The organism is Helicobacter sp. 23-1046, from assembly GCF_053654635.1.
Window position 1 is genome coordinate 974,522 of record NZ_JBSIUS010000001.1, and the last position, 57,671, is coordinate 1,032,192.

Annotated in this window: 53 protein-coding genes, 2 tRNA genes and 3 pseudogenes; 37 read left to right on the forward strand and 21 right to left on the reverse strand. The window is 40.0% G+C overall.

Features of this window, described 5'->3' with window-relative positions; translation table 11 throughout:
• Positions 1-18 precede the first annotated feature (18 nt).
• The 3 genes from ACWIUJ_RS04725 to dapF are packed head-to-tail and all read left to right on the forward strand — an operon-like array spanning position 19 to position 2,612.
• Positions 19-1,191, forward strand: coding sequence for a glutathionylspermidine synthase family protein (locus ACWIUJ_RS04725; protein WP_454169296.1), 1,173 nt, complete (start codon positions 19-21; stop codon positions 1,189-1,191).
• A gap of 9 nt (positions 1,192-1,200) precedes the next feature.
• On the forward strand, positions 1,201-1,815 hold the full coding sequence (gene coaE, locus ACWIUJ_RS04730) for a dephospho-CoA kinase (RefSeq protein ID WP_454169298.1): 615 nt from the start codon (positions 1,201-1,203) through the stop codon (positions 1,813-1,815).
• On the forward strand, positions 1,812-2,612 hold the full coding sequence (dapF, locus tag ACWIUJ_RS04735; RefSeq protein WP_454169300.1) for a diaminopimelate epimerase: 801 nt from the start codon (positions 1,812-1,814) through the stop codon (positions 2,610-2,612). Before coaE ends, dapF begins: the two co-directional genes overlap by 4 nt.
• Before the next feature lie 165 nt (positions 2,613-2,777).
• Here the strand turns inward: dapF and ACWIUJ_RS04740 are convergent, their stop codons facing one another.
• A complete protein-coding gene (locus ACWIUJ_RS04740; protein ID WP_454169302.1) occupies positions 2,778-4,871 on the reverse strand; it encodes a methyl-accepting chemotaxis protein in 2,094 nt (697 codons plus the stop codon).
• A 208-nt stretch (positions 4,872-5,079) separates the two neighbouring features.
• Here ACWIUJ_RS04740 and ACWIUJ_RS04745 point away from each other — a divergent pair, with 208 nt between their 5' ends.
• Together ACWIUJ_RS04745 and ACWIUJ_RS04750 are read left to right on the forward strand one after the other, a co-directional pair.
• Positions 5,080-7,083, forward strand: coding sequence for a tetratricopeptide repeat protein (locus ACWIUJ_RS04745; protein WP_454169304.1), 2,004 nt, complete (start codon positions 5,080-5,082; stop codon positions 7,081-7,083).
• Between the two features lie 8 nt (positions 7,084-7,091).
• Complete coding sequence (locus tag ACWIUJ_RS04750) at positions 7,092-7,811, forward strand: 3-methyladenine DNA glycosylase (RefSeq protein ID WP_454169306.1); 720 nt, start codon at positions 7,092-7,094, stop codon at positions 7,809-7,811.
• Between the two features lie 41 nt (positions 7,812-7,852).
• Here ACWIUJ_RS04750 and ACWIUJ_RS04755 read toward each other — a convergent pair whose 3' ends face one another.
• Genes ACWIUJ_RS04755 through hisB form a run of 4 tightly spaced genes read right to left on the reverse strand, consistent with a single transcriptional unit; the run spans position 7,853 to position 10,411 of the window.
• A complete protein-coding gene (locus tag ACWIUJ_RS04755) occupies positions 7,853-8,794 on the reverse strand; it encodes a septal ring lytic transglycosylase RlpA family protein (protein WP_454169308.1) in 942 nt (313 codons plus the stop codon).
• A gap of 15 nt (positions 8,795-8,809) precedes the next feature.
• Complete coding sequence (locus tag ACWIUJ_RS04760) at positions 8,810-9,346, reverse strand: hypothetical protein (protein WP_454151271.1); 537 nt, start codon at positions 9,344-9,346, stop codon at positions 8,810-8,812.
• Entirely contained in the window at positions 9,321-9,821 is a 501-nt protein-coding gene (locus ACWIUJ_RS04765) for a KdsC family phosphatase (RefSeq protein ID WP_454151269.1), read from the reverse strand. Before ACWIUJ_RS04765 ends, ACWIUJ_RS04760 begins: the two co-directional genes overlap by 26 nt.
• Complete coding sequence (gene hisB, locus ACWIUJ_RS04770; protein WP_454151267.1) at positions 9,818-10,411, reverse strand: imidazoleglycerol-phosphate dehydratase HisB; 594 nt, start codon at positions 10,409-10,411, stop codon at positions 9,818-9,820. Before hisB ends, ACWIUJ_RS04765 begins: the two co-directional genes overlap by 4 nt.
• 189 nt (positions 10,412-10,600) lie before the next feature.
• Here hisB and ACWIUJ_RS04775 point away from each other — a divergent pair, with 189 nt between their 5' ends.
• From ACWIUJ_RS04775 to ACWIUJ_RS04790, 4 genes are all read left to right on the forward strand, one after another.
• Complete coding sequence (locus tag ACWIUJ_RS04775; protein WP_454169310.1) at positions 10,601-12,910, forward strand: heavy metal translocating P-type ATPase; 2,310 nt, start codon at positions 10,601-10,603, stop codon at positions 12,908-12,910.
• Between the two features lie 21 nt (positions 12,911-12,931).
• Positions 12,932-13,132 (forward strand): copper ion binding protein, encoded by a 201-nt coding sequence (locus ACWIUJ_RS04780; RefSeq protein ID WP_454151263.1) that lies wholly within the window; start codon positions 12,932-12,934, stop codon positions 13,130-13,132.
• 3 nt (positions 13,133-13,135) lie between these two features.
• Positions 13,136-14,851: an ABC transporter ATP-binding protein gene (locus ACWIUJ_RS04785; protein WP_454151261.1), complete on the forward strand. Its 1,716-nt coding sequence runs from the start codon at positions 13,136-13,138 to the stop codon at positions 14,849-14,851.
• Between the two features lie 352 nt (positions 14,852-15,203).
• Complete coding sequence (locus tag ACWIUJ_RS04790) at positions 15,204-16,040, forward strand: outer membrane beta-barrel protein (RefSeq protein WP_454169312.1); 837 nt, start codon at positions 15,204-15,206, stop codon at positions 16,038-16,040.
• Between the two features lie 81 nt (positions 16,041-16,121).
• Here ACWIUJ_RS04790 and gpmI read toward each other — a convergent pair whose 3' ends face one another.
• Entirely contained in the window at positions 16,122-17,609 is a 1,488-nt protein-coding gene (gene gpmI / locus ACWIUJ_RS04795; protein ID WP_454169314.1) for a 2,3-bisphosphoglycerate-independent phosphoglycerate mutase, read from the reverse strand.
• A 169-nt stretch (positions 17,610-17,778) separates the two neighbouring features.
• On the opposite strand from gpmI, the gene mraY reads away from it, so the two are divergent.
• The 3 genes from mraY to ACWIUJ_RS04810 all read left to right on the forward strand — a co-directional run bounded on the left by mraY (position 17,779) and on the right by ACWIUJ_RS04810 (position 20,386).
• Positions 17,779-18,870: a phospho-N-acetylmuramoyl-pentapeptide-transferase gene (mraY, locus tag ACWIUJ_RS04800; RefSeq protein ID WP_454151256.1), complete on the forward strand. Its 1,092-nt coding sequence runs from the start codon at positions 17,779-17,781 to the stop codon at positions 18,868-18,870.
• Positions 18,871-18,879: 9 nt separating this feature from the next.
• Entirely contained in the window at positions 18,880-20,190 is a 1,311-nt protein-coding gene (gene murD, locus ACWIUJ_RS04805; RefSeq protein WP_454169316.1) for a UDP-N-acetylmuramoyl-L-alanine--D-glutamate ligase, read from the forward strand.
• A gap of 121 nt (positions 20,191-20,311) precedes the next feature.
• Positions 20,312-20,386, forward strand: a tRNA-Val gene (locus ACWIUJ_RS04810).
• Here the strand turns inward: ACWIUJ_RS04810 and ACWIUJ_RS04815 are convergent.
• Positions 20,381-21,682: a CCA tRNA nucleotidyltransferase gene (locus ACWIUJ_RS04815; RefSeq protein WP_454169318.1), complete on the reverse strand. Its 1,302-nt coding sequence runs from the start codon at positions 21,680-21,682 to the stop codon at positions 20,381-20,383. The genes ACWIUJ_RS04810 and ACWIUJ_RS04815 overlap by 6 nt on opposite strands.
• Positions 21,675-22,841 (reverse strand): CapA family protein, encoded by a 1,167-nt coding sequence (locus ACWIUJ_RS04820; protein ID WP_454169320.1) that lies wholly within the window; start codon positions 22,839-22,841, stop codon positions 21,675-21,677. Before ACWIUJ_RS04820 ends, ACWIUJ_RS04815 begins: the two co-directional genes overlap by 8 nt.
• A 152-nt stretch (positions 22,842-22,993) precedes the next feature.
• Here ACWIUJ_RS04820 and ACWIUJ_RS04825 point away from each other — a divergent pair, with 152 nt between their 5' ends.
• From ACWIUJ_RS04825 to ACWIUJ_RS04840, 4 genes are all read left to right on the forward strand, one after another.
• Positions 22,994-24,274, forward strand: coding sequence for a citrate synthase (locus ACWIUJ_RS04825; protein ID WP_454151249.1), 1,281 nt, complete (start codon positions 22,994-22,996; stop codon positions 24,272-24,274).
• A gap of 169 nt (positions 24,275-24,443) precedes the next feature.
• On the forward strand, positions 24,444-25,691 hold the full coding sequence (locus ACWIUJ_RS04830; protein WP_454169322.1) for a hypothetical protein: 1,248 nt from the start codon (positions 24,444-24,446) through the stop codon (positions 25,689-25,691).
• A gap of 24 nt (positions 25,692-25,715) precedes the next feature.
• Positions 25,716-26,180 carry a hypothetical protein gene (locus ACWIUJ_RS04835; RefSeq protein ID WP_454169324.1) on the forward strand — a complete coding sequence of 155 codons (465 nt, stop codon included), beginning with the start codon at positions 25,716-25,718 and terminating at the stop codon, positions 26,178-26,180.
• Positions 26,181-26,195: 15 nt separating this feature from the next.
• Positions 26,196-26,834 carry an ABC transporter ATP-binding protein gene (locus tag ACWIUJ_RS04840; RefSeq protein WP_454152028.1) on the forward strand — a complete coding sequence of 213 codons (639 nt, stop codon included), beginning with the start codon at positions 26,196-26,198 and terminating at the stop codon, positions 26,832-26,834.
• 2 nt (positions 26,835-26,836) lie between these two features.
• Here ACWIUJ_RS04840 and ACWIUJ_RS04845 read toward each other — a convergent pair whose 3' ends face one another.
• Both ACWIUJ_RS04845 and ACWIUJ_RS04850 read right to left on the reverse strand, forming a co-directional pair.
• A complete protein-coding gene (locus tag ACWIUJ_RS04845; protein ID WP_454169326.1) occupies positions 26,837-28,942 on the reverse strand; it encodes a hypothetical protein in 2,106 nt (701 codons plus the stop codon).
• Positions 28,943-28,972: 30 nt separating this feature from the next.
• Positions 28,973-30,406, reverse strand: coding sequence for a hypothetical protein (locus ACWIUJ_RS04850; RefSeq protein WP_454169328.1), 1,434 nt, complete (start codon positions 30,404-30,406; stop codon positions 28,973-28,975).
• Between the two features lie 174 nt (positions 30,407-30,580).
• On the opposite strand from ACWIUJ_RS04850, the gene ACWIUJ_RS04855 reads away from it, so the two are divergent.
• Positions 30,581-30,656, forward strand: a tRNA-Phe gene (locus ACWIUJ_RS04855).
• Between the two features lie 18 nt (positions 30,657-30,674).
• Here the strand turns inward: ACWIUJ_RS04855 and ACWIUJ_RS04860 are convergent.
• The 5 genes from ACWIUJ_RS04860 to ribE all read right to left on the reverse strand — a co-directional run bounded on the left by ACWIUJ_RS04860 (position 30,675) and on the right by ribE (position 34,603).
• The gene (locus tag ACWIUJ_RS04860) at positions 30,675-31,352 is read right to left on the reverse strand and encodes a hypothetical protein (protein WP_454169330.1); all 678 of its coding nucleotides are present in this window, start codon (positions 31,350-31,352) and stop codon (positions 30,675-30,677) included.
• A 178-nt stretch (positions 31,353-31,530) separates the two neighbouring features.
• Positions 31,531-33,234: a disulfide bond formation protein B gene (locus ACWIUJ_RS04865; protein ID WP_454151237.1), complete on the reverse strand. Its 1,704-nt coding sequence runs from the start codon at positions 33,232-33,234 to the stop codon at positions 31,531-31,533.
• 13 nt (positions 33,235-33,247) lie between these two features.
• Entirely contained in the window at positions 33,248-33,415 is a 168-nt protein-coding gene (locus tag ACWIUJ_RS04870; protein ID WP_454151236.1) for a dihydroneopterin aldolase, read from the reverse strand.
• Positions 33,416-33,661: 246 nt separating this feature from the next.
• Positions 33,662-33,931: a hypothetical protein gene (locus ACWIUJ_RS04875; protein WP_454169332.1), complete on the reverse strand. Its 270-nt coding sequence runs from the start codon at positions 33,929-33,931 to the stop codon at positions 33,662-33,664.
• A 33-nt stretch (positions 33,932-33,964) separates the two neighbouring features.
• Complete coding sequence (ribE, locus tag ACWIUJ_RS04880; protein WP_454169334.1) at positions 33,965-34,603, reverse strand: riboflavin synthase; 639 nt, start codon at positions 34,601-34,603, stop codon at positions 33,965-33,967.
• A 153-nt stretch (positions 34,604-34,756) separates the two neighbouring features.
• Here ribE and ACWIUJ_RS04885 point away from each other — a divergent pair.
• The 11 genes and pseudogenes from ACWIUJ_RS04885 to ACWIUJ_RS04935 form a co-directional block, all read left to right on the forward strand.
• Positions 34,757-35,521, forward strand: a pseudogene (locus tag ACWIUJ_RS04885) (TatD family hydrolase); the annotation flags it as partial.
• Positions 35,522-35,604: 83 nt separating this feature from the next.
• Positions 35,605-36,789, forward strand: a complete 1,185-nt coding sequence (locus tag ACWIUJ_RS04890) for a transglycosylase SLT domain-containing protein (RefSeq protein WP_454169336.1) — start codon at positions 35,605-35,607, stop codon at positions 36,787-36,789.
• Between the two features lie 3 nt (positions 36,790-36,792).
• Positions 36,793-37,272, forward strand: coding sequence for a lipopolysaccharide transport periplasmic protein LptA (gene lptA, locus ACWIUJ_RS04895; protein WP_454169338.1), 480 nt, complete (start codon positions 36,793-36,795; stop codon positions 37,270-37,272).
• A complete protein-coding gene (yihA, locus tag ACWIUJ_RS04900) occupies positions 37,269-38,459 on the forward strand; it encodes a ribosome biogenesis GTP-binding protein YihA/YsxC (RefSeq protein WP_454169340.1) in 1,191 nt (396 codons plus the stop codon). The genes lptA and yihA overlap by 4 nt, the downstream gene beginning before the upstream one ends.
• Positions 38,426-38,887, forward strand: coding sequence for a hypothetical protein (locus ACWIUJ_RS04905; RefSeq protein ID WP_454169342.1), 462 nt, complete (start codon positions 38,426-38,428; stop codon positions 38,885-38,887). Before yihA ends, ACWIUJ_RS04905 begins: the two co-directional genes overlap by 34 nt.
• On the forward strand, positions 38,871-40,718 hold the full coding sequence (gene mrdA / locus ACWIUJ_RS04910) for a penicillin-binding protein 2 (protein WP_454151226.1): 1,848 nt from the start codon (positions 38,871-38,873) through the stop codon (positions 40,716-40,718). Before ACWIUJ_RS04905 ends, mrdA begins: the two co-directional genes overlap by 17 nt.
• The gene (gene pseB / locus ACWIUJ_RS04915; RefSeq protein WP_454152027.1) at positions 40,711-41,706 is read left to right on the forward strand and encodes a UDP-N-acetylglucosamine 4,6-dehydratase (inverting); all 996 of its coding nucleotides are present in this window, start codon (positions 40,711-40,713) and stop codon (positions 41,704-41,706) included. Before mrdA ends, pseB begins: the two co-directional genes overlap by 8 nt.
• 118 nt (positions 41,707-41,824) lie before the next feature.
• A pseudogene (locus tag ACWIUJ_RS04920) lies at positions 41,825-42,196 on the forward strand (DMT family transporter); the annotation flags it as partial.
• 122 nt (positions 42,197-42,318) lie between these two features.
• A complete protein-coding gene (locus ACWIUJ_RS04925; RefSeq protein WP_454151224.1) occupies positions 42,319-42,642 on the forward strand; it encodes a DMT family transporter in 324 nt (107 codons plus the stop codon).
• Positions 42,643-42,747: 105 nt separating this feature from the next.
• The gene (locus ACWIUJ_RS04930) at positions 42,748-43,524 is read left to right on the forward strand and encodes a HugZ family heme oxygenase (RefSeq protein ID WP_454169344.1); all 777 of its coding nucleotides are present in this window, start codon (positions 42,748-42,750) and stop codon (positions 43,522-43,524) included.
• 10 nt (positions 43,525-43,534) lie between these two features.
• Positions 43,535-44,125, forward strand: a complete 591-nt coding sequence (locus ACWIUJ_RS04935) for an RBBP9/YdeN family alpha/beta hydrolase (RefSeq protein WP_454169346.1) — start codon at positions 43,535-43,537, stop codon at positions 44,123-44,125.
• Positions 44,126-44,182: 57 nt separating this feature from the next.
• Here the strand turns inward: ACWIUJ_RS04935 and fur are convergent, their stop codons facing one another.
• Positions 44,183-44,650, reverse strand: a complete 468-nt coding sequence (gene fur, locus ACWIUJ_RS04940) for a ferric iron uptake transcriptional regulator (RefSeq protein ID WP_454151218.1) — start codon at positions 44,648-44,650, stop codon at positions 44,183-44,185.
• Between the two features lie 748 nt (positions 44,651-45,398).
• Here fur and ACWIUJ_RS04945 point away from each other — a divergent pair.
• The 6 genes and pseudogenes from ACWIUJ_RS04945 to ACWIUJ_RS04970 all read left to right on the forward strand — a co-directional run.
• A pseudogene (locus ACWIUJ_RS04945) lies at positions 45,399-45,725 on the forward strand (methyl-accepting chemotaxis protein); the annotation flags it as partial.
• Between the two features lie 105 nt (positions 45,726-45,830).
• Entirely contained in the window at positions 45,831-46,424 is a 594-nt protein-coding gene (locus ACWIUJ_RS04950; protein ID WP_454169727.1) for a CZB domain-containing protein, read from the forward strand.
• A gap of 15 nt (positions 46,425-46,439) precedes the next feature.
• Complete coding sequence (locus ACWIUJ_RS04955) at positions 46,440-48,563, forward strand: penicillin-binding protein 1A (RefSeq protein WP_454151216.1); 2,124 nt, start codon at positions 46,440-46,442, stop codon at positions 48,561-48,563.
• A 56-nt stretch (positions 48,564-48,619) separates the two neighbouring features.
• Positions 48,620-48,868 (forward strand): cbb3-type cytochrome oxidase assembly protein CcoS, encoded by a 249-nt coding sequence (gene ccoS / locus ACWIUJ_RS04960; RefSeq protein ID WP_454169348.1) that lies wholly within the window; start codon positions 48,620-48,622, stop codon positions 48,866-48,868.
• Positions 48,865-49,830, forward strand: a complete 966-nt coding sequence (locus tag ACWIUJ_RS04965) for an NAD(P)-binding domain-containing protein (RefSeq protein ID WP_454169350.1) — start codon at positions 48,865-48,867, stop codon at positions 49,828-49,830. The genes ccoS and ACWIUJ_RS04965 overlap by 4 nt, the downstream gene beginning before the upstream one ends.
• A gap of 2 nt (positions 49,831-49,832) precedes the next feature.
• Positions 49,833-50,681 (forward strand): exodeoxyribonuclease III, encoded by an 849-nt coding sequence (locus ACWIUJ_RS04970; RefSeq protein ID WP_454169352.1) that lies wholly within the window; start codon positions 49,833-49,835, stop codon positions 50,679-50,681.
• 79 nt (positions 50,682-50,760) lie between these two features.
• Here the strand turns inward: ACWIUJ_RS04970 and ACWIUJ_RS04975 are convergent, their stop codons facing one another.
• Positions 50,761-51,456 (reverse strand): outer membrane beta-barrel protein, encoded by a 696-nt coding sequence (locus tag ACWIUJ_RS04975; RefSeq protein ID WP_454169354.1) that lies wholly within the window; start codon positions 51,454-51,456, stop codon positions 50,761-50,763.
• Between the two features lie 264 nt (positions 51,457-51,720).
• Between ACWIUJ_RS04975 and ACWIUJ_RS04980 the strand changes: the two genes are divergently transcribed.
• The 3 genes from ACWIUJ_RS04980 (at position 51,721) to ACWIUJ_RS04990 (ending at position 54,399) form a co-directional block, all read left to right on the forward strand.
• The gene (locus ACWIUJ_RS04980) at positions 51,721-52,524 is read left to right on the forward strand and encodes a metallophosphoesterase family protein (protein WP_454169356.1); all 804 of its coding nucleotides are present in this window, start codon (positions 51,721-51,723) and stop codon (positions 52,522-52,524) included.
• 303 nt (positions 52,525-52,827) lie between these two features.
• Complete coding sequence (locus ACWIUJ_RS04985) at positions 52,828-53,664, forward strand: hypothetical protein (RefSeq protein WP_454169358.1); 837 nt, start codon at positions 52,828-52,830, stop codon at positions 53,662-53,664.
• A gap of 141 nt (positions 53,665-53,805) precedes the next feature.
• Positions 53,806-54,399 (forward strand): BspA family leucine-rich repeat surface protein, encoded by a 594-nt coding sequence (locus tag ACWIUJ_RS04990; RefSeq protein WP_454169360.1) that lies wholly within the window; start codon positions 53,806-53,808, stop codon positions 54,397-54,399.
• 12 nt (positions 54,400-54,411) lie between these two features.
• Here the strand turns inward: ACWIUJ_RS04990 and ACWIUJ_RS04995 are convergent, their stop codons facing one another.
• The 4 genes from ACWIUJ_RS04995 to flgB all read right to left on the reverse strand — a co-directional run bounded on the left by ACWIUJ_RS04995 (position 54,412) and on the right by flgB (position 57,641).
• On the reverse strand, positions 54,412-56,190 hold the full coding sequence (locus ACWIUJ_RS04995) for a peptidoglycan D,D-transpeptidase FtsI family protein (RefSeq protein WP_454169362.1): 1,779 nt from the start codon (positions 56,188-56,190) through the stop codon (positions 54,412-54,414).
• 58 nt (positions 56,191-56,248) lie between these two features.
• Positions 56,249-56,572: a flagellar hook-basal body complex protein FliE gene (fliE, locus tag ACWIUJ_RS05000; RefSeq protein WP_454169364.1), complete on the reverse strand. Its 324-nt coding sequence runs from the start codon at positions 56,570-56,572 to the stop codon at positions 56,249-56,251.
• A 93-nt stretch (positions 56,573-56,665) separates the two neighbouring features.
• Complete coding sequence (gene flgC / locus ACWIUJ_RS05005) at positions 56,666-57,160, reverse strand: flagellar basal body rod protein FlgC (protein ID WP_454151202.1); 495 nt, start codon at positions 57,158-57,160, stop codon at positions 56,666-56,668.
• Positions 57,161-57,206: 46 nt separating this feature from the next.
• On the reverse strand, positions 57,207-57,641 hold the full coding sequence (gene flgB / locus ACWIUJ_RS05010) for a flagellar basal body rod protein FlgB (protein ID WP_454152025.1): 435 nt from the start codon (positions 57,639-57,641) through the stop codon (positions 57,207-57,209).
• Positions 57,642-57,671 lie beyond the last annotated feature (30 nt).

The following is a 57,671-nucleotide window of genomic DNA, read 5'->3' on the forward strand; positions in this document are numbered from 1 at the left end:
ACAAACGAAAGGAAAATAATGCAAATACAAACACTAAACCCCATAGACAACAAAGTGCTAGAGGATATTGGACTTAGCTGGCATACAGATTTAGACAGCACACCCTACATTGATAATGAGCTTATCACCATAAGTGAGCAAGAAGCAAACGCCTTTTATGAAGCAGGAAATGAACTTTTTGAAATGTATTCACAAGCAGGAGAATTCGTCTTGCAAAATGATTTGCTTTTTGAGCTTGACATTCCGCCTGTGCTACACGAGATGATTAGACAAAGCTGGGAGGAGGATATTCATTGGTTTTTATATGGACGATTTGATTTAGCTGGGGGACTTGATGGCAAACCCATTAAACTTTTAGAATTTAATGCTGATACTCCCACAATGCTCTATGAAAGTGCGCTAATCCAATGGGCAATGCTCAAAGCAAATGGCAAAGATGAGAATCTGCAATTTAATGACATTTCTCAAGCCCTGCGTGATAACTTCAAGCGACTCATCACGCTCGATTCTAATTTAGAGGATTTTGAGCATTTATATGAGGGGTGGAAAATCCTCTTTAGCAGTGTCAAGGGCAATGTGGAGGAGGAAATCACCACGCGTTTTTTACTCCAGCTTGCCAAAGAATCGGGCTTTGAGGGAGAGTTTGCTTACATTGATGAAGTGGAGTTTTCAGAATCTGATGGTGTGTCGTTTGGCGGGCAAAATTACGAATTTTTATTCAAACTTATCCCGTGGGAAAATATCGCTATTGATGAGCCAGAACTTGCGCAAATTATGCGCGAAATGATGAGAAATAAAAACACTATTTTCCTTAATCCCGCTTATTCTTTAATGTTTCAAAGCAAACGAATGCTAAAAATCTTATGGGATTTATTCCCTAATCACCCATTGCTTTTGCCAGCGAGCTTTAGCCCACTTACAAGCAAACAAGTGTGTAAGCATTCCTTTGGGCGCGAGGGGGCAAATATCAAAATCTTAGATTCTAATGGAGCAATCATAGAATCTAAAGAGGGAGAATATGGCTCACACAAAGAAGTGTATCAAGCATTTGTCGAGCAAAACACCCATAATGGCAACTTTTACCAACCAAATGTGTTTTTTGCTTATGAGAGTTGTGGATTAGGATTTCGCAAGGGCGGAGTGATTTTGGATAATTACTCTAAATTTGTGAGCCATTGCATTAAGGGATAATCAAAGCAAATGAATGGTTTGCATTATGGAGTAGTGCTCACAGGTTGCATTGGCTCTGGCAAAAGCACTGTGAGCAAAATTTTACAAGATTTAGGACATAGCGTGATTTGTGCAGATTCTATCGCGCATAGTATTTTGCAATCCTGCGCACAAGAAGTAACACAACTCTTTGGAAATGAAGTATGTGAAAATGGCGTTGTCAATAGAAAGGCGTTAGGCGCGATAATCTTTCACAACAAGCAAGCCAAAAAACAATTAGAATCTCTCCTGCACCCTAAAATCACTGATGAGATTCTCACTCAAGCGCGTGAGCTAGAGGCACAAAGAAATCTCTATTTTTTAGATATTCCGCTGTTTTTTGAATCTGGTGGGAAGCAAAAATACCCTGCGCGATTTTGCCTCGTGGTGTATGCGCCAAAGGAAGTATGCTTAGAGCGCATTTTGGCGCGAGATGCACTTGATATGGCAAATGCTAAAGCCCGCATAGATTCTCAAATTGACATTGAAGTCAAAAAGGCGCAGGCAGATTTTGTAATCACCAACACGCAAAGTTTGGCACAACTCCAAAGCCAAACACACAAAATCTTAGAAATGATTACAGAACAATACAAGGAGAGTGTATGAAACTTACTAAATATTGTGCCAATGGCAACGACTTCTTAATTTACAACGCGATTACATCGGGGGATTTAGAGTATTATGACAAGCTCGCTGTAAAACTTTGCGCGCGTCATAGCGGGATTGGAGCTGATGGCTTAGTAATCGTGCAAACGACAAAAGGACAAGAGAGCACAACACCAAAGCCCGCATATCAATGGCTTTTTTTCAATCAAGATGGCTCAAGAGCAAGTATGTGTGGCAATGCGAGTCGGTGTGTAGGACATTTTGCTTACACACAAGGCATTGCCCCGTTACATCACACATTTTTAAGCGATAAGGGCATTATTGAAATTACCATTGATACGCAAAATAATGACATTGTAGAATCTTCTCTTGGTAAATGTGAATTTCTTAACGAAGTCAAAGAGGAGAGCATTTGGGGGAATGATTGGTATTTGCTTGATAGCGGTGTGCCGCATTTGATTTGCTTTAGCAACGATAACGCGCTACCCACAAGTAAAGATAACGCATTTTTGGCACACTTGCGCCAAAAGTATAATGCCAATGTCAATGTCGCCTTTGCTAATGATAAAGAAAATGTTTCATATATCACTTTTGAACGCGGTGTAGAGGACATTACGGGAGCGTGTGGGACAGGAGCGTGTGCGGTTGGAGCACTCGGGGTGAAATTAGGAATCCTAAATCCTCATATCAAAGCCACTCCGCCAAGTAAAGAAATGCTACAAGTGCGCATAGATTCCAAATATCATACATTTTTGCAAGGCAGAGTTAGTGTGATTGCATTATGTGAGGCGTTATAAGCGTGTCATAGTGAGGCTTTACAAAAGCCAAAACACCCTCTTGTCTTTATTGTCATATTGAGCGAAGCGAAATATCTCTATTTTAGTTAAGATACTTCGGGCTTCGCCCTCAGTATGACAAGCAAAAAGTGGGGCTTTTACCCCACATCAATTTGAAATGTCGCCTTAAAATTTCTTTTTATTGACATCTTCTAAGATTTCATCAGCGATACCATTTACTCTCTTAGTGATTTCATTTGTCGCATTTGCCACTTCGACATTTTCTTGCGTTACGCTTTCTAGTTGAGCGATTGCTTCGTTAATCTGTCCTAATCCTTCGGTTTGCTCTTTGATAGATTCACTCATTTCATTGACAGATTGCACTAATATATTGACATTTGCTTCGATTTCGCCCAGTGATTTAGAAGTTCGCTCTGCGAGTTTTCGCACTTCATCAGCCACCACAGCAAATCCTCGCCCGTGCTCACCCGCGCGTGCAGCTTCAATGGCAGCATTAAGCGCGAGGAGGTTTGTCTGGTCTGCGATGTCTTTAATCATTCCTACGATATTTTTAATATCTTCAGCTTGATGTGTGCATTCTGTGGTTTTATCACTGACATTTTGCATTGAGCTACTAATCTCCTCTACTGCAGCAGCACTTTGCTCTAGTGAGCTTGCTTGCTTTTGAGAGCCTTCGGTAAGTTTTTGCATTGATTCTTTTAAGACGATTGATTGCTCATCAAGCTCTTTGGCGAATCCCGCGCTTGATTCTAATATTACTTTAATCTCTTTACCCAAAGTGTTTGTTACCAATTCCACGCTTCCTTTTGCGTCTTTTACTTCAGTGGTGAAGTCAAGTTTCGTATAAGAATCAAACACGCGCGAAATCTCTACAATGTTGCTCCCAATTTTTTCTTGAAGTGTATCAAGCATTTTATTGAGCACATTTTTAAGCTCCACTAACTGCGGGTTAGCTGGGTTTTTGATAATTCTTGCGGTGAGATTGCCTGATTCTATCTCTTTAGCAGTTTCAGCAGATTGTAAAATCGCCTCTTCATCTTGCTTCAAATTATCTTGGGATTTTTGGATATTTTCATTGATTGCTGCGCCCATTAGACCAAACTCATCGTTTGCACGGATTCTAATAGGTTTTAACTCCACTTTTTCGTGATTTAAATAACGGAAAAAGTTTAGCAGTGTAGCTGAGATAATGGCGATTCTATTGCTCACTTGAGAGCGCACGAAATACACCATTACAAGTATCACCACAACCACCATAATTGCACTTAAACCAATGATAGTAAGGCTTAACTTATAAAGTGGTGCATACACTTCACTATTAGGAGCAGTAGTGATGATAGTCCAATGCTCATTTAAGCTCTCATCGCCCACTTGGAAACTCGAGGCATACGCCACACCCTCTAAATTAGTGCCATAAGTGGTATAAGGATAAAATCCATCTTTGCCAGCTACAACACCCTCGTTAAACAATTTTAACGCAGTTTCGTGCTTGTTTAACTCTGTCATTTTGCCACCCTTTATGCTGTCATTAGCACTGTGCATAGCTACTGTGCCGTTTTTATCTACGATAAAGCGGACATTGCCCTCATAAATATCGAGCTTTTTATCAGCAAGGCGATTTGAGAGTGTTGCTAAGTCAATAACCACCCCTAAGATTGCGGTTACTTCACCTGATTTGTTCATAACAGGACCACACATTATCACGCCAAAGAACTCATCATTGCCTATTTTTAGCATTTCAGGAGAACCAAAGGCTGAGCCACCACTTTTGACAGCCTCTTGGATAGCTGGTAGCTCGACAAGTGAATCAGCTGCCTTAAGAACCTCTATCTTCCCACCTGTATCTTTTAATGTCAGCACCAAGCGACCCTTATCAGTCAAAATAAGATTATTACTCACATCAGAATCTCTAGGATTTAACATATACAAAAAAGCATAGTTACTCCAACGCGAATTTAACAACATATTTGAGAGTTCATCATAGGCTTCTTTGACAAAGCCACCTCGATTTTCTACATACTCAGTGCTGAGTTTCTTTACAGCAGAGACACCAAGTGTAGCTACCTCATCAAAACTCCCAGTCATAAAGTTCTTATACCGCAAGGTATTCGCCTCTAGGATTTTACGCACATCTTGGCGTATCTCCTCCTTAACCTCCCCGTTAATCACCAAAGCCAAACACGCTATGCCTAACACAAGGACTAATGACACCACTGATATGATTTTTGTGCCAATTTTAAGATTGCTGTAAAACTTCATTGCAAATCTCCTTAGAAGTAGTTTCCTGTAAAATTAAGGGCGGATTATACAAATCCTTTGCTTAAAATAACTTTAGCAAATCGCCATTTTGTTAAGAATCTAAAGACAAATTTAAAATGTCAATTTTTTTTGAAACTTTTGTGGTTGCACCTTGTAGGGATTAAAATTTGCTTTTACATTAAGACGAACATAATCTTTAAGGCGGATAATGCAAGACTTTCATAACGGACAATCCCAAAGCGTAGAGCTTAAAGAAATAACACTAAAAAAGCAACTCTGCTTGCAGGCTTTTACAAATAAACGCTACAACGAATGCGTGGCACTCTGTATAGAGATTTTAAGCATTAACCACTTCGATGTGGAAATATGGAATCTCGCAGGGCTCGTAATGCTCGAACTCAAAGACCACACACACGCGATTGAATACTTAAGCAAGGGGCTTAGTCTAGCGCGTGGCAACCTCGCCCAACTCCAGCAAAACACCCCAAAAGTGTCCGATAAAGAGGATAAAGAGCAAGATGATACAAGCACCCAAAATGCACAAAAAGACGCAACGCAAGATGAGAATATAAAAGCCCAAAATATCAAAGCAATGCACACAACAAAGCAAGATAGCGAGCATAAAGCAGAGTTGATGAATGACTTAAAATCCCACAACCTCGCTATCAAAGTCGCATATAGTCTCTGTGAGGGATTATGGCTTAATCTCGCTGAAGCGCACCGCCGAGCACAAATGCCAGAGCAAGCAGTAGAGATTCTCAAACTTGGCTTGCAAGAAATGCCAGAATTTGATAAAAACGCCACTTGGCATTTCAACCTTGCCAAAGCCTATGTGGATAATGAAGACGCGCTAAGCTCTATTGAGCATTATAAAATCGCATTGCAACTTGACCCAAATGATTTAGGAGCGATGTTTAACCTCGCAAACGCACAAGTAAGCCTCTCACGATTCCCAGAGGCAATAGAACTCTATCAAATGGCATATCAACGCGGATTTAAGCAAGCGGGGATAAATTTAGCAAATACTTACATTAAAATCGGGCTTTTTACCAATGCGATAGAGATTTTTCAAGAGATTCAAAAAGATTTTGAAAATGATGCGGTGTTTTACTTCAACTACGCAAATGCGCTCAACTACGCAAATATAGAATTTGAAGATGCAAAGAAATATTATTTGCGCGCTATTGCGCTTGATTCTAGCAATATAGATTTTGTCATAAACTATGCGCATTTCTTGCTGAAAAAAGACCAATTTAAAGAGGGCTTTATGGTCTATGAAGCGCGAAAGGGCAAAAAAGATATGCTCCCAGACTTGCCAAATCTCTACAATGGTGGCGAGCAAAATGCGGTTGATTTTACAAAAAAAGTCGTGCTTGTGTATTATGAGCAGGGATTTGGCGATTGCATTATGTTTGGGAGATTTTTATGTGATATAGTCAATAACGCCAAAGAAGTAATTTTCTTTGTTAAAGAGCCACTTGTAAAACTCTTTAGTGATGTATTTGACGGGGACTTTGGGACAAAGGTAATGATTATCTCAAATCTTAGCGATATTGATTTAACTCGTGTGGATATAAGCATTTCATTGCTTTCATTGCCACTTGCCTTGCAAATTGAGACAACACAAAGTGTAAGCCAAAACGCACATTATCTCGCGTATAAAAGCGAGGTAAAAAAGGCTCTCGCACGCGGGAGCTTAGAAGAAGAGCCACGCGAGGGTTTAAAGATTGGCGTGTGCTTTAGCACAGATTCTGAATTTTTAGAATCTTCACTCAAAAATATCGAGCCAAAACCACTTTTTGCAATGTTGCGAGAGATTTTCCCCACACAAGAAATCTTTTGCCTTAACCACGCGGGAGTAGATAGTGAAATTTGCGAGCAATTTAGCTTGCACGATTGCAAGGAAGAAATGAGCGATTTTTATGCTACAAGGCAAATTATAGAGAATCTCGATGTGGTAGTTAGCATTGATACTGCGCTTGCGCATTTAAGCGCGAGTATGGGGAAAAGCACGCTTGTGCTCCTCAATAAACGCTATGATTGGCGATATGGCAATGGCGTAAAAAGTGTGTGGTATCCTAATGTGCTTGGATTCCCACAAAGCGAAATGGGAAAATGGGAGAGCGTGCTCGCAAACCTTAAAAGCTATCTTTTGAGTGCATATAGCGAATTTGTGGATACAAGCGAAATAACACAAGAACAAGGTGATTGAGTGTTACTATGATTGAGTGCATTGATATTTTACACCAGCTAAAAAAACTCAATCTCTTGGCGCATAGTCCAAAATGGTGGTGGGCGAATGCTGGGAGCTTTGAAGTAGCCATTGGTGCGATTTTGACCCAAAATAGCAAATGGGAAAATGTCCTAAAATCACTGCAATCTTTACGCAATGCTGGCATTATCCCACACATTAACGGGGAATGTATGGTCGATTTCACGCAAGATAGTAAAATTGAGCGCGAAAATTACACAATGATTGAAAATATCGCAAATTGCGAAGTCTCTGTGCTTGCAAGCCATATTGTAGGACTACAAAACCAAAAAGCAGTGCGCCTACAAAATCTCACACAAAACTTACTCCAAACTTTTTGCAACTTTAAAGACATAAAAGAGAATCTCTCGCGTGATTGGCTCTTAGCACAAAAGGGATTTGGATTTGAAAGCGCGGATTGCGTGCTAAATTATATGTGTGGGCGCGAAATTATGGTCGTGGATAAATATACACAAAAGTTCCTTAGTGGGCTTGGGATAGAATTTGAGGATTACCAAAACCTTCAAGCATTTTTTATGAGTGGCTTAGAGGGCGAACTAGGGCGAGTGAGCGAGCTCTATGGAGAGGACTTTGAGAATCTTGGACTAGGCTTTGTGTATGCGCGATTTCACGGCAAAATCGTAGAGTTTGGCAAAGCGAAACTTCCATATAGCGCGCTAAAAAAATAACCCTCCATCGCTTTGTGTATGTGCGCGGGATTTTGCCAGCCTTACTCGCGCACTAAAAATTTATCTTCAAAATCCTTACTATGTGTTTTCATAAAGTCTCTGGCTTCCTCCTCACTTTGGAATCCCTCAAGCATTACCCGATAAATTTCTTCATTATTGGAAACTACGCCCTTAATGATATTTACGACATAGGGCATATAAATATTGTTTTTCTCTTTTGTCTCTTGTGCGCCCTCTACACGCTTAAATGCACCAATTTGTATGGCAAATTTCCCACCCGTAATGCTTCTTGGCGTATCACCTACTTCAAATTCCTCTCTTAGCATTTCATCAGCATTAAGCACTTCTTTTGAATCCACATTCACCACCCCTTGAAAGCCTACCACTTCAAGGCGAACCTTTGCTGTGCCTTGTTTCATCATATCAAGGTCTTGAGCGGCAGCCTTGCTTACATCAATTATACGCCCCTCTACAAATGGACCTCTATCATTTATCCTCACTAGCGTGCTTTTGCCATTTTCGACATTATACACGCGCACCATAGTATTCATTGGCATTGTTTTGTGTGCGGCAGTATGGGCGTTCATATCGTATTTCTCACCACTTGCGGTTTTTTTAGCGTGGAATTTTAGCCCATACCAGCTCGCTATACCATCAAAGCTATCGTGCAAATTCACTTGCTGTGGGTGATACCACTTGCCATTTTGTTTGTAAGGTTTCATTGTTCCCTTTAATCTGTCTTTTGTGTCTTTTGTAGGATTATCTTTGCTTATTTCATTAAAGGTATCGCTCCACGAATCATCGCTCGCATATCCCCCTATCGTGCTTACAGAATCTCCAGCGGCGTTATATTGGTCGCTTTGCTCATAAGGAGATTGTGAAGTTTGAAACTTCGAGCTACTCATTGTGAGCTCTGAGCACGCGCTAAAAAACACTCCAAAAGCCACGCACGCTTGCAATGGTATTGTTTTTGTTATTTTCATTTTATGCCTCCATTATCATTGTAATAAAATCGTTCCCTCTAAATTTGTGCCACTTACCACCCCTGTGCGGTGGCTAAACACCAAATCTTGCCCTTGTAAATCCGTCCCAGCGTTTTTGAGAGTAAAGATTCCCCGCCCTCTTAAAAGAGCGTTTTTATAATCATATACGCCATCTTCACTCCATAGCTTTAAGCCATTTCCGCTTGTGTATTGCAACCCTTGAGAAAAATAATAGAACTTCTCTTGTGCCTTGACATAGGGTGCATAAACTTCTTGGATTTTATTTTGGGAATCTGGTTGATACCCATAGAAATTAAATGCCTCATCATACTGCGCAAAGCGAAAGAGCTTTTCTCCTTTTGCGTGCAAAGCAAAAGTATCAAGTTGCAATAAAGAAAAATCAAAGTTTGTGATTTCAATGTTTGGAATCTCGTGCCCTATATCTTTAATCTGCTCTCTATCGTCTCGAAAAAACACAACCGCACTAAGACTTGCAAGAAGCAAGATAATAAAAAATCCATACACGCTACGCGAAATATTGTGCGAGTCCATTATCTCTCTCCTTGTGTAAAATATGCTCTATCATCTCGCGCACTGCGCCCTTTCCGCCTTTTGTCTTAAGAATGTATTTCACGCGATTTTTCACTCCATTCGCACAATCTTTGGGCGCGTAAGATTGCGCGATGAGTTTAAACATCGGTAAATCATTCACATCATCGCCAATGCACGCACACTCTTTTGCTTGCACTCCACTCTTTGTGAGAATCTCACGCACCACCGCGCCCTTATCGCTCACACCCATATAGACATAATGGATTCCAAGCTCTGTGGCACGCTTTTTGACAATCTCGCATTCCCTACCCGTTACAATCGCACTCATACGCCCCAACTTATTATTCCACACATTAAGGGCAAGTCCGTCTTTAATGTTAAATTTCTTAATCTCCTCGCCACTTTGTGTGTATATCACATCGCCACGCGTGAGCGTGCCATCGACATCAATAAAGAGTAATTTTGTCTTTTTCACAGCACTCCTTTAGTGCTTGGTGTGCCTACGCGCTCATTTGGGCTAATAGCTCGGCGGAAACTAAGCGCAAATGCCTTAAACATCGCCTCAACAATGTGGTGGAGATTCTTTCCTCGTTTGACGACAATGTGCGCGCTAATATTAGCATTAAAGCACAACGCCTTAAAAAACTCCTCCACCAACTCCACATCAAATTCGCCAACTTTGCCTTTAAGCTCACACGCGCTTGTATCAAATACTAAATACGCGCGATTTGACAAATCCATATCGCACTCTACGCACGCTTCGTCCATTACCACACTTCCATTGCCAAACCGCTCTACACCAGCTAATGGATAGAGAATTGTATGCAATGCTTCGCCAAGCGCAATACCGCAATCCTCTACGCTATGGTGATTGTCAATGTGCGTATCGCCCTTGCAGTGAATTTCTAAGTCCATTAAACTATGCTTACCTAATGCTTCTAACATATGGTCAAAAAACCCAACGCCACTTTTTATCTTTGTCTTGCCACTGCCATAAAGATTAAGAGTTAGGGTTATGTCTGTTTCTTTTGTCTTGCGTGTGTGTGTGATTGTGCTTTGCTTCATTTGCTAATCCTTACAATGACTTTTTAGATTCCATTCTTTAAAACAAAGGTATTTTATCTAAAAATTCCCTAAATGCAAATATGAGACACAACTTGTATAATGGTAATGTATAATATAAAGAAAAATTCCTAAAATTAACATAAATTTACCTAATGCTACTACGATAGACAAAAATTTAAAGGAGGCAATATGACAGATTCTCAGCAAGACACCACTACACAGCAAGACGCACAAGCGCAGTTTTACATTAGCGGTATGAGTTGTGGAGCGTGTAGTGCTGGGATAGAGCGTGCGCTCTCACGCAAGCCATATTGCAAAAAAATCGAGGTGAATCTCATCACACAAAAAGCCCATATTCTTTATGATAGTAGCCAAGCGACTTTGCAAGAAATTTTTTCTTACATTGCTAAAATGGGCTATGAGCCAAGTCTGCATAATCCAAAAGAATCTCAAAAACAAGAGAATCTCAAAAATCCACAAAGTCTCATTGAAAAATTTAACGCCCTAGATTCTAAACTTTTGCCTCCAAAATTACGGCTAGCCTTAGCGATATTTTTTAGCGCGATAGTGCTTACATTCTCGGTTGTGGGAATGCTTGGGACACACATCTTTTCGCTTCAGCTTGATTGTGGCATAATGCTTTTTGGTGCGCTTATAGTGGCGCATTGTGGGCGGAATTTTTATTTCAAAGGCTTTAAGGCATTGTTTGCCAAAAATCCTACAATGGATTCTCTTATTGCCATTGGCACGAGTGCAGCGTTTGTGTATAGCCTTAAGGGCGTGTATGAAATCTTTGCTTTTGGCACGCACACGCATTTATACTTTGAATCTGTGTGCGTGATTTTATGCTTTGTGATGATTGGCAAGGCGATAGAAAATGCCTCCAAAGATGACGCCCAAAAAAGCGCGAATTTTCTCTTACAAATCAACCAAAAAAAGCTCCTGCGCCTAGAATCAGATTCCAAAAACACACAGCAAGACGACTATGCAAATGCGACTTTTAAAGAGGTGTTAAGCCAAGATATTGCCATAGGCGATATAGTAAAGATTTTGCCAGATGATTTGATAACTCTTGATTGCGAGGTAGTGCAAGGAAGTAGCAGTGTCGATGAATCAAGCATTAACGGTGAGAGCGTGCCTGTGCTAAAGAATAAAGGAGCGCGTATCTACTCTGGCTCTCTAAACTTAGAATCTGTGCTCTTTGTGCGTGCGCTTAAAGTCGGCACACAAACAACGCTAAGTCAAATCTTTACCCTTATCCAAAACGCCCAAGATTCTAAAGCTCCTATTGGAATCTTAGCCGATAAAATCGCGGCAATTTTCGTGCCTTTAGTGATTACTATCGCGCTTTGCGCGGGGAGCTTTTGGTGGGTGGCACGAGATTTTGCCTTTGGATTAGATATATTTATCGCTGTGCTTGTGATTTCTTGCCCTTGTGCGCTCGGACTTGCCACGCCAATGGCATTTTTACACGCCAAAGCAAAGGCAAATAAAATGGGGGTATTCTTTAAAAATGCGAGTTGCTTGCAAGCACTAAGCGAGATTACACATATTGTCTTTGATAAGACAGGCACGCTTTCACAAGGACTAGAAGTCAAAAACTCCCAAAGTCTCATAGATTCTAAAGAATTTCTCTCAATCGTATATTCTTTAGAATCTCAAAGCACGCATATCATCGCCACATCGCTTAAAGATTACGCCAAAGCACAAGGTGCGCAAAGCCTAGCAGTCAATAACTTTAGCTCTATTGCTGGGTTTGGCATTAAAGGCGAGATTAAGGGCAAGGGCTATGTGCTTGGAAATGTAGAGTGCCTAAAACTTGATAATCCAAACCTCACACAATCTAGTGTAGAGAAATTTGACAATAACGAATGCAAACTCGCTGTATATCTAGCACACGATAGCAAAAGTGGTGGGGAAATTTTAGGCGCGTTATACTTGGTTGATTTGCTTCGTGCCGAAGTTATCCCCACAATCGCTACTTTACAAAAAGAGGGTTTAAGTGTGGCAATGCTAAGCGGGGATAATGAGCGAAGTGCGAAAGCAAGTGCGAGTGTTATAGGCATTAACGAAGTAGTAGCAAATGCAAAACCAAATGAAAAATTTGAATATGTAACCAAACTTAACAAAGAGGGAGCAAAAGTACTAATGGTAGGCGATGGCGTAAATGACGCCGCCGCACTTAAAAGTGCGAGTGTAAGTGCGGCGTATGCCAGCGGGAATGACATAGCGCAAAATTGCGCAGATATTATTTTGTATAACCAAAATGCTAAGGCGATTCTCAACGCATATCATCTCAGCAAAGCGACAATTATCAATATAAAAGAGAATTTATTTTGGGCTTTTGGGTATAATGTCATTTTTATCCCTATTGCGTGCGGTGCGCTAGGTGGATTTGGGATTTTTTTAGACCCTATGTTTTGTGCGTTTGCGATGAGCTTTAGCTCTATTACCGTGGTGCTAAACGCCGCAAGGCTCAGAGGATTTAAGATTCTCTAACTTTACAACTAAGGAGCAACAATGCAAGTAACACTCAATGTCGAAGGTATGCACTGCCAAAAATGTGTAGATAAAGTAGAAAAGTTCGTAGGCGAGATTGATGGTGTGAGCCTCATCAATGTGGATTTAGCTAAAAAGAGTGTTAGCGTGGAGTTTGAATCTCCAGCAGATAAAGAGCAAATTACCGAAGCGATTTTAGAGAGTGGCTTTGAGGTGAAATAACCCTTGCGAGTCCTTGTAGATTTTTTTAGGAAATTTTTTCCTTATATCCGCGGGCATTATGTGAGCTTTGGTATTGCTATTGCGGGCTCACTACTCGCCGCACTCTCACAAGCGGGTATAGCATATATGGTAGAGCCACTACTTGGCACGCTTCAGGGCAAAGTCCCGCGAGATACACCATTATTTAGCATTAGCTTTGAGGAAATGGCGAGAAACAACACTCTAGCCTTTATCGTCCCTGCGCTCATTGTGTTTGTGTATTTTTGCAAATCACTTGGAATGTATATCCAATCTTACTTTATGAGCTACATTGGGCAAGACATTGTCCGTCAAGTGCGCGATAGAATGCTTCGACATCTGCTCAGTTTTGATTTAGGATTCTTTAATAAAATGCGCGGGGGCGAGCTAATGTCGCGCATTAGCAATGATATTGGTATCATTCGTATGGCAGTCTCAAACTATGTAACAGACATTATCCGCGAGATTACTACCATTGCAGGGTTTTTAGTCGTTGTGTTTTATCAAAGCCCCAAGCTCGCAATCATCGGGCTTGTGATTATCCCGCTTGCCATAATCCCCATTAACCTCATTGTAAAAAAGCTCAAAAAATACGCCCGCACCTTGCAAGAAAAAAACGCCGATATAACCGCCAAGCTAAGCGAAATTTTTAACAACATAGAAATTATTAAAGCAAGCAACGGCGAAAAGCTGGAATCTCAAACCTTTGAGCGACAAAATAAAGAGTTTTTGCGCGTAAGTATGAAATCCACCAAAGTAGGCGAGCTCACTTCGCCACTTATGGAAGTGCTAGGCGCAGTGGCACTAGGTGCGATTATTTATGTCGCCACTTTAGAAATCCAAGCAGGCAACATCACCACAGAATCTTTTGCTTCATTTTGCACGGCGTTATTTATGATTTACACACCGCTTAAACGACTTATCAATCTATGGGGCTATATGCAAAGTGCGATTGTAGCGAGTGATAGAATCTTTGAAATTTTGGATAAAAAGCCTCATATCACTGATGGGAGCTTAGAGCTTAAAGGTCCAATAGACTCCATAGAGGTGCGTGGCGTGGAGTTCTCTTATGGCGAGAGTGGCGAGGAGACACACGCGCTTAAAGGCATTAACCTCACCTTTAAACGCAACCAAATCACTGCCCTAGTGGGGAAATCTGGCTCGGGCAAAAGCACGCTTATCAACCTTATCTTGCGCCTTTATGAAGTCCAAAAGGGACAGATTCTCATCAATGGCGAAAACATTAAGCACTTCACGCAAAAATCCCTGCGGGAAAATATCGCAATCGTTACACAAAGAATCTTTATCTTTAATGACACGATTGCGCATAATGTCGCTTATGGCTTGCAAATCGATGAAGCTAAAGTCCTAGATTCTCTTAAAAAAGCTCAAATGGAAGAGTATGTCGCAAGCCTCCCTAATGGAATCCACACGATTTTAGATGAGTTTGGCACGAATCTTAGCGGAGGGCAACGCCAAAGAATCGCAATCGCGCGTGCATTGTATAAAAACCCCGATATACTTATTTTAGACGAAGTTACAAGCGCGCTTGATTCTCAAACAGAAGACTTAATCAAAGAAGCAATCAATGCCGTGCGAAAAGATAAAATCATCATCTTAATCGCGCACCGCCCTAGCACTATCGAACTCGCAAACAATGTAGTGGAAATGCGCGAGGGCAAAATATTCAAGCAATCATAAATTTCTCTAGCACGCAATAAAAATTCTTAACCCAAATAAATGCAAAATCTTAGCTTACACTTAACTTTTCCTTAAAATTTATTGAAATTTTACCAAAAATGCAAGAAAAACTTTCATTTTGGAATTATTTTTGTTTCTATTGCACTTCAATCACTTAGTGCAAAAATTTATTAAAATCTAACTTTTTTCCTTGAAAAAGATTAAAAATTTTTGTATTATGTCGATTTAAATTAAATCGTTTTTTTTTTTTTTTTGTATCATTTGCTTCAAGTTTTCTTAAGGTTTAAGATTCTGTAAAGTAATTACTAAGGAGATGAGACGATTTAATATTTCACTTTTACGGAGGTATCCTATGAGTTCTATAAAGAACGAAAGTTTAGGCGCAAGCCTTAAATCTCAGTCATTGAGGGGGGGGGGCATATATAAGCTCCTTTTAGCAGGGCTTTGCGCGATTGTGCTTGCTAGCACACAGGTTAAAGCAGAGGAGAGCGGTGTGTTTGTGGGTGCACAGGTTATGTATGGGGATTTGGTCTATACTGAAGATATTCCAAGACAAACAGGATATACTCTCCCAGCCACAGCACCAAAATTCACTTCGACTAACACAGGTCCGGGCTATGGTGTGGTAGGAGGATATAAGCATTTCTTTAGTCCATTTTTTGGATTTAGAGCGTATGGGAGCTTTTATTACAATCAATTTACCTTCCAAACTCCAACAGTGAGCTTTGGGCAAGCCCCTTCGCCAGTTTTAAATCTAGAAGGTGGAAAAAGCTCTATCTATCAATTCAACCTTACAGCAAACGCTGAAGCACTCTTTAATATTATCGCAGGAGAGAACTTTAACCTTGGTGTATTTGGTGGGCTTGGCATAGGATTCCAATATTGGAAAAGCAAGAGGATTGATACAATGTATGATTTTCATCAAATCTTACTTTCAAGTTATAATGTTACGCAACCAAAAGCAGAGGATAGACGCTTTGGGATTGCGCTAAATTGGAATGTAGGGGTAAGGACAAATATCTTAAAGTATCATAGTATCGAAGTTGGTGCGATGATACCTATGTTTAATACGACAATATTTGATTATGAAACATACTACGCGCTCAATGCACCAAATAGTTTAATCACTCATAAAGTCGATGCTCGCCAAAGCTATAATGCCTTTGTGCGCTATACTTTTGGGTTTTAACAACCTCTAGGAAGTCTTTTGACTTCCTAGATTCTAGTTACTCTACAACGCTTTATAACGCCACTTTTATTGAATACTAACTTAAAACAACGACTCGCTCATTTCTTGTGGTGCTGGCAAGCCCATTAGCTTTAGCACACTTGGCGCGATATTATCAAGCCCCCCGCTTGCTTTGAGCTGTTTTACTTCCTTATCCACTATGAAGCACCATACATCGCCTACCGTGTGGTTCGTAAGCGTATTGCCACACTCATCTTTCATCTCCTCGCAATTCCCGTGGTCGCTGGTAATCACCACGCTATAATCAAGCTCTTTGGCAAGCTTTATAATTCTCCCTAGCTCTGTATCCACCGCTTCTACGGCTTTTATGCCTGCCTCAAAATTCCCCGTATGTCCCACCATATCGCCATTAGCGAAATTTACCACAATAAAGTCATACGATTCTCTCATTGCTTCTAACACCGCATCGCCCACTTGTGGCGCACTCATTTGAGGTTGCAAATCATAAGTTTTGACCTTTGGGGAGGGGATTAGCTCGCGCTTCTCTCCACTAAACTCCTCTTCTATGCCTCCGTTTAAGAAAAATGTAATATGGGCGTATTTTTCTGTCTCGGCGGTGTGAAACTGCCTTAAGCCCTGCTTTGAAATCACTTCGGCGAGCGTGTTTGTGATTTTTTCTTTGCTAAAAAGCACAGGAAAGGTGAAACTTGCGTCATATTCACACATTGTAGCAATCTGTAACTTTGGGGCTTTGGTGCGTGTAAATCCGCTAAAGCTCTCATCTCCAAGCACTTGGAGAATCTGTCTCGCCCTATCAGAGCGAAAGTTAATAAAAATAAAACCCTCATTATCCTGCATACCGCTAAATGGCGCGAAACTCACAGGAGTGATAAACTCATCAAAGATTCCCTGCTTATATTGAGATTTGACATACTCGCTTGGACTTAGCGTGATAGGGGTTTTGGCGCATACCATTTCATTATACGCCTGCTCTATGCGCTCCCACCGCTTATCCCTATCCATCGCATAAAATCGCCCGCTCAAGCTCGCCACGCGGACATTCTCATACTTTTCACACAGCGATTGGATAGAATCTAAGTAGCCTAAAGCACTTTGTGGCAGGACATCGCGTCCATCAGTGATTAAATGCAAAAAGACTTGCTTTTGCATTTTCGCACATAGTTCCGCTATGCCAAGCAAGTGCGAAATATGCGAATGCACGCCACCATCGCTTAAAAGTCCGCTTATGTGGATTATCTGGCAATTATTTGCCACGCTTTTAAAGGCTTGATTGCCCTTAATCTCATCATTTTGCAATGCTAGGGAGATTCTCACTAAATCTTGGTAAAGCACGCGCCCCGAGCCAATACACATATGCCCTACTTCGGAGTTACCCATTTGAGAATCAGGCAATCCCACGCTTAGCCCATAAGTGCGCACCATTGAGTAGGGGACATTGTTGAGTAAATACTCATAAGTGGGCTTTTTGGCGTGGTAAAATGCGTTGTAAGTAGTCTTTGGGCTATATCCAATACCATCAGTGATGACTAAAATGGCTTTTTTGCTCATTGTGCTTCCTTATAAGATTTATAAATTTAATGTGAGAGTAATGTAGCAAAAAATATACTCAATTTCGCAAACAAACTTTGTTGCTTTTTGCGTTTTTAGTTAAGGAGTTGTGAAATTTATGGTTATAATGCTTGCATAAAAACTTATTTGCAAATCTTTTGGAGAGGAAATGCTTTATTATCTATACAGCACATTTGGGATTAACCTTTTTCAATACATTACCTTTCGTGCGGGGCTTAGCTTCTTTTTAGCATTTGGCATAAGTATCGCGCTAATGCCCTACTTCATAGAGTGGGCGAAGAAGACTAAAGCAAGTCAGCCTATTTCGGAGTTTATCCCTCATCAAAGCAAGCAAAACACACCGACAATGGGTGGCGTGGTGTTTATCTTTTGCACGGTGTTTGCGTGCGCATTTTGTATGGATTTACACAATCCTTATGCGTTACTTGGGATAGGCTCTCTTATTGGCTTTGGCTTCATCGGGGCGAGAGATGACTATATGAAAATCGCTGCGCGTTCAAACGCTGGAATGAGTGCGAGGGTGAAAATGGCTTTGTTGCTTATGCTGGCATTTGTAGTGAGCTTGGTGCTTGTAAATATTGGGCATAGTGCGGAGTTTTATATCCCATTTGTCAAATCCCCGCTCTTTGACATGAAAGAACATTTGAGCTTTTCTGTGGGATTTGTGCTCGTGCCACTTATTTGTCTAGCGTTTTGGATGCTCGTTTTTAGCGCGACTACAAACGCAGTCAATATCACTGATGGGCTTGATGGGCTTGCCACCGTGCCAAGCATTTTTGCTTTAATAACGCTATCGGTGTTTGTCTATGTAGCGGGGCATTTGGAGCTGGCAAACTACTTGCTTTATCCGCGTGTGGTCAATGGCGGGGAACTAATCGTAGTGAGTTGCGCGCTTATCGGGGCTCTTTTTGGATTTTTGTGGTATAACTGCCACCCCGCAGAAGTCTTTATGGGGGATAGTGGGAGCTTGGCGATAGGTGGATTTATCGCGTATATGGCGATTGTCTCAAGCAATGAAATTTTGCTTATCCTTATTGGCATTGTGTTTGTATTTGAGACACTCTCTGTAATGCTTCAAGTGGGGAGTTACAAATATCGCCAAAAGAGAATCTTCCTTATGGCACCCATTCATCACCACTTTGAGAAAAAGGGTTGGGCTGAGAATAAAATCATCGTGCGCTTTTGGGTTATCTCTATTTTGGCAAATATCCTCGCGCTTATCACGCTAAAGATACGCTAAGGAGGCGCAATGCACGCAGATTCTCATATTAAGATTTTTGGCTATGGCGTAACAATGAAGCCATTAGTAAAATTTCTCAACACTCTTGGGCTTAGCGTGAGAATCTATGATGATACATTCACTCAAGCGAGCAGTGATGAGTTTGGCAACGAGCTTTTGCCATCAAGCGCGTTTAATCCAAGCACCACCGCGCCACATAATCTCTCAAACCTCAATGAGCGCGACTTAAGCAATGCGGATATATGTATCATATCCCCGGGCATAGCACCCACGCACCACTTCGCGCGTGCTAAAAACCTCATTAGCGAATATGACTTTTTTTACCGCCTTTTAGAATCTAGCCAAGAGATACAGCCTCGTAGTGTATGGATTAGCGGGACAAACGGCAAGACAAGCACCACAGAGATGACTACCCTACTTTTAGATTCTCTTAATGCGCGTGCTGGTGGCAATATCGGCACACCGCTAAGTGAGCTGTATATGGATAAAACACCGCTTTGGATTTTAGAGACAAGCTCTTTTAGCCTGCATTATAGCCATTTTGCCACGCCACAAATTTACGCATTACTCCCTATACGACAAGACCATATTACTTGGCACGGGAGTTTTGAAAACTATGTAAGCGATAAGCTAAGTGTATTAACGCGAATGAGTAAAGAATCAAGCGCGATTTTGCCTAAAGAGTTGCAAAATCATAGCACCACTCAAAGCTATCAAGGAAAGGCGTATTTTTATACAGATTCTCAACATCTCGCAGAGCAATTTGGGATTGACATAAACGCCATTGGCTTTAAAGAGCCATTTTTGCTTGATTCTTGCATTGCTTTGGCAATCGCTAAGATTCTAAGCAACACAATAGATTACGCGCTTATCAATCGCTTCAAAATCGGCGCACATAGGATTGAGGAGTTTAGAGATTCTCACAATCGCTTGTGGGTCGATGACTCTAAAGGCACAAATATCGATGCGACAATCGAGGCAGTGCGCCGATATGAGAATTTACGCCTTATTTTGGGTGGTGATGATAAGGGTGCGGATTTAGAGCCACTCTTTGCCTTTATGCAAGGAAAAATCGCCAATGGCGCAAAGATTAGCATTTATGCCATTGGGAGCAATGAAACAAAAATAGCGCGTTTAAGTCAAAAATATGGCATTGAATGTGAAGTTTGCACGCATTTGCAAGACGCCGTAGTAAGCATTAAAAAAGTGCTAAAAAATAATGAAGTAGCCCTCCTCTCTCCTGCTGCTGCAAGTTTAGACCAATTTCGCTCCTACAAAGAGCGCGGGGAACTTTTCAAACAATATGCTATGACGACATAATCCTTGCGGTTATGGAGTTTTTGCATTTATATGGCAATAATGCGTGAATTTAACAAAAGTTTATCAAATACGCGCTACAATTACACGCTAAAATCGCTTAAGGCTTAGTTATTAAAAACTTGAACGCGTAGCTCAGTGGTAGAGCACTACCTTGACATGGTAGGGGTCGCTGGTTCAAATCCAGTCGTGTTCACCATTTTTGTAACTTTTTTGCCCTTAGTAGCAAAATATCCCTTTTGTTCGCACATTTCCCACAAATGACTTCTTGGAGCAATATTTCTAACACCTCGCCAATTTGCTTACCATTTAGCCCAAGTGTGCGTAAATCATCGCCATTGATACAAAGCCCTTGTAAGCTAAAACATTCCTTTAATGCGACACTAAGGGCAGTTTTAACGCCAATAGCGTGCTTTTTTTTCATTAGACACATTTTTATGGTGATAAACTCCCTTCCCGCCTTATCACCCATTTCCCGCAGAATCTGCTTAAGAGCAATGCGCAGTTTGCTTTGCTTTTTTATGCCTAAATCCACCTCGTAAAATCGCACAAACAATGTGAGTTTCTTTATAAACGCATTAGAATATTTAAGATTCTCTAGCACTTGCCCTGCCCTGCCGCTTTGGTGTCGCTCTATCAATGCCAACACGCACGCCCACCTAGCGGACAAAAGTATGTCTTGTTTTAGCCCATTAAAACGCGATAAATCCTTGCAAATGGTCTTTATGCTATCATTTTTAATCGCTCCACTCTGGCAATATTGTGTAAAAATATACACAAAAATATCACTATATTTCTTAAATACGGGCACAAAATTCCTCCCCACAAGCATTTTATCTAACTCACTCGCGATGCGTTGCGCGGAGAGATTGCTTAAAAGCTCCATATTACGCATTATGGCATTGTGAGTGCGTTTGGCAATTTCAAATCCTAAGGTCGCGCTAAAGCGCAAAGCTCGCAAGATTCTAAGAGAATCTTCGCAAAATCTTATATCTGGATTCCCCACACACGCGATTTTACGCTTTTTTAAATCCTTTAGCCCACCAACATAATCAATAATACAACAATCTTTGTCATTCACTTCGCAAGCAAGGGCGTTAATACTAAAATCACGGCGCAACAAATCCCGCTCCAAATCATCTATAAAACGCACGCTATCTGGCTTCCTATTGTCATTATATACGCCATCAGTGCGAAATGTCGTAACTTCATATTGTTGCTTGCTTTGCTTATGATAAAGTGCAATCGTGCCAAACTTAATCCCAATGGGAAGTGGCGAAAATGTGCTGTGTGCAAAAATCTCTAGAATCTGCTGTGGCGTGGCGGAAGTGGCGATGTCATAGTCTTTGATTGCCCTACCAAGTAATCCATCACGCACGCACCCCCCTACTACATACGCACTAAAACCATTTGATTGTAATGTGGCAATAATGCTCCTTAGTGTGTGGGGAATGTGTAAAAAATAAGGGCGAGAAATACGAGTAACACTATTCATAAAATTGGATTTTTATGCCATTTTTACTCAAAATATTACGATATTCCTGTTTGACTTTCTCAAAATTTGGTAGGATTTTTTCTCTCTGCTCTAGCCTTGCTAAAAGGGTAAATGGGTAGAGTTTGAAACCCTTGCTTTGAGTAGAATGCGTGTAGATTAAATCTGCGCGTAGATTACCAAGTCGCACTTTTGGGGTAAATCCACCAGCTTGTTTGGAATGCGCCTTAGGATTCTTACGCACACTCACACTCACAAGCGCACCAATTTGCTTTTGCAAGCCCTTTTGCCCTGAAATGAAATTCCCAAGTGAATAAAGCACTAAAGTATTATCAATAATATCGATTGGCTGGATAGCGTGAGGGTGATTACCGATGACTAAATCTACACCATTTTGTGCCAAAAACTTTGCAAACTCTTTTTGTTCAGCATTTGGGGTAAATTGATACTCCACACCCCAATGGATAGAAACAATCAAAAAATCCACAAGATCACGCACTTTGGCAATGTCTTGTCGTATCATTTCCTTAGTATAGACATTGACGAGATATTCTTTGCCTTTAGGCAATGGGATACCATTTGTGCCATAGGTATAAGCGAGCATTGTGTAAGTTATCCCGTTAGATTCCATAATTCGTGGTTTCTCTCGTGCCTCTAAACTCTCATAACTCCCAGCAGTAAGAAGTTTGGAATCTTTGGATTCTTTTTCACGCCAATATTTGAGCATTGCCAAAACTCCTTTTTCGCCCTTATCAAGTGTATGATTATTTGCAAGCGAGACTAAATTAAAGCCAAGATTGAGCATTTCATCGCCAAATTCTTGCGGTGAATTGAATGCTGGATAAGTGCTAAGCCCAAGCGCAACCCCACCCAAAATAGTCTCTTGATTATAAAATCTCAAATGGTTTTTCTCCAAAAGTGGCTTGACATACTCAAGCATTGTGTAAAAATCAAACGCCAGAGCTCGTGAAATATGAGAATCTTCTTGTTGTGCTTGTTTGTTTTGAGCGTTCCTTGCCGCATCATCATAAACACTCTTATGCAATAAAGCATCGCCAACCATCACAATCTCAAGCTGTGAAATTTGCTCCTTAGAACTCTTCGCAAACAAAACACTGCAAGATATACTCACACAAAGTAATATTGTAAAAATTACACGCAAAACACACTCCTTTAATTTTCAAAAATTGCCATAATTATAGCAAAACCTTTACGATTCTACTCATTTTATAAAATAGTTAAATTTTATTTGACTTTGTATTTAGAAAAATATGCAAAACTAGAAAAATACTATCACAACTAGGGAGGTGCCAAATGGCAACAGTAACTCTGACAAACAATGAAACAGGACAAAGCTTTGAGTTTGACATTATCGAATGCAAACGCGGACCTAAGGCGGTAGATTTTTCTAAGCTCTTTGAGCGAACAAATATCTTTAGCTATGACCCCGGATATGGTAGCACTGCGGGCTGTAAAAGCACGATTAGCTACATTGATGGGCAAAATGGAGTGTTATTATACAAAGGAATGCCTATTGAAGAGGTCGTAGAGAAATACAGCTTTACTGATGTGTGCAAACTTCTTATCACTGATTCTTTACCAAAAAACAAAGAAGAATCACAAGAGTTTGACTTAGAATTGCGTCATAGAAGTTTTTTACACGAGGGGCTTATCAATATTTTCAATGCGTTCCCAGACAGCGCACACCCAATGGCGAATCTAAGCTCGGCTGTCGCGGCTTTATCGACATTTCACTTTGAATACAAAGATATGGAAGAAGAAAATGACTATCAAACAATGGCACGACGCATTATTGCTAAGATTCCCACACTTGTAGCATTTTCTTATCGCAATTCCGTTGGCGCACCATTTATCTATCCTGACATAAGCAGGTCGTATGTAGAGAACTTCTTATATATGCTTCGTGCATATCCGCACAATAGGCAAAAACACACGCTAAAAGGCGAGCAAGAAATCACTCCACTAGAAGTCGAAGCAATGGATAAAATCTTTACCCTGCACGCCGACCACGGACAAAACGCCTCCACAACAACCGTGCGCAATGTCGCCTCGACAGGCGCACACCCCTATGCGGCAATTTCAGCAGGAATCAATGCACTTTGGGGTGCAGCACACGGTGGAGCGAATGAAAAAGTGCTTGTCCAACTTAATGAAATCGGTGATGTGAAAAATGTCGCAAAATTTGTCGAAAAAGCAAAGGACAAAAACGACCCATTTAGACTTATGGGCTTTGGACATCGCGTGTATAAAAGCTATGACCCGCGTGCAAAAACTATCAAAGCACTCAAAAATCAATTTGACAAAAAGGGAATCAAAATGGATTCTCGCTTAAGTGATATAGCTGAAAAACTCGAAGAAGTCGCGCTAAGTGATGATTATTTCAAACAAAGAGGGTTATATCCAAATGTGGATTTTTACAGCGGGATTATTTTAAGCGCGCTTAAAATCCCTGTATCACTCTTCACGCCTATTTTTGTTATTGGGAGAATGCCGGGTTGGTGTGCGCAAGTTATCGAGCATATCAAATCAGGCGCGAGAATCACTCGCCCAAGACAGCTCTATCTTGGCAAATAGATTCTATGTAAATCCGCTCTAAGCGGATTTACACGCTTTAGGCAAAAACTTCAAAATACATCAATTTATTTTGCTTTAATGTATAAAAATTACAAAAAGTCTTTGTTTTTTTGATATTTTTTTGATATATTATAGACTTTAATTTTTATTCATAATTTAGGTTGCTAAAATGAATTTCTTGCGATGTTTAAGTCTTATTGCTATCCTGCTAAGCTCTTGTGTATGCGCAAAGAGTGTTGGGTATATCAAAAATTCTGTGGATTATGTAAGTGAGGGAATTGATAACCACGATGTCGAGCTTGCCATACAAAAAGCAGCACAACATTTCGAGCAAGAGTTTTTAAACACAAATAAAAACTTTCAATCTAACAAAGAGCGGAAAGTCTTTGCTCTCTCACATATTGAAAATAAAACCAAAGAAGATATTGACACAGAAATCATCGCCCGCCAACTGATGCGCGAGATTCGCAAAAGCAAAAATGGCAAAAAAATCGACATTACCAATGCAATCTCTTGGGAATCTGGTAAAAAAGATATAGCGATTGACAAAGTGCGAAATTTGCGCGAAGATGGAGAATTTAGCCAAGAAAGCATAGTAAAAAAGGGTGGGCTTATCGCACCAAATTATTCACTAAGTGGAAAAATTCATCAAAAGATTTCCAAACTCCCAGATAACAAAAAACGCATTGATTACACATTTTCGTGGAGTGTTGTGGATTTAAAGGAAGGCACTTTAGAGTGGGATTTTGATTATGTTATCTCAAAAATAAGCGACCAAGATTCTAAACAAATTATCGTGCTACAAGAAAACAAAAACCTTGATCTTAAAGAATCTCAGCAAAAAGAAGAATTCTCTGCTATTCCATTTGATGATGACGATGATGATATTGAAGTGCACTTGGTGATGGGAATGGATTTAAGCATTTTTGAATCTCATAAAGTAAAACATAGTATCGAAAATGCCAATATTCTAAGCACACTTAAAGTTGGCACGATGATTGACTTTGAGCATATATCGCTTAACATAAATGCCCTCCTTAATGTAGGGGGAATGCAATTCTCTAGCAAATCTAAAAACGCCGAAGTGTTTATCCCAGAGATTAAGGAAAGAAAAGGAAAAGACAATAGCACTATCACACTAATAGGCACAAGAATCGGCGGAGAGCTCAATATCAACTTTTTAAAATTCTTATATATCGGTGGTGGCGCGCTTTTTGACATTGATACAAGCTATACAACAAGCTCTAATCCTTACAAAGAAGTGGAAGTGCAATCTCAATATCCCTTTCTCAAAGCTGGCGTAATGATAAATCCACGCGATTTAAACTTTGTCCTTAATGTCGGTGCAATTAGCCTATGGAATAAGCAAGATTACGCGGGCACTTTTTTTAATTTCGCGGTAATGATAAAAATTTAATACTTCAAAAGAGACATTATAGCAATGAAATCCCCCATACACAAAATAGGTCTTATTGATAGATTCTTTATCAAGTGGGAAACGCGCTCTTTAGGCGCAAATATCAATAGGCTCATTGCTATCTTGCCCTGTGTGATTTATATGGATAAGGCTCGGATTGATGAGCTTTTAGAGCGTGCGAGTAATGCGTTGCAAAGACATCTAAACAATACATACATCGTGCCAAAGCTACTTAGCAGAATCTCACTGCGCATAAGCCAATACCAAGAAGATGAGAATCTCTACTTGCAAGATAGGGGGCGACTTTTTGATATTTTATTGCAAAATATCCAGCTTTATGGCGTGATTATAGATATTTTTCACTCTCCTAATGAGCAACATTTGCTTGATTCCTTAGAAGTGATTTTAAAAGAACGATTTGATGAACAATACACGCTTAATGCTGAGGGCGAACGGCTTTTATCTTTCCAAGAAAAATACAGCATTTAAGGCATACTAATGGAATTGCTACGCGCACGAGGTATTAGTCATCGTTTTGAAAATGTGCTTTATGAGGATTTGCACTTCAGTTTGGAATCTGGAGAGAGTATGGCGATTATGGGCGTAAGTGGGAGTGGGAAAAGCACCATATTAAACAATCTCTCCACAATGCTACAACCCAAAAAAGGTGAAGTCGATATTGCAAAACACACCAATATTTACTCATTAAAGCCAAGTGATTTGCTCGCCATTAGACGCTATGAAGTTGGCATTATTTTTCAGAGCCACTACCTCTTTCGCGGATTTAGCGCACTAGAGAATCTTCAAGTCGCAAGCATTCTTAGTGAAGAAAAAATCGATATGAATCTTTTAGAGCGATTTGAAATCGCTCATACACTAAAACAACAAATCGGACAGCTAAGCGGCGGACAGCAACAACGACTTTCAATCGCGCGTGTGCTCACCAAAAAGCCATTAGTAATCTTTGCCGATGAGCCAACGGGAAATCTTGATTCCCACACAGCAAAAAATGTAATGCAAGCATTATTTGAATACATAGAAAAAATGGGGGCGGCACTAGTGCTTGCTACACACGATGGGAGCATAGCACAAATGTGCCAAAAACGATATTTACTCAGCAATGCCACTTTAAGCGCATTTTAGCATTATCTAAAAAGCTGTTTTAAGAGTTTATCTCCCTCTTTTTGAATGTCTTTTGCCGCTTTATCGATAGCTTGTTGAGCCTTTTTGCCCTGCTCACTTTCTAAAAACTTATCAACTTCTTTGTTGATGGCCTTTTTTGCAGTATCAATAAGCAAATCTTTCGCATCAAGGCGCATTGTAGGACTTGAAATGTCATTAGTGAGATACACATCGACCTTGCTATCTTTGACTTGTAAAGAAATCTTAGAATCAATGCTTTGATTATCTAAATTTAAATTTGTCTTTTGTGAGCTAATTTTTGTATCACGCGATTGAAGCGAAAAATTTGAATTGATAAGTGCTTGGTTAATGTCTGCATTAAGAGAAATATCATTATACACTTCACCTGCTAAATCAAATTTCAAGTATTGTTTAAGGGTTTTTGTTAAATCATTCTCTAAAATTTTGCCCTCTTTGCTTGTTGTGCTTATCTTGCCCTTAGAAGTGTTGGTATCATAATGAAAGCTCCCAAAAAGCATAGAGCTAAAAGATTGCTTTAAGCCTAACATTTTGAGGAAATTAAGCGCATTTACAGAATCAAGTTTCGCCTCTATTTTGGAATCATCAAGTTTCCCACTAATAACTCCGCCCAAACTCTTTGTGTTAAAATCTACATACAAACTCTCAGCCTTTTTGAAGTTTCCATTTGCTTTGATGTCGCCATAAAGTTTCATTCCTGTGGCAAATTTTAGCTTGGTTAAATCAGGGAGATTTATGCTATAAGGACTCTCGATGGCAAAATTTTCTAAATTTAGGGCGATTTTTTTTGCCTCAAAAAGAGCAATAGGCGAGCTAAACTTTGCATTTGCTACGCCCACAAGTTTTTTAATATCTGCATCTGCATCAAAAGTAAAAGGCGTCTCTGGCATATCCATATCAAATTCTTTTTTTATCGCTTCTTGCTTGGTTTTACCCTTGATATTAGCGACTACATTGGCATTAAGTTTTTTAGACAAATCACTTACAGCAACCTTAGCATCTAAATCCGCATCAACATATTGAGGCTGGTATATCATCCAAAGTGCCCTATCAAGACTTAGCTTTTTTACCTCCAAAGTCGCGCTATCGGGTGCAAGATTCACAAGATTTAGCACATAACGCAAAGATTGGTCAATGTTTTTGGCGTTAGAAAACCCAATCCCAGCACTTCCATCAACGACAAGATTCTCTTGCACCTTGCCCTTCACTTCACCAGAAGTGATAAATGCTCCACGCACCTTGCTCCCAACTAATGGACTAAAGGGCGAGAGCTCAGAAAAATTGAGTTTATAAGCACTTGTAGTTGATAGCTCATCTATCTTTGTCGTGCCATCTGATTGTATCACGCCTATGGTAGAATCAAAGACAAAAGTATGCGCGATACTATCCTTTTGAAAATCAACTTGAAGATTGGTAGTAAAATCTGCCTTTGGTATCTCAATCTCAAAATCCTTTTTTATCGCACTTTGTGAGAAATTCCCCCCCTTAATGTCTAAATGTGCCTCACCACTAAACTCAAAGTTATCCGTGCCACTCACATCAGCGACAAGCGAAAGCGCACCACCAATATAGGGCTTTTTGCCCAACATTGCGAGAATCTCATCAAGCTGCAAATCCTTAATGACGACTTTAAGGCTTTGAAGGCTTGATAAATCCTTAAGGATGGCATTGACACTTGTGGCTGATTTAGCAATGTCGCTATTTAGTGTGATTTCCACATTACTCATATCTCCCTTTGCATTAGCATTAAGCACGAATCCACCTTGCAATGGTGTATCCACCAATTCACCAAAAACAGCAATATCCTTTGCATCGACATTAAGCGCAATATCAAAACTTTGGGTAAAAAGCGAAAAATCCCCCTTAATCTCAATCACAATAGAATCTTTATGTCTAATCTCCACAGCCACACGCGATACACGCAACTCAAAAGTCTCTAAATCAAGTGCTATTGGAGTGTTTTTGTTAATTTGCGATTGAATAATGGGCTTTAAGATTCCATTACCAATGGGCGTAAAGAGCATAATAAAAAGCAATGCAAACAAACCACCAAAAATCCCCAAAAACCATAACAAATATTTTTTTGCCATTTTACAAATCCTTAATAAATTAAAATAGAGTTATTTCACGCGTTCATCATTGATGAGCACGGTTTTCCTGCCATTTTCCTCAACGCTTTTATAATCATAGACAAATTCCTTACTCTCTTTGTCTTTGATAAAACGCTTTTTGAAATCTTTTGTCTCAATGAGTTCATCATATCCATTAAAAAGCTCATCTGCAGAATATTGGCTAGAGATTCTAAAATGCTCAAGGCTTTTTTGATTCTCATAGGTTTTATTATAGCTAAATCGTAACTTTTTATCATTCAATAATAACGAGCTATCATAAATGGCAATTTCTGGGTTGCCTGAAAAAACCTTTTCTACAAACACGAGAGCATAGTATTGATGAAGCATTTCTGGGATAAAGAGGACATCAAAAAAATCATCTGCAATGCTTGTAGAGATGTTTTTAAGGCTAAAATGCAACTCCAAATTTTTGACATCTTGGCTAAGGAATATATTGCGTTTATCATCAATGTTGCTTAACTTTTTAAGTCGCAACACACCATTTGCTTCTAAATTGTTATCGTGGGCGATAATGGGAATCTCTAAATTTGCGTTATTAAGCACAAGATGCGTTTTAGAATCCTGCCATACCAAAGATTTGAATTGTATGTTAATGTTATTTACAATACCATTTAAAAAACTTAAAAAATCGCTATTAAGCAGTCGTTGCGTTGAGAGTGGATTATTAGTATAGTCGCTTTGTATCGTGAGATTTTTTAACTCATACGATTGCACAATGTCGTTGTTTGCACTGTATTTTTGTCTTTTATAGAGCGGAAGATTCACAAATGTTTGGAGGATTTGATGATTTGTAGTGTCGATTTTTACACCGACTTCTAAGCCATTAAGGTTGAGTTCTTGGCTTTGGCTTTGCTGATGTATCTGCGCTATCCTAAAGCACATTTCCAAATCACCTAAGAATCTATATAGGCTAAGTTTGCTAAACTCTCCGCTTGGGAAAAATTCTTTAAGCTCATTGTGATTGGCGATATATGTGCTCCTTAGGGTAACCTCTGCGCGTTTGCTTAGAAAAAGTATGTTTGAAAACTCAATATCTGCGATAATCTCGCCAAATTCGCTGGATTGCGTATTAGTGATGATAAGCCTTGCTTTAGAGCTTAAAATCCCCCATTCATAAGGTAGAATCTCGATATTTATATGTTGGAACGATTCTTCAATCTTTTTATCCATAAATGCCATATAATCTTGTCGCTCGATTCCCTCTTTGACAAACATATCCTCATCAAGGACTTCTAATAATCCATCAATAAAGGTATTTTGCTTTACACTCCATTTAAGTGCCTCAAGGGCATAATCCTTAACTTTTAAACTATATTGGTTATACGCTACTTTGTTGAAGTAACTTCCTAAAAAAAGTGAGGCTATAAACAGCCCGACTAAAAGTCCTCCACCCATAACGATAATCTTTTGTTTCACCATCATAGATTTCCTAATTCATAAAAAATAAAGCCAAGCATTATAAAACATTTTTCTTAACACCTAAAATTTCATAAAAAATTTCCAAAGATTTGCAAATATCTATGATATTTGGTAATGTTTTAAGGAATCTTTAACCATAAACCTTGTATAATCCCAAGTTTTAAACTCAATAAAAATGGCTCGATAGCTCAGTCGGTAGAGCAGAGGACTGAAAATCCTCGTGTCGGTGGTTCGATTCCGCCTCGAGCCACCATCTCTTACATTCCTCATCTTAGAAATACAAACTATAACTTGCCAGAATCTGTGTATTATTAAAAAGTGCATTTGTCGCGCTAGTAAGCTGGTTTTGCGCACTTACCCACGGGATACCATTCACAAGAGATGAGCCTGAAGCATATCGTTTAAGCAATGCTGCATTATCAAGGAAAAGTTGGCGAATAGTGATTTGTATATTATGCTTGCCAGCGATACTTATAGTAATGCCAATGTTACTCACGCTTCCGCTTTGCATTACTCTAACCCCCCAATCATACGCGTGCTCTTCATTAAACATTTCGTCATTGTAAGTTTTTGTTTTCCCTCCAAGTCGGTTTTGCGTAATTTCAATACTTGTCCCAAAGTGAAAATTGATAAGGACATCTTTTGCAGGACGAAACCTGTAATATGCCCTATATCCTACGCCTGCGCGCCATAGGGCTGCCTCAATTTCATTTTCTTTAAATGATTTATTGTTGAGTTCTAAAGCAGAATATCCATCTTGTGAGTAAGTATCAAGTTTGACATCGATTCCCTCTTGTGGTTGCATTTGGTCCTCTTGTATATCTTGTTTTATATCAATGTTTTTAAGTGTGTGGCTTGGAGTGAGGGGAGTGAGAGTATCACTAGAGACACCATACAGCCCAATACTTAAGCTAATACACCACAAATACACACGAAACCACGCGCGCATAAGCACTCCTTTTAGGGATTGATTCTGTCATTATTAAGGATTTTTAGAATTGTAGCGTAATTTAAAGTGTTTGTAGAGTGGAGAATACAAAGGTTAAAGAATTTTTAATGCGTTTGCAATATATCACACCCCAAGAATTGCTATAAGCAAGATTCTTGGTAGTGTGATTACTAAAACCTTATTGCGCTGCTGGCTCTGCCTCTGCGACAGGAGCTCTCACAGGAGCTTTTACTAAAGGATTTGCCACCACAGCGACTTTGTCTGCTCCGCCCTCGCGTGTGAGGAGGTAGAGCTCATCGCCTTTGATAGCTATGTCGCCTATATCACCCACGCTTGGGAGTGTATAAGCATCGGTAATGCTCTTGCTAGCGAGGTCGATTACAAGCAGTGCATTGTAGTTTTTAGACACGGCAAGCATTTTGCCATTTACAATGTCTGCACCTGTAATGTAGAAGTTGCTCACTTTCGCGCCCTCTTTTAGCTCTAAGCCTTTGCCAAATTCCAAAATTGTTTCCTCGCTGATTGTGTTGTCTTTGGTGTCATATTTTAGCAACACAACATTTGGAGCTTTTTTGGCAGCCACTGTCACCATATACGCATATCGAGAATCTGGGTCTTTAGCAAGGCTTAAGATATAGTTTTTCTTCGCTCTTGTTGTGCCAATGTTGATTCTCGCGCCTTTGGTATTTTTGTAGAGCAGTTCATTTTTCTTACCAAACGCTGGAAGCAAATTCCCCTCTACACGAGGCAAAAACTCCCATTGGATTAGTTTATCTGTCTCATCTAGGCTTTCCACGCGCTCTACGCCCCAAATCGCTTTGTTATACGCAGTGGCTACGAGTTTGCCCGGTGCATAAAAAGTCGCATCAACGGTGATAGGGACATCTGTTCCGTTTGGCTGGTCGATAGCGGCAAACTCTTTATATTCGCTGAAATTATCATCAGTGAAATACACAGAGCCACCTGTGCCGACAACGGCAAATTCGTTGTTTTTCTTATCATACGCCAAACCACCGACATAGCCTTTTTTGCCCGCGAAGTTTTCAGGGATTATGCCAATCTCTTTTGTGCCTACCACAGAAAGTGGTGTTTGATTTTGACTAAGAATCGGAGAATTAGCAGGATTGGTATCAAACGGATAGTTTGAGTCCTCATTTTCGTTTGCTCCCGGAATCCACGGCTTAGGTCCTTGATTGCCACCAAGTAGGCTTAGCTTGCCCGGGCGGAAATTCTCGTGCCAATGCACAGGGTCCCAAAACTTAGAAGCCAAACCAATATCCCAAGTAAATCGAGTAGCTGCAGGTGCGCCCCGTCCGCCAAATGGAGGTGGTCCATTGGTGATAAAAAACTGCACGACATTAGTAAATACGATAAACACAGAAAGCGCATACACTGCTTTGCCATATTGGCTAAATTCTTTAATCTTAATTTCAGAATCTAGAAGCTCTTTGCCAAGTGCGTTGTCTTTGCGGATAAAGAGCATCATCACAGCCATAGCCAAAATCACTACCCAATACACCACAAACGCCCAAGTGTAAGTATGCAAGCCAAACATAGCCTCGCCAAAGCCCTGTCCTATATCGCGTCCTGCGTGGTTACCGATATGTCGCAAGCCCTCAAATAAAAACCAAAAGCCTGTGAGGAACACCGCTACCATATACTTGATTTTCACGCCATAGCGCACCATAAATAGCCCTAAAATCCCAACGATAATCATACCAAATCGCTCGTGCCCGCAGAGCAAGCAAGGAGATTCTCCTTTGACAAAGCCTAAGTAGAGGTTTGCCATACCCACAGGGACTACCAAAATAAGGAGCACAGCGGTTGCCATTACGATATTGAAATTTTTCTCTGTGAGAAGTTTATCAAATAACTCTTTCATAACAGCCTCCTACTTACAGCGTAATACCTGGGACCCAAGACGCCGCAGACGCCACAAGCCACAATACCACATCAAAGGCAATCACCCCAGCGATGATGCCAAACGCCAATCGTTCTTTTTGCGGTTTAAACCAAATCAGCAAAACCGCTATGAATGCCAAGAGATACTCTAGGAACTCCATAATAAATCCTCCTTGTGAAACAAAATTTCGGGTAATTTAGCAAACCTCCCTGTTTGTAACTTAATTACACACAAAGCTATAATAGCAAAACTTCAAAATAAAAGTGCTAAATATGACTATTTTGTTAATGTTTTGTTGTATTTGTTACATTTTATAAAAAAAAACACCTATTTTTAATGGTTTTAGTGCATTTGCAAGGCGATAGTATTTCTTTAAAATAGAGTTCTACCTAATAAAATATAGAATCTAACTCATCTGCGCGCTATGCTCTGTCTCTATAATCCACTCGATAATTTCTGCAATGGCGTTGTGATTCGCAAATGCTCTGTTTGTTTCATTGTCTCCATACATTGCAATCAAGGATTGCAAAAAGACAACATTGCCAAAAAGTGGCGAGTCAAATTCTCGTGCTTTTTGGAGGATTTGCGATAAAAGGGCATTACTTGTGTCGTGCGTGGATACTATTTGATGATTATGTGCTCCATAAAGGGCTTTTAGTGCTTTTTTATCATTCATTTGCACGCCTTTTAGATTCTATCATCGCGCGCTTTAGTATTGCATTTCAAGGCAATGGACTTGCTCCCAAAGAGCACCATTTGTCTTATCAGGAGAATCTTTAAGCAATGTGCGCAACACACCATAAGCATTACGCACAAACATATCGGTTTCGATATTTACCTTGTGTGAGACCTTGTATTCACAAAAGAGCGTATTTTTAAGTGTGTGCGGGATAATGGTGAGGTAAAAACCATTTTTTTGCTTCTCTCCAATCGTCAAACTCACACCATCGACACACACCGAGCCTTTTGGTAAAATACACGCAAGCGTGCTTTGAGCTGTGGTGATGAAAAATGTGCTTTGGGTTTGTTGGTGGGAGATAGATTCTATCACGCCCACACCATCAATGTGCCCCTGCACGATATGTCCATCAAGCCGAGAATCTGCGCGTAACGCAGGCTCGATATGCACGCGTGATTTTGCTTTGAAATTCTCTAATACAATGGTGGTTTGCGTCTCTTTGCTAAGCTGTGCGACAAAACCATCACGCTCTATGCTTATAGTAGTAAGACACACGCCATTAACTGCGATAGAATCTCCAATCTTTGGGGTATAATCACATTTTACTCTTAGGGCATTATCTCTAAAATAAAGCACTTCGCCCATCTCTCTAATAAGTCCGCTAAACATTATAATTTTTCCCTTAAAAATTATTTTTTTATGCTAAGATTCAAACTTTTTAATTTTAGCATAACTTGTTGCATATATTTTATATAATGTGGCTTTAGGAATGGAGCAATTCCAAAAATATTAGGAGGGGAGATGTCGGCATTTACACAAGCGTTGATGATAGATACACATTGTCATTTGGACCTTGCACACTATGATGATGATAGAGAATCTGTATTAAAAAATGCCCACAATGCTGGCGTGAAACAAATCATTATCCCCGCCGCAGACATCGCCACACTACCAAAAGCCAAAGCCATCGCGCATAAATACGACAATGTATTTTTTGCCGTTGGCACGCACCCTTGCGATATTGATACATTTGATATTGCTATGCTAAGGGAGTTTATCAATGACAAAAAATGTGTCGCTGTGGGAGAATGCGGACTTGATTACTTCCACTTACCACAAGGCGATAATGACAAAGAAATCGCACATATCAAACAAAAGCAAAAAGATATTTTTGTTGCGCAAATAGAGATTGCATTAGAGTTTAACAAACCACTTATCGTGCATATACGAGAATCTTCGCAAGATGCTTTTGATATTTTAGATTCTTATAAAGGCGTGCGTGGCGTATTGCATTGCTACAATGCCGATAAAATTTTACTTGGCTTAAGTGAGCGGTTTTTTTATGGTATTGGGGGGATTTGCACTTTTAAGAATGCCAAATCTCTACTTGAAGTTCTCCCTCTTATCCCAAGAGAGAGAATCTTGCTTGAGACAGATGCACCATATCTCACACCGCACCCGCATAGAGGCACGCGCAATGAGCCACAATATATCCCACTTATCGCGCAAAAAATCGCAGAAGTTTTAGGAATCTCATTTGCTGAAGTCTGCTTACAAAGCACAATAAATGCTTATAATCTTTTTAATCAAATGCCACGATTGGTGTCATTGCAAAATGATATAAAAGCAAATGGAGATTCTCTACATTATTTATCAAAGGAGCAAGCCGTATGAAAACATACAATCTTTACAAAAAAAATCCATTAAAAAGTGCATTTGCACTTGCTTTCACTTTCACTCTTAGTGTCTCTTGTATTTTCTCAAATGCGCGTGGTGGAGACTACTACGCATTTATGAGTGATGATAATATGAAAGTCTTGCAATCTTTTGGATTAGAATACGATTTCTTACCAGAGCAAAGCGAGTATAAAGACAGGATAGAAACCAAATCTGATTACTTTTTCAAAAAGTTTGAAAATAGCTATTTGTTTATTCCAACCATTCGTAGCATTATCGCACAAGAGGGTTTGCCACAGGAGTTTTTGTTTGTGGCGATGATTGAATCAGAGTTCGCACTCAACGCAAAAAGCCCCAAAAAAGCCTCTGGAATCTGGCAATTTATGCCGGGCACTGCGAGATTTATGGGCTTAGAGGTAAATAAAAACATTGATGAACGCTATGATGTCATCAAAAGCACGCGCGCTGCACTCTCTTATCTAAAATATCTTTATGAGCTTACAGGCGAGTGGTATCTTGCGGTTATGGCGTATAATTGTGGAAATGGTCGCGTGAAGCGGGCGATTGAGGAAGCTGGCGGGGATATGCGCCTTAGCACGCTCCTTGATGATGAAAAAGCATATCTTCCCGCAGAAACGCGTAACTATATCCGCAAAATTGTAGCAATGAGCCTAACCTTTAATGACGCTGATTTCTTGCGTAATAGCGATATGGAATATTTGCTTAATCGTGGAGCGACTGATTCTCTTGCTGTGGTGAAATTAAGAAGTGGGACTTCGCTTGATGCTGTGGCGCGAAGTGCTGGGATTAGCCTAAAAGAACTCAAAAAATACAATTTACATTTTAAGAAAAATATAATCCCTCAAGGCAGAGATAAAGAATACAATGTCTATCTCCCTTATGAGAATCTTGCAAGATTCCACAAAAACTTCAAAGGATACAAAGGAGCACCTACTGATAAAAACACACAAAGTGCAACAAAAGTCGCAAGCGCACAAAAACCAAGCTCTCCTAGTGTAGAATCTGTGCATATCATACATAGAGTAAAAAAGGGCGAAACACTCAGCTCCATCTCGAGGAAATATAACACCAATATCAATGAGATTAAGCGTGTAAATGGGCTAAAAGATGCTTCTATCAACATTAACCAAAAGTTAGTTGTCCCCACAAAAGGCTAATAAATGGCAAGAATCTGCCATTTATTCTTGCTACTTCTCTCGTGCGTCGTAGCGGCAGAAAAACTTGAAATAAAAGCAAAAAATTTCACTATCAACAACATAATCAATCTCGCCGAGCTTAATGGGGAAGTTTTTATCAAAAAAGGCGAAGATATGCTGTGGGCTGATAAAGTTGTCATTAAAATGGATAAAAAGCGCAAACCAATTGAATACACAGCCACAGGCAATGTGCGATTTCTCGCACATCAACAAGAACGCGAGGTCAATGGCATTGCGCAAAAAATCATCTATGACACACAAAATGATGAATATCGCCTCTATGACAACGCCAAAATCACTGAAAAAGGTGAAAAAAACGCCATTACAGGTGATTACATTACATTTAACACAAAAAAAGGGCAAGCCCAATCACAGGGCACGCATAATCGCCCAACAACGCTTATTTTTATGCTTGATGAGAATCAAAAGGACAATAAACAATGATACTTGCTAGCGAAGCGAGATTCCTTAGCAGTGCGGAGCATTTCAAACAAGCAATGCCAAGTGATATAAGCGAAGTGGCATTCATCGGTAGAAGCAATGTAGGAAAATCAAGCCTACTCAATCTTTTGCTAGGGAAAAATCTCGCCAAAAGCTCCTCTACTCCGGGCAAGACACGGCTTATCAATTTTTTTTCCCTGACATTTAAAGAACAAGACAACCCAAATCTCTCTCTTGCTTTGCGCTTTGTTGATTTGCCCGGCTTTGGGTATGCTAAGGTAAGCAAAGAAGTAAAAAAGCAATGGGAAAATAACATTGTAGAATTTTTGCGCGCAAGGAGCTCTATCAAGCTTTTTATCGTGTTGCGCGATAGCAGACACCCGCATTTAGCCCAAGATAATGAAGTGTTAGCATTTTTAAACACACTCAAGCGAGATGACCAAGAAATTTTAACCATTTATACAAAAGCAGATAAGCTCAATCAAAAGGAGCTTGCGCTACTCAAAGGATTCTTACTCACAAGCACTAATGTCAATAAAAAAATAGAATCTAAAATCACAAGTGCTCAAGTTTTACGAAAAATTATTTGGCAAAAGGTGCTAGGCATCACGGAGCAAACACCAACTTCACATCTCACAACCAAAACTCCACGCACCCACACGCCACCCCCCACCTCATCGATTCAATTTAGCATCGAGCGACCAAGTCTTAGTGATATTCCACAAATGCGTAAATTAGTGCAAAGCGAAGTGCAAAGGGGTGTAATCTTAGAGCGAAGTGAAGATGAAATAGCAAATGCTATCCGCTCTTATCACATTATCCGCGTAAAGGGAATCAAGCAAGCAGACACACAACAAAATAATAAAAACCTCAAACGCAATGATATTGTTGGCTTTTGCTCACTTTATATTTACTCAAACACACTAGGAGAGCTCCGATCGCTTATTGTCGATGAAAACTATCGCAATCTTGGCATAGCAAGCGCACTTATAGATTCCATAAAAAATGAGGGAAAAATGCTAGGATTGCGTGAAATTTTAGTGCTAACTTACAAAGAAAGTTTGTTTAAACACAAAGGATTTGCTATAATAGACAAAGCAAAATTACCAAATCACAAAATATGGGCGGATTGTATCAAATGCAAACATTTTCCAATATGCGACGAGATAGCTCTAATAGCCAAATTATAGGCACTGCGCTATTGTTTATTGCGCTCTTCTTGTATGAGAGTCTCACTTCACGATTTGTGTTTTTGCCTCCATTGATTGGCGTGCTGTTTTATTTATTTAGGCGATATGATGAGCAAGATGACTTTTGGCGGTTTTGTCTTGTGCTTGTAGCTATAAGTGTCGTAGGTGTGTTTAACGACTTCGCGCTGTGGTTTTTACCGCTACTTTTTGCTATTCTTGCGTTTGTGTTTAACTTCATCTTTGAGAATCTTGCCGAGAGCAAAGTGCTTCGTATAATGCAAGTAGCTGGCGCGTATGTAGGTTTTTTTGTGGCATTATCTATATTAGATGGTTCTTTTGGCTTTGATTCACAAATTACCCCATTGATATTGGTGTTGTATTGTGCTATTGAAAGTGTGCTGGTAGGTGTGTATGAATATACGATTTAAAATTGCACTTGGTCTTTTTGGTTTCATTGCCTTTGCTGTGGTGGTGAGATTATTTGTGCTTACGACTATAAACCACGAATATTATGAAAAACTCTCGCAAAAAAATGCCACCAAAATCGAAACACTAATGCCAATGCGCGGACATATCCTTGATAGGAATGGAGAGCCATTAGCAGTCAATGAGCTAGGATTCTCTATCTCTTTAGCCCCAAGATTGAAACAAGCCACAATGCAAGAGCAAATCGATTTCATTGTTCGCCACTTGCCATTTTTAGATGCAGAAAAAATGGCAAGCATTTACAAAGACCAAAATACCTCATACAACCATACTTCTATTAAAGTTGCGGATTTTATCTCATACACCGATATGCAAAAAAACTATACCTTTCTTAAACAAAACCCCTATGTTTTCATCAAACCAGATTCCAAGCGATTTTATCCTAATAACACTTCGGCTTCACATGTCATTGGCTATGTCTCCAAAGCAAACAAACAAGATATTGAAAACAATCCACTTTCATTTTTCACCAAAGTCATCGGCAAATCAGGCATAGAATCTACTTATAATGACTTCTTGCAAGGCGATGCAAGCTATCGCAAAACACTTATCAACGCACTCCATAAAGAAATAAGTATCATTGATGAGGGCACAAGGCTAGCGCAAAATAATCTCTATCTCACTATTGATTTGCGCCTCCAAGAGCTTATAGATTCTCACTTTAAAGACAAAGAAGGCGCAGTTATCGTAATGGATGTGCGAAATGGTGAGCTACTCGCTGCAGGAAGCTACCCAGAATATGACTTAAATGACTTTGTCGATGGCATTAGTGTGTCTAAATGGAATGCTTTGCTTGAAAATCCCTATTTGCCACTTATCAACAAACTTACAAGCGGACAATACCCGCCCGGCTCGGTGATTAAAATGGGAATGGCGTTAGCGTTTTTAGAGCACGCTGGCGTGAGTGAAAGCACCATTATTGACACACCTTGTTTTATAGAGCTTGGCGGGAGAAAGTTTCGCGATTGGAAATGCGGGCACGGGAGTGCGGATATGCTAAAAGCTATTCGCTCCTCTGTTGATGTGTATTTTTACAAACTCTCAATGCGAGCAGGCATTAACAACATTTCATCAGTTATGCACCAGCTCGGCTTTGGTGAAAAAACGGGCATTGACTTACCTAATGAAAAAAGTGGTGTCGTCCCAACACCAGAATGGAAGCTACGAATGCGAGGGGAAGCTTGGGCTGGAGGCGATGTGATTAACACTTCTATCGGACAAGGCTATTTTCTCGTAACCCCAATGCAAGTTACACGCTATACTGCACTACTTGCCACAGGAAATCTCGTCCAACCTCATTTTGCCCTTAGCTTTAATAACGAAAAAAAAGAGCGTTCAACAAAAGATGTCCTTACAAATGTGCAAAAAGAGCGACTTTGGGTGCTACAAAAAGGAATGTATCAAGTGTGTAATTCCCCTGATGGTGGGACGGCGTATTGGCGCACACGAGGCGCAAAGGCGCAAATCGCGTGCAAAACAGGCACAGCCCAAACCACAGGAATCGCCCAAAATGTCCAAACACGCCTTAAAGAATCTCAAATGGAATATTTCGCGCGCTCACACGGCTGGATTACGGGATTTGTGCCTTATGAAGACCCAAAATACGCCATTACTATAATGGTAGAGCACGGTGGCGGTGGGGGAAATGGTGGTCCCATAATGGTAGATATTGTCAATAAACTCTATGATTTAGGATACTTTAAAGAGCCTGCTCAAACGCAAGATTTCACACAACCTACCAATAAAGAGGCAAATGATGAAATCCATAATTGATGATAAAAATGTCCTTATTACAGGCGGGACAGGAAGTTTTGGTAAAAAATTTATCCACACTATTCTCACTAAGCATAACCCAAAAAAAGTGGTAGTGTATAGTCGCGATGAGTTGAAGCAATATGAAATGGCACAAGTTTTTACCGATAAGCGAATGCGCTTTTTTATCGGTGATGTGCGCGATGAGAAACGATTAGAAATGGCATTTAATGACATTGATATTTGTATCCACGCTGCCGCGCTCAAGCAAGTCCCAATCGCAGAGTATAATCCAATGGAGTGCATAAAAACAAACATTCAAGGTGCGAGCAATGTCATAAATGCAGCATTGCAAAATAATCTTAGCCACATAATCGCACTAAGCACAGACAAAGCGGCAAATCCTATCAATCTCTATGGTGCGACTAAGCTGTGCTCAGATAAACTCTTTATCGCGGCAAACAACTTCAAGGGCACGCACAAAAGCAAGTTTAGCGTAGTGCGATATGGCAATGTCGTGGGCTCTAGAGGCTCTGTGATTCCATTTTTTAAGCAACTTATAGAATCTGGGCAAACACAAATCCCCATAACTGATGAGCGAATGACAAGGTTTTTTATCACGCTAGATTCTGGGGTAAATTTCGTGCTTGATAGCCTTAATAGAATGCACGGGGGGGAAATCTTTGTGCCAAAGATTCCAAGTATGAAAATAGTTGATGTCGCTCACGCGCTTTTGCCAAATGCTACGCTCAAATTTATCGGCATTCGCGCAGGAGAAAAGCTCCACGAAGTGATGATACCAAAAGATGATTCGCGCCTTTGTGTGGAGTTTGAGGATTTTTACACCCTTATGCCAAGCATTCATTTCCACCAGCCAATCGACTATACACGCACCAATGACGGCTTAGTAGGTAAAATGCTAAAACAAGAGTTTGAATACTCAAGCCAACACAACACAAAATGGCTTAGCAAAGAAGATTTGCGCAATTTATTGCAAAATCAAATATAAAAATTTCACCTAACTTTTTGAGGGTAGTTTTATTGACATTAGACTCTAATATTTACTACAATCCCACTCCAAAACACAAATAAGGAGAGAATCTATGCAGGTAAATTATCTTACAAAAATGCGCATAAAACGGCGTGCGTTTGTGAGAAAATTACAGCAAAGCAATGTGAATTTTGTCAATATTGCGTGGGGTTTGGTTATCTTAGGCGGGATTGTGGAGTGCTTTTGGGTAAGCGGGCTAAAATACGCTAATACGCCATTGCTTTATATGCTTACTGCGCTTGGGATTGCGTTTTCATTTGGTGCGATGATTTTGGCGTGCAAGGTGCTTGAAGTAAGCGTGGCTTATAGCGTGTTTGTCGGTATCGGCACAGCGGGCGTGGTGGCAGGCGAGATTTTCATCTTTGGTAAGCCGTTTTCTTTCATAAAAGTAAGCCTTATCGCATTGTTGCTTTTTGCTGTCATTGCGCTAAAATTTGTCTCGCAAAAAGAAGACGGCGTAGCGCAAGATGAAGCCATAGTCGAGAATCTCGCGAACGATTTAAAGATTGATAACGCGCTAGATTCGTTGCTAGATTCTAAGTTGGTTACAAAAAGCAAGGGAGGGAAGCGATGAGCTGGGCGTATCTTTTGCTTGCTGGGCTTATGGAAATTTTTGGTGTAATCGCTATGAAACGCTACGCTATGAGTGGCAAAAATATCTATATTTTGTGCATTGCCACACTTTTTGTGCTAAGTCTATCCCTCCTATCGCTTGCTATGCGCGAGATTGCGATGGGCGTGGCGTATGCGATATGGACAGGGATTGGAGCTTGTGGGGGCGTAGTGGTGGGAATCGTATTTTTTAACGAAAGCAAAAGTTTTGATAAACTTTTGCTTATTGGCGTTATCATCGCGTGTAGCGTGGGACTGAAGTATTTGGGAGATTTGGGATAGATTCTCACATTAAACACAAAATATAAAAAGCAAGCAATTTATCACAAAGTTAAAAAACTTTTGTTAGTATTTATAAATACTAATATCATAATTAAAGGAGATACAATGAGTTTTGCAAGTATCATTAGTCATATGAATGAACAACATAAAGCCAATCTTGTAGATTTGGTAAATAAATTCGCGGGTGTGAGTGAAGTCAAAGATGTCTGCTTAAAAAGTGTAGATTTAGGTGGGTTAGATATAACTTACAACAATGGAGAGAATCTGCGTATAGACTTCCCTGCAAAAGCAGATGAAGAAAACCTCACTAATGTGATTATCGAGCTTTGTATGAGTGCGAAAAAAAATGTCGATTATGGCAAAATTAAAGACGAGCTTAATGAATTTAAGGCTTCTTTTGGCTCTGTATGTCTAGCTACGCTTAATCCAAATGGCGAGGTGCTCTGCTCGTATGCGCCTATTATCCAAACTGCAAGTGGCGATTACATTTACATTAGTGAGACTGCCGAGCATTACGCAAGCATAAAAGGTAATCCACACAACATTGAGGTGCTTTTCTTAGAAGATGAAAGTAAGGCTGCCTCTGTGATTGTGCGTAAAAGATTGCGATATAGAGCTAAAGCGACTTTTATAGAGCGGGGAGCAGAATTTGATAGAGTGTATGATGAATTTGAGAAAAAGCAAGGTTCTGGCGGTGGCATTAGCACCATACGAAACTTCTTGGACTTTCATTTAATCAAACTTACTTATGAAGAAGGGCGATTTGTAAAAGGTTTTGGAGGAGCGTTTGCAATCTCTCAAAATGGTGAATTAAAGCAATTAGGTGGCAAAGGTGGGGGCAATCCACATCAAGGTGTCAAAAATCCACACACTAGAGGATAGAGTATTCTTAATGCAACAAACACAACAATCAAATCCACAACAAAAGCAAGTGTGTATCATTCACGGCTATGATGCACACCCTAATAAACATTGGTTTGTGGATTTATCACATTGGCTTAAAGATTTGGGATATGACACGCTAATCCCTGCTATGCCAAATCCGAGCAATCCAACTCCCACGCAATGGGTGCAAACACTTGCCAAAACTCTCCCAAACCCAAGTAAGCATACCTTTATCATAGGGCATAGTCTGGGTTGTATTGCTTCTTTACGCTATGTTGAGAGTGTATCAGATTCTATCACGCTTGGTGGCATTGTTTTAGTATCGGGCTTTTATAAGCCACTGGCGCATTTAAGCGAGCTTGATAGCTTTACAAATGCACCGCTTAATTGTGAAAAAATTATCCGCCTAGCCCCCAAACGCATAGTCATCGCGGCGTACGATGATGAAATCGTGCCACTAGATTCAACCAAAGATTTAGCAAACGCCATACAAGCGGAATTTATAGCAGTGCAAAAGGGCGGACACTTTATGGAGAGTGATGGATTTAGCACCTTCCCACTGATGAAGCAAACACTGCAAAATATCTTGCCTGTGTAACAAACACACCAAACCTTGCAAGGAGTGCGATACAAATCCTCACAAGATAATAATGCTTTAGTTGTTTGTATGCAAGCCCTTGCATTTAGCACAACGCACAAATAATCGCATATCGTGGCTAATAAGTTTCGCGCCAAATTGCTCCGTAGTCTCAACTTGTATGCGCTCAATTTGTGGATTCACAAATTCGATAATATCACCACAATCTATACAAATAATATGGTCGTGGTGCTCCTTTGCGGCGATTTCATAGCGTCTGCCACTTTTGTCTGCCTCTAATGCTGTGATAAATCCACTTTCTTCTAAAAACTTTAAGATTCTATACACCGATGAAATGCTCGCGTTTTTATCAAGTGTGCGGATTTTATTAGTAATTTCTTCTGGGCTTAAGTGTGTGCCACTTTTATACAACACTGTGAGAATCTCCTCGCGTTGCTTAGAGTTTTTCAAGCCATTTTTTCTAATGTCTGAGCGTAATCTATCCAAGATAGATTCGAGTGTTTCTAACCGAGAATTGCCAACCATTTTTGACTCCTTTAATTTTGCTTTAAGATTTTGTATTCTCAAAATACTATCATAAATAGGTAAAATAAAAAGACTTTTTATCATAATTTGTGAAAATTTCCTTAAAAATGTATCAAACGCAAACAAAATATCCTGTAAAACAAGCGCCTTAATGGATTGCAAAAGAAAAATGTGCTACACTTAGCCCAAGTGTAAATATAACTTTAAAGGAGTTAGTATGGGATTTTTTAGCTCAAGTAACGCACAGCCTCAAGCAAGCACTACAAATGCACAAAACAAAGAGATTGAGAATCTAAAAGCGCAAATTCAATCTTACGAAGCCGCCTTTGGATTTACACAGCAAGAAGTCATCGTAGGTATCAAAAATGGTGAAGTCTTTTTCAAAAACGAGCAAGCACAAAAAATGGCAAACCTAGATTCTATAATTCCACATTTGAATGCACAAGATGGCAATGTTTGTCTGCCTATTGGTGAGTTTAGTGTGAAGCACTTCGCCCACGATGGCGGTGTGTTTTATTCTATCTTGCCTGTGGATTTACGCAGTGATAAAGATGAGGATTTTGATATGTTTGAGACCTACTCTCAATCACTTACCTCTGGCATTATGGGGACACAAAGCGCATTGCAAGACATTTTGTCTGCTTCAAGTGAAGTGGTAAATCACACAAACGAAGGCATAGATAGAGCCGAATACGGAATGAATATGAGCAACAATGCCCTGAGCGAAATCGAAACTCTTTATGAAAAAATGCAAGTCTCAACACAACTTGTGGAATCACTCACACAACGAAGCAATGAAATCACTAGCGTTATTTCACTTATTGATGATATTGCTGAGCAAACAAATCTCCTAGCCCTTAATGCCGCTATTGAAGCGGCGCGCGCAGGAGAGCACGGGAGAGGGTTTGCCGTGGTGGCTGATGAAGTGCGAAAACTCGCGGAAAAAACACAAAAAGCTACCAAAGAAATCGCAGTAGTGGTAAAATCAATGCAACAAGAGGCAAACGACATACAAAGCGAGACAGAAGACACAAATCAAGCGACCACATCTGTGAAAGAAGCTATCACTTCATTACACAGCATAGTAAATGATTTAAAAGTAAGCTCTTTAATCAACAACCAAATCAGCTCAACGCTTAGCAGTAGAATCTTCTGCACCCTTGCTAAACTTGACCACACGGTGTATAAAAACAACTTGTATAGCTTTTTGTTCGGCGTGAAAGATTCCTTTGCTAAAGTGGATCATAAAAATTGTCGTTTAGGGAAATGGTATTTTGAGGGGCGAGGCAAGCAGTTATTTAGCAATACAAATGGGTATAAGAAAATGGATGATTTCCACGCAGGAGTGCATACACAAGCCATCACGCTTGCGCAAACATTTGAAAATCCTAATGAATCTTGCCCAAAATCACTCGTCAAAGAAAAAATCCTCACAATGGAAAAAAACTCTAATGGCGTGATAGAATCTATTGATGAAATGTATGGTGAGATTGAAGCACAAAATGGAGCAAAAATCAATGAACTTAGCAATGACTATATAACCAAACCACAAAAACAAAACGAATCTGCACCTGCCAAACCAACCCCCGCACCGACAAGCCCTGCGCCCACAAGCTCTACATCAGTAGCAAGCTCTGCTAAGGTAGATTCCACACCACAGGAGAAAGAAGTAGCCCAAGCCGACAAATCAACTCCTGCTCCAAGCAATGAAGCAAACAATCAGGGGGCAGACAAGCAGGAGCATAAAGAGCAAGAAGCCACTCCCACCAAATAAAATGGAGAGAATTGTATGAATTATCTATTTCGCTCTTTTGGTTATGGTGCTGGCATTGTCGCACTTGTCATCGGTATTGGCGTGCTAGGATATATGTATAATATCTACTCAGAATCTCAAGACCAAATCGATGCGATAAAAAAACATCGTATGGATATAACCACACAAATCTTTGATAGAAAAGGGAGACTTGTGGCAAATGTCTTTGATGTGGAGTTTCGCCTTTATGCGAGGTTTGATGAGATTCCACCGCGTTTGATAGAAGTGCTTTTAGCGGTGGAAGATACATTGTTTTTTGAGCACATTGGGATAAATCCTGATGCAATTTCGCGCGCAATGGTGAAAAACATACAAAGTTTGCGATACTCTGAGGGTGGGAGCACACTTACCCAGCAAGTTGTGAAAAATATCGCACTAACTTCTGAGCGCAGTTTTAAACGCAAAATTAAAGAGGCTGTGTTTGCTATCCTTTTAGAGCAACAAATGAGCAAAGAGGATATTATAGAGATTTATCTTAATCATATTTTCTTTGGACACGGCTATTATGGCATAAGGACTGCGGCGTTAGGATATTTTAAAAAGAATCTCAACGAACTCTCACTGAAAGAAATAAGTATGCTTATAGCATTGCCAAAAGCCCCGAGCACTTATGACCCTACACGCAATTTGACTTATTGTCTTTTACGCGCTAATGCAATTTTAGATAGACTTAATGAAATTGGTTGGATTACCGAGCAAGAATACGCGAAAGCTATTAAAGAAATCCCAAAAGTATATAATGAAACACTCACACAAAACTCTGCGCCTTATGCAGTCGATGAAATCGTGCGCCAACTTAGCGAAATATACCCAGATATACGAGTGGGCGGATACAAAGTAACATCAACTATTGACTTAGATTACCAAAAAATCGCCCAAAGCGCACTCATACACACATACAACGAAACCAACAAGCGTTTATTGGAGCGGTATCCAAATATGTTTGAAGAGGCAAGCGCACAAGAGCGCGAGATAGACCCTCAAAATGAACAAGAAATGATAATAGAATCTCGCGCTAAAGCACTAAACCTCATACGCGCTCTACCAAAAGAGGAATACGCCAAACGATTTGGTGGGAATCTTAATGGCGCGATGGTAGTTACCGAGCCAGAAACGGGCAATGTCTTGGCTCTCGTAGGCGGGATAGATTATGCGATTTCGCCATTTAATCGCGCTACACAAGCACAACGGCAATTTGGCTCAAGTGTAAAGCCATTTATTTACTTGCTTGCGTTTAATAGAGGTTACTCGCCTGCGTGGCAGATACCCGATGTCCCGCGCAGATTTGGCGGACGAGTGAAAAATATCGATTTAGATTCTGTGGAGGGCGTGGGGCAAGAAGCCGAAGCAAGTATATGGCGACCTAAAAATGTGGGTTCGTATGGTGGTATGGTGCGCCTGCATAGTGCCTTACAACATTCAGCCAATCTCGCCACTATTAACCTCGTGCAAGAAGTTGGCTTTGATGCAATCTATCAGGGGATTGAAAATTTGCATTTTAAGGGTGCTCCACCTGATATGAGCATTGTTTTAGGCTCTCTTAGTCTCTCTCCGCTTGATGCGGCGGGGAAATATTCGCTATTTTCAAACTATGGCACAATCACAACGCCAAGACTTGTAGAGTCTGTTACAAACGCACAAGGCGAAGTCAATGACAACTTCCCAACCAAAGAAGAAGAATTTACATCGCCAAGTCAAGCATTTTTAGTAACCAATATCTTGCGTGATGTCGTAAATCGTGGCACGGGCTCACGCGCACATTTGCCAAACATTGAAATCGCTGGCAAAACGGGCACTTCTAATAGGAATGTCGATGGTTGGTTTTGTGGATTCTCCCCTGATTTACAGGTGGTTATATGGATGGGACGGGATAACAACCTCCCCATTGGACCAACTGAAACAGGTGGTGTAACTTCTGCACCTGCTAGCGCGTATTTTTTTAGCAATGTGTTAAAAATTGAGCCTAGCTTAAGGCGACATTTCCCTGTGCCAAGTGGTGTAATGAGAAAGGCGTATGACGATGGTGAATTCCTCTATACTGATGTCTCTCAACTCCCACCAACGCAAAATATGAGTATTGAGGATAGTTTAATTTTTTAAGCGTTTATTGCAATTTGGCACAATACGCTTATAATTTACATTAAGGAAGCAAAACTTTGAATGAAGAAGTTATCGCATTGATGCTTGGTGTCTCGCTCACTTTAGGCTTTTTCGCGCTACTTGGTGTAGTATGGGGACTTAAAAACGGACAATTTGATGATGAGGGCAAAATGATGGAAGGGGTGCTTTTTGATTCCCCTGAGGATTTAAACAAAATTGCCAATCAAGAAAAAAAGCATAATTTTTTAGATGACTTAGATTCTCTCAAAGAGCAAAATACACAACAACCTAAGGAGGACAAATGAATAAGGTGTATGATGTTGGGATTATAGGTGGTGGAGCTGCTGGGATTGGCTGTGGTGTGGAATGTCTAGCCTTAGGTATTCAAAACATTGTTGTATTTGAAAAAGGAGAGAGTTTCCTCTCTACTCTTAGGCAATTTTACAAAGACGGCAAACGCGTGGATAAGGACTACAAAGGACAACAAGCAGATTTAAAAGGGCATATCCCACTCCAAGATGGCAACAAAGAAAGCACGCTAGAATTTTTTGATAAAGTCATACAAGAAAACAACCTAAATATTCACTACAAAACAGATATAGAATCTATCCAACACAATGGCGATATTTTTACCATTCACACAAACGCCAATCAAACATACCAAGCGCGATTTGTCGTCATCGCTATTGGCAAAATGGGGCAACCAAACAAACCAACCTACCCTATCCCCTCATCAATCAAGCGCAGAGTGCAATTCAACGCTAATAATATCCCTAACGATGAAAAGCTCCTAGTCGTGGGCGGGGGGAACTCGGCGGTGGAATACGCCACGCTTCTATGCCAAAGCAATGATACCACGCTAAACTACCGCCGAAGCGAATTTACACGCATTAACGACATTAACGCCACGCAACTAAAAGAAGTGATGCAATCTGGCAAGCTCAAATCACGCTTGGGTGTGGATATTGTGAGCTTAGAAGATGAAGGTGGGAAAGTCAAAGTGTGCTTTAGTGATTCCCAAAGTGAAGTATTTGATAGAGTGGTGTATGCCATTGGTGGTGCAGCTCCTACGGACTTTTTACACAAATGCAATATCAAACTTGATGAAAACAATGTGCCAATATGCGATAAAAACGAAAGTGCGGTAAAAAATCTCTTTGTCGCTGGAGATATTTTGTTTAGAAATGGTGGCTCGATTGCTATCGCGCTCAATCACGGCTATGATATTGCGCTTGAGATTAAAAAGCGACTAGATTCTAAGGAATAAAAATGCCAACGCTAAACCTCATCTCGTGGAATGTCAATGGACTGCGAGCGTGTATGAATAAGGGCTTTATGGAGTTTTTTAAGCAAATAGATGCCGATATTTTCTGTATCCAAGAATCCAAAATGCAAAAAGAGCAAGGCGATTTTGATTTTGCCCCTTTGGGATACGCAGAGATTTGGCATAGCGCGGACAAAAAGGGCTATTCAGGCACGATAATGCTAAGCAAAATAAAACCTCTAAATGTGCGCTACGAAATGAATAATTTTCACAAAGATAGCATTCAAAAGCACAGCAGGGGCAATGAAGGCAGAATCATCACCGCAGAATTTGAAAAATTTTACCTCGTAAATGTCTATACTCCAAACTCAAAACGCGAGCTAGAGGGGCTAGAGTATCGAATGGCGTGGGAAGATGACTTCCGCGCGTTTCTCAAAGATTTGGAGTGCAAAAAGCCCGTGATAATCTGCGGGGACTTAAATGTCGCGCATAATGAAATCGATTTAGCAAACCCCAAAACAAACTGCACCAAAAAAGACAAAAATGGCGAGATAAAGTTTAAGGGCAACGCAGGCTTTAGCGACTGGGAGCGGGAGAAATTTAGCGCGCTTTTAAATTCTGGATTTATCGATACTTTTCGGTATTTCTACCCCGATTTGCAGGGTGCGTATAGCTGGTGGAGCTACTTTGGCAAAGCTAGGGAAAACAATGTGGGCTGGAGAATTGATTATTTCCTCTGCTCCAAATCCTTAGAATCTGCCTTAAAAAACGCCAAAATCTACAATGACTTCAAAGCCTATCCACAGATACTAGGGAGCGACCACTGCCCTGTGGGAGTAGAGATAGAGATTTGAAAATTTAGATATTTTATAAGCAAGGTTTTATGGACAACCCCCATATCTTTAAAAGCGGGGTTTGTCCTAATTAAAAAACCTAAAAGGCATAAATATAACGAATGAATAAATCATACGAATTAGCAATTTTAGTTTTAAAGCTACTCCTATTGGCATTTACACTCATCGTTTTGTCAAGCAGTATTGCATCTACAAATGGAATTCTGCCCACCACTTCAATGCCGTGATTTGTAGCAATGGTGTTTCTTAAGCCTATATTAAGAGCGACATCAATAGCATTTCTATCGAGTTTCCAAGCTGGATTCACTGCAGCTACATCTTGTCTTTCAAAATCATCTAAATCACCCCCGCTATAATTCACGCCACCGACACTCAATCCAATAAATCCACCAAAATTTATTTCTTCGCTTGTGATAAAGTTTGCCAACAAATCTATATTTGCTGAATAATTTATCTGCGTTCCAGAAACTCTAGTTTTCCAATTTGTGCCATTGTAGGCTAAATTTTCAAAATTTAGCCCTCCATAAGATAACCCAGCATAATAGCGCAATCCAACCTTTGGTGTAAAAAAATGCTTGTATCCAGCAACTACGCCAAACCTTATGCCTCCGCCATAATACGCTAAGTTCTCTAAATTGTTTCGTAGGGTAACTGCATTGTCAAAATTGCCACTTCCATAGCCTAATTGCACACCGATAAAAATGCCATTTTCTTTAGCACTTAAATGTGATAGTCCCAATACCAAAACAACAACTAAAGATAGTTTGTGAATCAAAAGGCGATTGCCTAAAGTCCTAAGAATTTCTATTAAGAGAGAGAGAGAGAGAGAAATGGTTTTGTGCTATTGCACATTTTGTGTGATTGTTCATTGTGAACTCCTTATTGTGAAATATTAGCCATTTGGCTTGGCGGATTGTAGCATATTTTAGAAAAATGTGTTTATTTTTACGGACAAAAATTTGTCTAAAAATTATTAGAAAATTATAGATAATAAATAAACATTTTTAAAATATAATAAAGCCCCCAAAAGGAATCAAATATGAGCAAAAGCACACAGACAATCTATATCTTTGGCGATACGCACGGCTTAGAGGACATAGAAAAAATCTTTTTGCCATTAGAATCCTACACCAAAGATGATTTTATCATCATTTGTGGGGATTTTGGCGTGCTGTGGGGGGACAGGGCAGATGATTGTGAGAAGTTTTTAGTAGGCGAGTTTGACAAACTCCCCTGCACGATTCTCTTTATCGATGGCAATCACGAAAATTTCAACCGCCTAGACGCGCTAAAAAATGTCAAAAAATTTGGCGGGAATGTCGGCGAGTATATCAAGGGCAAATGCTACCATCTCAAACGAGGCGAGATTTACACCATAGCGGGGAAAAATATCTTTACGATGGGTGGGGCTAGTAGCATAGACAAAGATTACAGAAAGCCAAATATCTCGTGGTGGGAGGGCGAAAATATCACGCCCGCCCAAGTCAAATACGCCCTGCAAAATCTAGTAGATTTTAGAGGGCAAATCGACATCGTCATCACGCACACCTGCCCTAGTAGCTTTTTGCCCCATATTGATACACATTTAAGCATAGATAAAGATTTTGTCGATAAAAATTGCGTGTGGCTTGAGATTTTGGCACAAAAAATCGCGCTCAACCAAAACGGGAAAATCGAGTGGTTTTTTGGGCATTGGCACGGGGATTTTGATTTTAAAGTGGAGCTAGATTCTGCCCTAGATTCTATCGCGGATTCTGCAAATGCAAAATCTAAGCTAACAATCAACGCGCATTGCTTATATGAGGAGGCGTTGCGCATAAGCACGCAAGCAAATACAAACTAGCAAAAGCGCGATTTACAATTTTTTAAAAATCTAACAATAAAAGGAGCAAAAATGAGTAATATAAGTGGATTTACAGGCACGATAGGTTTGAGGGATTTGATAAGACAAAAAATCACAATCCCTGATTATCAACGCCCTTATGTGTGGGATAGTGAACAAGTGTAGCGGAGGGTGTGAATTTTTCGCACAAATCCACACAATTTTTCCAAAAAATCAAAAACGGACAAAAATCTGTCTAAAAAATATGATGAAATAAATCTTGGATTTTAAGAATCTAGAACAACTCGATACAAAGGACACACAATGCAAAGTTTAATATCCAAGCGACATAGCCTCACAGAATTAGAGCGTTTAGAATTGCTAGAGCTAATTAGAGAAGCAAATTTCATTAAAAAACACGATAGGTATATCAAACTCATAAAAAGAAGTGTCAAGACTTTAAACGATGTACACAATACGAGTAAAAGAATATTTAAAAAAGAAAAAGCGCGGTTACAAAACGGCGAGATTGCTAGGGCACTACAAAAAGTTAAAAACACTAGCACGGCAAAATCACTGCTAAAAAACAATAATATCGTGCTTAATGAGGTGCTAAAACTAAACAATAAGCGCGATTGCAACATAATAGAGGCATTTTTCAAACGCTACAATAAAGATGAGTTAAATGCTAAAATCTTTAATAAAACCTTTAGCCTTGCTAAAAAGCGCGAAGTTAAAGTCAGTTTTATCGCGGAGGAAAAGGTAACAGCGAACTATTCGCAACGCACAAATCTTATTAGAATGTTTTTTAATAAAAAATCAAAAAAGTTTAAAACACAGCTATTACTCCACGAGCTTATTCATAGAGTTAGTATGGGGTTTTTAAGTGATTTAGAAAAATTAGATTTCGCGCTAAATCATTACCCAGAGTTGTTTATAAACACGCAGTTTGCGCCACTTAAAAACATAGAGAACATATATGAATCCCTGCCAAAAAACTTAAAAGAGCAAAAAGGCGATGATTATTATGGATTTAGAAGTTTTGAGGAATTTATCGCAGAGGTTGCAAATCCTAAATTTAGAGACAAACTGCAAAAGCTAGGGATTTTAGAAAGCGTGCTAGAAAATTATTTTGCATTTTTAGACAAATGCGATAAATAAAGAATCTTTTTAAGCTATTTTTAAACGGGGGGGGGGATAAAATATCTCGCTTTTGTTTTTATAAGATTTTGCCCTTAATGTGTCTTAGGTGCGTAAAATCTAAAAAGCAAAGCAATATTTCCCTAAACAAGGAGTTACGCAATGAATAAATTTACACCTAAAGACAAAAAAGAACTTATACGCTTGATTGTTGGAGGAATTAGCTTGGATAAGATAGATACCACGCTTATTACCGATATGAGTGATTTATTCGAAAAAATAAGGTTTATTTTGTGGGAAATTGAGATGGCAGCAGATTCAGATACTCCATTTGAATGGCAAGAGGAATGTTTGACGCAAGAATTTTTTAATGGCATAGAAGATTGGAACACTAGCAATGTTGTTGATATGTCGTGTATGTTTAGCGGGTGCAAATATTTCAACAGCGACATAAGCAAATGGGATACAAGCAAGGTGGAAAATATGCACGCTATGTTTGCTGGAGCAGAATCGTTTAACCAACCGCTAAATGATTGGAATGTAAGCAATGTAGAGGCGAGAAGCAGAATGTTTGTAGGTGCAAAGTCATTCAATCAATCTTTGGAAAATTGGAATATAAAAGAAGTAAGGGTAGCATACGGCATAGGAAAAGTAGGCATAAATTTTGATTTATTGCATATGTTTGAAGGATGTCCATTAGAATCAAACCCACCAAAATGGTGGAAAAAATATACAGACCCATACAAAATCAAATAGTATTTAGCTCCATCACTCCTGTATTTTTTGCACTTCAAGCGGACTTAAATAGCCCTCTTTTAGAAGCATTTGCACGATTTGCTTAAAGATTGGCGCAGCAGTGCGCCCGCCGTAGTAGTCGTTTTCTACACTTGATTCAAACACCACCACACCAATGGTATAATTACGCTCTAAATCTTTAGCAAAACCAAAAAACGAGCCATTATACTCTTTGACATATCGCCCTCCTCTAGCAATCCTCGCTGTGCCTGTCTTGCCACCTACGATGAGATTCTCTACTAATGCTGGCTTGCCCGAGCCATTTTTCACTACTTTGATAAGCAACTCTTCCATTTCCTTAGCCACTTGCGGAGAGAGAATCTGCAATGGCGCATAGCTCTTGGGCTCGTATCGTTGAGAGCTTGGTGCAGTGATATAGCTCGTAATGCGAGGAGTTGGGAGCAACCCACCATTACTAAAGCTCGCATACGCACGCATAAGCTGTATAAATGTGCTCTGCAAGCCATAACCATAGCTTATAGTCGCCTTTGTCGCTTGTTCGATATTGAGTTTTTTTACACTTGGGATAGAACCGCGTTTCTCATAGGGCAAGTCGATTCCCGTGCTTTGAGAGAATCCAAAGGCTTTTAGCGCAGTGTGGAGCTCTTGAGAGCTTAGAACAGAAGCAATTTTTACCATTCCTATGTTACTTGAATGGAGCATAATGCCCTCTGGAGTCGCGGATTGTAGCACCACACTATCGCGTATCGTGTAGTTGCGTAATTTATAATTGCCATTTTCTAAGTCAATATTTTGCGTTGGATTGAGTTTATTTTTTTCAAGCAAGACAGAATAAATGATAGGTTTAATGGTGCTTCCGGGCTCATACGCACGCTCAATCGCAGAGAGATTAAGCCGTGAGTAGTCCTTAATATCGCGTAAAGTGTTGGGATTAAAGCGATTTGAGCTCGCTAACGCGATAAATTGCCCACTTTTAGAATCCATAATCCCAGCGATAATCTCGCCTGAATTATACCGCGCCTTTGCGCTATCTAGGATAGATTCAAGTTGAGATTGCACACGCAAGACAATACTTAGCGTTACATCAAAGCCATCTTGGCGCGTCTTTTTTACCGCTCCCTTGTCCATAATGACATTAAAGCCTATATCGCGCCTACCGATAATTTCGCCGTCTTGCTTGGGATTAAGGAGTTCATTATAATATTTCTCAATGCCCTTTATGCCATACACGCGCGTGATTCCCTCGCTATCCTCCTTGCCTACATAGCCCACAAGTGGCTCTAGCAAACTTTTGTAGCGATAATTTCTATTGTTGCCACTCACTTCGATACTTAAGCCTTGCTTTGGGATTACTACGCCATTTTTGTTTTCATACTCGATAAATACGCCATAGCGTAAAAGCACAAGATTTAGCTTTTTAAGGTTAATCGCTGTTGGGGCATCAAGGTTGTAAGATAGCACGACATTGCCCTTAACTTGAAATTTTTTCAAAATCTCATCTTTGCTTATGCCACTATAAATAGAAAAAAGATTCACAAAAAGTTCTTTTTTTTCGGAATCTATGCTTTGTGTGTTGATGCTTGCTTTGTAAATGTTTGAACTAGAAGAGAGCTCAAAGCCATCAGCACTAAAAATCGAGCCTCTAAGCGCGGTATCGACTTTTTTTGATTCTAGTGTTGGGAGTTTTCTTGGGGTGATGACTTTAGTGTAGGTGATTGCTATAAAAGCACTAAAACACAGAAGCAAAATAGCACAAAGACTGATAATAGCGGAGATTCTTTTATCAGCCATTTGTTTTAGATTCTATACAAATTAAGATTGTGATTAAATCTGTCCGCACAAGCAAAAGCTACACTTGTGTGCGGAGAATCTCTTTATACGCATTGACTGCTTTGTTGCGCACTTCTAGCATTACTTTCATACTATTTTCTGCCTTTGTAATCGCAATCGCCGCACTATGCAAATCCTTAACCTGCCCTGTCGCCATATCTGCTAGAGCTTTTTCTGAAGTTTGCTGGTAGGCATTTACACTATCAAGTGTATCTTTAAGTGTCTTAGCAAAGTCTAGCCCACTATCTTGCGGAGGCATATTCTTAACGGCTGGCTTATTGACATCAGGCAGAACAATATCGCTCTTAATAACTCCAAATTGTGTTTTATTTACCTCGTTCATTGTGTTCTCCTCATTACAGATTCTCTAATTTTACATTATTTTATGTTGATTTTGTGCTATTTTTCTCATCTTTATGGTTTTTATTTACTTATTTTACGCTTGGAACATTGATATTGCGTTGCTTGCCATATTTTTCGCACTTTGAAACGCACTCACATTTGCTTGATACGCCCTCGTGGCTTCGATTAAATCCGCCATTTCTACCACAGGATTGACATTTGGATACGCCACATAACCCTGCGCATTCGCATCAGGGTGGCTTGGGTCATATTTCATCAATGGCTGCCTATCATCACGGACAATCTTATGGATATACACGCTCATAATCGGTGGCTTTGGTTCTTTCCTCAGCTCACCCTCATCAAGCGGGTCTTCGTATTTAAGCAAATTGTTGTCTTTACCTAATCGTTCGTTTAATACTTTGTTAAAATCAAACGCTCTAAACACCACTTCTCTACGGCGATATGGTCCTCCTTCATCAGTGCGCGTAGTGTTTGCATTGGCAATGTTTGATGAAATCACATTGGTGCGCACCCTTTGGGCTGATAAACCATATCCACTAATATCAAAACTCGATAAGAATGACATTGTTAAATCCTTTCAAAATCTTAAATTGCTATCCTAAAAAGAACAATTAAATGTTTCTTCCAGAATCTACCGCATAAGCAAAAATACCCTTATGTCGCTTTAATGCGCTAGTGAGGGCGTTATACATCGTGCTGTTTTTGCCCATTTCGCTTGTCTCCACATCTAAATCTACGCTGTTGCCGTCATTTCTAGCTAAATGCCCATCACGCCAAAAAATCGTAGCTTTATCAAGCTCCACTCGCCTGCCATCGCGGTGGATATTATACACCCTGCGCAATGGTAAGTCCTCATCGGTTACTTTCTTAAATGCCTTGTTGCTCTCACGCGCCAAAAACTGCTCGAAGTTAATATCCTTTGGACGATAAAATGGCGTATCAACATTAGCAATGTTCGATGAAATCAAATCTTGGCGCAATGAACGAAAATCAAGTGCCTTATACACTAGCGGATAAGCGATTGAAATATCTTTAATCAAATCCATTTGACTACCTCTTTTACAAATAAGTTTCCC

Coding starts and splice junctions, on each gene's coding strand:
- ACWIUJ_RS04815 (WP_454169318.1), bottom strand. CDS start 21,682: ATGAATAGTGTTACTCGTATTTCTCGCCCTTATTTTTTACACATTCCC.
- flgC (WP_454151202.1), bottom strand. CDS start 57,160: ATGTCATTCTTATCGAGTTTTGATATTAGTGGATATGGTTTATCAGCC.
- ACWIUJ_RS04935 (WP_454169346.1), top strand. CDS start 43,535: ATGCAACAAACACAACAATCAAATCCACAACAAAAGCAAGTGTGTATC.
- fliE (WP_454169364.1), bottom strand. CDS start 56,572: ATGAACGAGGTAAATAAAACACAATTTGGAGTTATTAAGAGCGATATT.
- ACWIUJ_RS04990 (WP_454169360.1), top strand. CDS start 53,806: ATGAATAAATTTACACCTAAAGACAAAAAAGAACTTATACGCTTGATT.
- ACWIUJ_RS04780 (WP_454151263.1), top strand. CDS start 12,932: ATGCAAGTAACACTCAATGTCGAAGGTATGCACTGCCAAAAATGTGTA.
- ACWIUJ_RS04775 (WP_454169310.1), top strand. CDS start 10,601: ATGACAGATTCTCAGCAAGACACCACTACACAGCAAGACGCACAAGCG.
- ACWIUJ_RS04830 (WP_454169322.1), top strand. CDS start 24,444: ATGAATTTCTTGCGATGTTTAAGTCTTATTGCTATCCTGCTAAGCTCT.
- ACWIUJ_RS04750 (WP_454169306.1), top strand. CDS start 7,092: ATGATTGAGTGCATTGATATTTTACACCAGCTAAAAAAACTCAATCTC.
- ACWIUJ_RS04980 (WP_454169356.1), top strand. CDS start 51,721: ATGAGCAAAAGCACACAGACAATCTATATCTTTGGCGATACGCACGGC.
- flgB (WP_454152025.1), bottom strand. CDS start 57,641: ATGGATTTGATTAAAGATATTTCAATCGCTTATCCGCTAGTGTATAAG.
- ACWIUJ_RS04890 (WP_454169336.1), top strand. CDS start 35,605: ATGAAAACATACAATCTTTACAAAAAAAATCCATTAAAAAGTGCATTT.
- ACWIUJ_RS04790 (WP_454169312.1), top strand. CDS start 15,204: ATGAGTTCTATAAAGAACGAAAGTTTAGGCGCAAGCCTTAAATCTCAG.
- ACWIUJ_RS04865 (WP_454151237.1), bottom strand. CDS start 33,234: ATGAAAGAGTTATTTGATAAACTTCTCACAGAGAAAAATTTCAATATC.
- gpmI (WP_454169314.1), bottom strand. CDS start 17,609: ATGAGCAAAAAAGCCATTTTAGTCATCACTGATGGTATTGGATATAGC.
- ACWIUJ_RS04745 (WP_454169304.1), top strand. CDS start 5,080: ATGCAAGACTTTCATAACGGACAATCCCAAAGCGTAGAGCTTAAAGAA.
- mrdA (WP_454151226.1), top strand. CDS start 38,871: ATGAATATACGATTTAAAATTGCACTTGGTCTTTTTGGTTTCATTGCC.
- ribE (WP_454169334.1), bottom strand. CDS start 34,603: ATGTTTAGCGGACTTATTAGAGAGATGGGCGAAGTGCTTTATTTTAGA.
- ACWIUJ_RS04925 (WP_454151224.1), top strand. CDS start 42,319: ATGAGCTGGGCGTATCTTTTGCTTGCTGGGCTTATGGAAATTTTTGGT.
- fur (WP_454151218.1), bottom strand. CDS start 44,650: ATGGTTGGCAATTCTCGGTTAGAAACACTCGAATCTATCTTGGATAGA.
- ACWIUJ_RS04965 (WP_454169350.1), top strand. CDS start 48,865: ATGAATAAGGTGTATGATGTTGGGATTATAGGTGGTGGAGCTGCTGGG.
- dapF (WP_454169300.1), top strand. CDS start 1,812: ATGAAACTTACTAAATATTGTGCCAATGGCAACGACTTCTTAATTTAC.
- ACWIUJ_RS04905 (WP_454169342.1), top strand. CDS start 38,426: ATGCGACGAGATAGCTCTAATAGCCAAATTATAGGCACTGCGCTATTG.
- lptA (WP_454169338.1), top strand. CDS start 36,793: ATGGCAAGAATCTGCCATTTATTCTTGCTACTTCTCTCGTGCGTCGTA.
- ACWIUJ_RS04825 (WP_454151249.1), top strand. CDS start 22,994: ATGGCAACAGTAACTCTGACAAACAATGAAACAGGACAAAGCTTTGAG.
- ACWIUJ_RS04870 (WP_454151236.1), bottom strand. CDS start 33,415: ATGGAGTTCCTAGAGTATCTCTTGGCATTCATAGCGGTTTTGCTGATT.
- ACWIUJ_RS04875 (WP_454169332.1), bottom strand. CDS start 33,931: ATGAATGATAAAAAAGCACTAAAAGCCCTTTATGGAGCACATAATCAT.
- ACWIUJ_RS04835 (WP_454169324.1), top strand. CDS start 25,716: ATGAAATCCCCCATACACAAAATAGGTCTTATTGATAGATTCTTTATC.
- ACWIUJ_RS04930 (WP_454169344.1), top strand. CDS start 42,748: ATGAGTTTTGCAAGTATCATTAGTCATATGAATGAACAACATAAAGCC.
- ACWIUJ_RS04955 (WP_454151216.1), top strand. CDS start 46,440: ATGAATTATCTATTTCGCTCTTTTGGTTATGGTGCTGGCATTGTCGCA.
- coaE (WP_454169298.1), top strand. CDS start 1,201: ATGAATGGTTTGCATTATGGAGTAGTGCTCACAGGTTGCATTGGCTCT.
- ACWIUJ_RS04995 (WP_454169362.1), bottom strand. CDS start 56,190: ATGGCTGATAAAAGAATCTCCGCTATTATCAGTCTTTGTGCTATTTTG.
- yihA (WP_454169340.1), top strand. CDS start 37,269: ATGATACTTGCTAGCGAAGCGAGATTCCTTAGCAGTGCGGAGCATTTC.
- ACWIUJ_RS04740 (WP_454169302.1), bottom strand. CDS start 4,871: ATGAAGTTTTACAGCAATCTTAAAATTGGCACAAAAATCATATCAGTG.
- hisB (WP_454151267.1), bottom strand. CDS start 10,411: ATGAAGCAAAGCACAATCACACACACACGCAAGACAAAAGAAACAGAC.
- ACWIUJ_RS04845 (WP_454169326.1), bottom strand. CDS start 28,942: ATGGCAAAAAAATATTTGTTATGGTTTTTGGGGATTTTTGGTGGTTTG.
- ACWIUJ_RS04970 (WP_454169352.1), top strand. CDS start 49,833: ATGCCAACGCTAAACCTCATCTCGTGGAATGTCAATGGACTGCGAGCG.
- ACWIUJ_RS04860 (WP_454169330.1), bottom strand. CDS start 31,352: ATGCGCGCGTGGTTTCGTGTGTATTTGTGGTGTATTAGCTTAAGTATT.
- mraY (WP_454151256.1), top strand. CDS start 17,779: ATGCTTTATTATCTATACAGCACATTTGGGATTAACCTTTTTCAATAC.
- ACWIUJ_RS04850 (WP_454169328.1), bottom strand. CDS start 30,406: ATGATGGTGAAACAAAAGATTATCGTTATGGGTGGAGGACTTTTAGTC.
- ACWIUJ_RS04725 (WP_454169296.1), top strand. CDS start 19: ATGCAAATACAAACACTAAACCCCATAGACAACAAAGTGCTAGAGGAT.
- ACWIUJ_RS04985 (WP_454169358.1), top strand. CDS start 52,828: ATGCAAAGTTTAATATCCAAGCGACATAGCCTCACAGAATTAGAGCGT.
- ACWIUJ_RS04760 (WP_454151271.1), bottom strand. CDS start 9,346: ATGGACTCGCACAATATTTCGCGTAGCGTGTATGGATTTTTTATTATC.
- murD (WP_454169316.1), top strand. CDS start 18,880: ATGCACGCAGATTCTCATATTAAGATTTTTGGCTATGGCGTAACAATG.
- ACWIUJ_RS04755 (WP_454169308.1), bottom strand. CDS start 8,794: ATGAAAATAACAAAAACAATACCATTGCAAGCGTGCGTGGCTTTTGGA.